Here is a 56,556-nt window from a genome sequence, read left to right as displayed (position 1 = left end):
CCGGTATTGATGGCCTTGACGTAGAGCGGCCCCTCGACCCGTCCGTCGGTCGTAGTGATCGTGGTCTGCGCAAGGCCGGGTGTCGTCAGGAGGCCGGCGGCCAGCAGTAAGAGACACACCCCCAGGCCACGCAGCCGTTCGTGGCGATGACGCGGCCGGGGCGGCCGAACGTGGAGAGGCGGACAGTCCGATTGCATCATGAGGATCTCGAATCGCGAGAGTTCGATGGCCTATACGCACTACGGCACGACAACCCTTCGTTCGGCGATCGTCAGTAGCGCCCTGCGCCCGGCAGCGACCCGTCCCCGGCGAGCGATCGACCGCTACGTCCGCCGCAGCAGTCCCGGGACCAGCAGCGCTCCGAACAGCACGGTGCCGGCCGACACGACGACCATGGCGGCGAACGCACGCTCGTCGACGCCGACCTGCAGGCCGCGCTGCATGACGACCATCGCGATCTCCGAGCGCGGCACCATGCTCGCGGCCAGCAGCAGCGCGCCGGCCCCGCCCAGGCGCCGCCGGGCCGGAAGACCGACGCCGAGCAGCTTGCCGCCGATGGCCGCGACCAGCAGAAGCGCCGCCGGCAGCAGGACGCCGGCGAACGCGTCGAGTTCGACCATCAGGCCCAAGCCGACGAAGAAGAACGGGCTGAAGAAGTCGTACAGCCCACGGATGACCGGTCGCTCGCGCGCGACCCGGTTGTCGCGCGAAAAGGCCAGCCCGGCCAGGAACGCGCCGATGGCCAGCGACAACCCGGCCAGCTCGGCCAGGGCCGCGATCAGGAAACCGACCGCGACGACCAGGATCACCGGCTCGTGATCGGTTTCGTGGCGCTCGAAGAAGGCGGTCAGGCGCGGCTCCAGCCAGACCGAGAACACCCCGGCCAGGACCAGGAAGCCGACCAGCGTGCCGACGACCTGCAGCAGCACGACCCCGGCTTCGGGCTGGATCAGCGACTCGCCCGCGGCCAGCAGCGGGGCCATGCCGACCAGAACCGCCATCAGCACGATCGTACTGAGGTCGTCCAGCTCGGCCAGGTCGAGCAGCAGGCTTCCCTCGTGGCTGTCCAGCCGGCCGGCGTCCTGCCACAAGCCGACGCTGACGCCGACACTGGTCGCGGTCATCGCCACACCGACGAACAGCGACGAGAAGGCATCCAGGTCCAGCCACCAGCGCGCCGCGGCATAGCCGGCCAGGCCGCTGATCACGACGTTCCAGAACCAGATGCCCAGCGCATTGGGCAGCTGTGCGCGCAGGTCCTTCAGATCGGCTTCCAGGCCGGCCTTGAACAGCAGCATCACCAGGCCGGCCTCGGCCAGCAGCCGCAGTCCCGGCAACACCGTGCGGACCTCCTCGCCGGCAGCCCGGTCGAGCACGAACCCGAGCAGCAGGCCGAGGCCGATGTAGGCCACCATCGGCGGCAGCCAGCGTCCGCGCAGCCCGACCCGCACCAGCAGGATGGCGATCAGCAGCACGCCGACGGCCAGCAGCGCCAGCGTCGATGCGTGATGCTCGATGAATCCGTTCATCGGAGCGGGGTTGGGGTGCAGGCGAACACGGCGAACTCCGGCGCTCAGACGTCGGACGACGAGTCGTCGGGCGGCACCGGCCCGTGGCCGATCCACGGCTCGAACGGCCAGTCGGCACCGTCGCGGATGGCCTCCAGCGCCCGGCGTTCACGCTCGACGATGGTCTCGACGAAGAACGTCCCGTCCTTGCCCATCACCGCGAACGCGTCCAGGCCCTCCATCAGGAACTCCTGCAGCCGGCCGAAACCGGCCGCGACCGCCGGGCGATGCATCCAGCGCACCAGCCGCCGGATCATCGGCTTGCGCACCGTCTCGACCAGCAGGTCACCCAGCTCGCCGATCAGGCGGATCTGTTCCTCGCGCTCGTCCCAGGCCTCCAGTCGGCGATAGGCCCGGGCGTACTCGGGCTGGTCCAGCGGCCCCTCGATGCGCGCGGCCAGCCGGGCGTCGAGGTCCAGGCTCATCCACTGCAGCCGCATCGCCTCGCCGACCGCGAACAGCAGGTGGTCGGGCAGGAAGCGCTTCATGACCGGCAGGGCGCGCTCCAGCTGCCGATCGCGCTCGGTGACGTTCTTGCCGCCGTAGAGCTCGTCGAGGAAGAACACGCAGGCATCGCGGTAGATGTCCTGCGCGGCCAGGTCGGCATAGGTCGCGTCCAGGCGGGCCCGCTGCCAGCGCTGCAGTGCGGCCAGCGCCGGGTCCGTCGACGGCAATCGCCCGACCAGCGCCAGGCTGGCCTCCACCTGCCGGGCGAGATGCTCGGTGCCGTTGCGGTCGGTGCTGCTCATGCCTCGAGTGCGCGGATTTCCTTGACCAGCTCGTCGCGGCCGCGGCGGAACACCGCCACCGCCTCGACGTGGGCGTAGCGGATCACCTGGGCTTCGTCGAGCAAAAACACGCCGCGCTTCATGCCCAGCAGGCCCTTGCAGCCGTACTGCGCGGCCACCGCCAGGTCGGCATCGGTCAGCAGCGGGAACGGCAGATCGTGCTTGTCACGGAACCGCCGGTGCGAGGCCGCGTCGTCGCCGCTGATGCCGACAAGCTCCACGCCCAGGCCCTGAAATTCCGACAGGCCATCGCGGTACTCGCACAGCTGCCGGGTGCAGACCGGCGTGTCGTCGCCCGGGTAGAACACCAGCAGCAGGCGCTGTCCGGCATGCTCGGCCAGCGACCAGGTCGCTCCGTCCTGGTCGGGCAACTCGAAAGCGGGGGCCGGTCGGCCCGGAGTCGCTGTCATTTCGATGGCACCTCCTCGAACGGTCAGGACGTCAGGATAGCAAGCCACACGGCCGAGACGCGTCCGGCGGCGTTACAATGATCAGGATGTTCATGAGCGATTCCTCATGCTGACTCTGAATCCCGCCGGAAAACGGCGCAGCGGACGCAAAGCGCCGCGAATCGGCCTGGCCCTGGCCGGCGGCGGTCCGCTGGGCGCCATCTACGAACTCGGCGCGCTGCAGGCCGTCAACGAGGGCATTTCAGGCCTCCGTCTGCATCAGCTGGACCACTACGTCGGGGTCAGCGCCGGCGCGTTCCTGGCCGCCAGCCTGGCCAACCAGGTCACGACCAGCCAGATGTGCCGGGTCTTTCTCGGCGCCAAGGGTGCGGAATTCACGTTCGAACCCGAGTCGTTCCTGCGCCCGGCGCTGGGCGAATTCACCGACCGCGTGCGCAACACGCCGGGCGCGTTCTGGGCACTGATCACCGAAGCGATCCGGCACCCGTCGCATCTCGGCCGACTGGAATCGATCGGCGGCCTCAGCCGGGTGCTGCCGACCGGCGTGTTCGACAACGAGACCATCCACAACTTCGTCGCCCGGGTCCTCGACAGGCCCGGCCGGACCAACGATTTCCGCGAGCTCGACACCACGCTGCGAGTCGTCGCGATGGACCTGAACACCGGCGGCGCGGTGCGCTTCGGCGAACCGGGTCTCGACGATGTACCGATCTCGCGCGCCGTCCAGGCCTCGGCCGCCCTGCCCGGCCTGTATCCGCCGGTCCGGATCAAGGACCGCTACTACGTCGACGGCGCCCTGCGCCGCACCCTGCACGCCTCGGTCGCGCTCAACGACGGCGTCGACCTGCTGATCGGCGTCAACCCGCTGGTGCCGTTCGATGCCGCGCAGGACCCCGAGCGGATGCAGATCGACCAGGAACGCATGATCGACGGCGGCCTGCCGCTGGTGCTGGCCCAGACCTTCCGCGCGCTGATCCAGTCGCGGATGCAGATCGGCATCTCCAAGTACGCCAGCCAGTTCCCGGAATCCTCGATCCTGCTGGTCGAGCCCGATCGACACGACGAGCGATTGTTCTTCACCAACATGTTCAGCTACTCCAGCCGCAGCGACCTGGCCGAACACGCCTACCAGCACACCCGCCGCGAGCTGCTGACCCGCGCCGACGATCTGGAGAAGTTCCTCGCCCCCTACGACCTGGCCCCGGACCGCGCGGCACTGGAAGAACACCGCACGCTCAAGACCAGCCTGGCCCAGGAACCGCCCTACCTCGCCCCGCTGGGCAACAGCCTGGCGCGCAACCTCGACCGGCTGGATCGGCTGCTCGAAGATCTCTGAGGCCGAGGCCCACAGGCGCTGAAGAAAAGAAAAGGCCCGGGACGTCCCGGGCCTTTGTCTTGTTGCAGGGGCCTGCCGGCTACGGGCTCTCGAACCCGTCCTCGAACACCGTCTCGGTCTGGACCGTCGCGCAGCTCTGGACGCGGATGTCGTCGATCCACCAGCCCGGCTTGCCGACCGACGAGTCGGTGGCCAGGCGGAAGCGCAGCTGGACGGTCTCGCCGGCATAGGCGCCGAGATCGACAATCGAGTTCATCCATTCCTGGGGATCGCCGCACCAGGCATCCAGGCCGGCGGCCGGGTTGCTGAAGCCATCGTCCATGGGGCCGTCGTACGGGTCGGTCAGCATCACGGCATTCGGCAGCTGCGACCAGCTCGCACCGGCGTCGGTGCTGATCTCCAGCAATCCGCCATCGAAGCAGCCCGAGCCGCCGTCTTCCATCTCCTGGCGATTCCAGAACTGGAAGCTGTGTGCGCTGGTGTCGGCCGGCAGTGCGATCGGCGGCGTGGTCAGCAGCTGATCGCTGACCGACGGCACATCCTCGCCGTGCCAGGCCTGGGTGCCGCTGTTGACCTGCGCGCTCTGCAGCACCCAGGTGCTGCCCGTTCCTCCAGTGGTCCAGCCCGGGGCGCCGGACTCGAAGTCCTCGATCAGGTGCACCTCGGGCGTGCTGCCGATCGAGCAATCCCCGGGCAGCGCCACGGTGATGAACGAGCGGGTCGACGACACCTCGCTACCGCACTGGTTGGCGACCGACACCCGCCAGTACAGCTCGGTGTTGCTCGGCAGCGGCGAAGTGACCGCCGATGTCGCGTCGGTGGTCGTGGAGAACAGGATGTTGGAGAACGCCGGATCGTCGGCCACTTCGACCGTGTATTCCGACGCCTGCGCGACCGCGCCCCATTCCAGGGTCGCCTGCTGGGGAACGTTGGTGGCGCCGTCGACCGGTGCACTCGGAGACGGTGCCGCGGGCGCCGCGGTGAAGACGCTGAGAGCCAGCTCCACGGATCGACTCGTTCCGCCGCTGACGCCATCGACGGTCACGGTGTACTCGCCGGCCACAGCCGCGCCCGTGTTGGCGATGGTCAGCGAGGTGGTGTTCGGCGGCGTGACGTTGCTCGATCCGAACGTGGCCGTGGTTCCGGCCGGGTTGCCCACGGCGGAAAGCGAGACCGGATCGGAGAAGCCGAGCACGGCGCCGACATCGATGGAATACGCCGCATCGTCCGGTGTGCAGATGGCTGCCTCGGCCGGCGAGCCGGACAGGGTGAAGGTCGGCTCCTGGACGCAGTTGTAGCAGACCAGGGCGAAATCCTGATCGGTGGAGTCACCGACGTTCGGCACGCCGTCGCCGGCGATGTTGAAGGCCGACACGGTCACGGTCAACGCGCTGACGGTGCCGGCGTCGAAGAACACGGCCTCGTAGTTGTTGGCGCTGTCGGCGCTGCCGCCGGTCGTGCTCCACGGGCCGCTGAACACGTTGCCGAGGTAGGTCTGTCCGGCGGCCTCGACCGAGAGGTTCAAGTCGTTGACCTGCGGGCTGGTGCCGATCGCGCCGGCCTGGTCGGTGTAGACCATCATCACCCGCACCGGGCGGGTCGGATCGGCCGCCGAGACGCTCATGCTCCAGTCCTCGCCGCTGTTGTCGAACAGCACGTCCTGGTTGACGGTCACCTTCAGGGCGTCGTCGAACATCAGGTTCATGTTCGGCATGCCGTAGCCCTGCACGTTGCTCGGCAGGTCGTCGCCCCCCGACACACCGGTCAGGTAGGTGGGATGGGCCAGCACGTAGGCCTTGAGCAGCGCCGGGCTCGGCGTGACCGGGGCGCCGGGGTTGGCCGGCTGGATGCCGGTGGCGTTTTCCAGCCACCACCAGGCCAGCGACGTCACCCCGGCCACCGCCGGCGTGGAGTGGCTGGTGCCGCTGGAGGCGGCGAACACCGACTGGCCGCTCGGGCGGAAGGCGTCACACACGACGCTGCCGTCGTAGTTGCCGCTGGTGCTGGCGGTCCCCTGGATGTGCGTTCCCGGCGCGATCGTCTCGGGCTTGACGCGTCCGCCCGGCGACGGACCGCGGCTGGAAAACCCGATCACGTCCATGGCGTTGTCGGCGCCGCTCGGCCCGGTCCCGCAACCGTCGGTCCAGTTGCCGTCCTCGTCGGAAGGTCGCTGGTTCTCCGACGCACCGACGGTCAGCATGTTCTTGCCGTTGCCCGGGGTGCCGACCGTGCCGGTCGACGGACCGGAATTGCCGGCCGCGAACAGCACCATCAGTTCCTGGTTCATGGCCGCAGCCGGATCGGCATCGCGAACCCCGACATCGTAGGCCTGGGAGCCGTCGTCGTAGCTTCCGGCGCAGCCCGAACAGCCCCAGGAGTTGGTGCTGATCCGCCCGCCCTGCTGCCAGGTGTGCTGGATGGTGCCGGTGTCGGTGCCGCCGCAGCCCGTCAGGTCGAAGCCCGGGGCGAAGATCCGGGTGCTGGCCAGCGACGCGAACGGGTTGACCCCCTGGCCGCGCTGATAGCCGTTCGGGTCCTCGAACGGAAAACCGGTCCGCTCGTCGTAACCACCGACGATGCTGGTGTTGATGTGACCATGACCGCCGATGCTCTCGGCGCTGCTGACGCTGTGGCAGCTGGTCACGAACTGCAGTCGCGACGGGTTGGCGATGTCGCCGTCGACGTGCAGCGTCGGGTCACCGGAATTGACGGCACCGTTGCCGGTCCCGTCGTCCACCACGACCACGGTCGGATAATCGGCGTGGTCGGTCGAAAACCCGAGCCCGGTCAGCCAGCCCAGGTAGCCGGTGCCCGACGGACCGCTCTGGTCGCCGTTGAAGTTGCCGGCCACGATCTGGTTCTGCACCTCGTCGAACAGCTCGCGCGGAAGGTATTCCTCGACCCAGTAGACATCGGGACGCTCGGCGATGGTCCGCAGATCGTCGATGCGCACCTCGTAGCGCGCGTTCTGGAAGCCCAGGACCGGCGACCAGTCGGCCAGCTTGCGCTCGGCCAGGCCGTCGAGGAACTGCTGGGTATCGGCCGCCGCCGGGTGGCGGATCATCTGGATCGTGACCGGAACCACGCGATCGGGCGACTGCGCCTTGTCGATCCGGCGGCCGATCGCCGGCCCCAGCTTGAAGAATGCCGGCAGCGGCTGGCTGAACTGCAGCACCGAGCGCTGGGCCGCCATGGCATCGAGCTGCTCTCGTGCCGCGTCATCGGCCCAGACCAGGTAGCCGTAGTTGGCAACGTAGTGCACCGGCGTGGCGCCGGCGGCCTTGACCTGGTCGAGCCATTGGCTGCGGACCGGCCCGACGAACTGGATGATCTGCAGGGTCTCGCCCCGCGGCGCGACTCGGCTCCATCCCTCGGGCACCTCGATCGCCCCGGTCAGAGTGTCGAAGGGCTGGGCGTCGAACAGCAGGCGGTTGGCTTCGGGCAGCGGCTGGACGCCGTCGGGAAGCCCGCTGCGCTGCCAGGCCCGGAACGCGTCTTCCGGCAGCGCATGCAGCCGGTAGTTGCCGTAGTCGGCCATGGTGCGCAGCTCGGCGTTGGCCGGCAGGCGCGCCGATTCCGGGGCGGTGAACTTGATTTCGCCGGCGATCAGCGCCGAGCTGGACATCAGAAGAACGAGCAGTGCAGCCGGAACGGGGCTGCGAAACGAGAAACGCGTCATGAAAACTCCCTTGGAATTCGAACCGGGCACCGCCGCGACGTCGGCGAAGCCGGCGGCCAGTATAGGCAGCCGGTCCGACCGCCGCAATGGAGCGGGTGTCTGCCGGCACGCGATTCATCGACCGACCTTGCACGACACCGTCCAGACCGTGCAGGCACCCGATCCGGCGACCTCGGTTCGGCGACCGAACGAACCGCGGCCTTCAGGCTCGTCAATGCCGCCGGCCGGGCAACCCGAGTGCGATCAGCCGGCCTACCGGGCCGCTCGACGCAGCCGCCGGGCCTGTCGCCAGAGACCGAATGCCGCACGCGGTCCCGACGCCGACAGGCGCTGCTCGAGTGCCCGTGACGGTTTGCGCACCAGCAACAGCCCGAGCCGGCGGTCGAGCTCGGCGGTGAGCACGGCGTGGCGATGGCGCCAGGCGGCCGCGGTCGGCAGCGCCTGGCGCCCGGCCTCGATCGCCTGCACGCCCTGACCGGCCAGGTGGGCCAGCAGCGCGCGGACGCGGTGCGGCGCGTCACCCTCGGCGACCTGGGCCCGGGTGAGCTGGAACTCCGCCCGCAGCTCCAGCGGCACCGACCAGCGACCGTGGCGCGCGTCCAGCACCAGGTCGCGGGCCAGCCGGATCCGGTAGGCCGCTGCGGCCATCCGCTCCAGTTCTTCGACCACCGTGGTGTCGACACCGTCGGGCGCGACCAGCGCTGCCTCGGCCTGCGCGGCGGGCGCGGCCAGTGCGCGGGCATGTCGGTCGAGCTCGGCTTCGGTATCGAAGCGCGGCGCATCGATGGTGGCGCGGACCGCCGCGACCAGTCCGCCGAGCATTCGGGTCGGCGCGCGCTCGGCCGCGCCGCTTTCGAGATAGGCCTGGATCACCGGGTGCGGCAAGTGGTCGTCGAGCGCGTCCATCCACCAGCCCAGCTTGCGCCGCGCGACGTCGGGCTCGGAGACATCGCCCGGCACCGCGGCGATCTCGCCGATCAGCGCGCGCAGCGCAAGCAGCGCGTCGCGATCGGCCGGATCGGCGTACGGCAGGGTCAGGGTGAGCGGGTGCCCGGGCACCAGGTAGCGCGCCCGACACCAGTCCAGCGACGACTCAGTGGATGCTTCCGCCATCGGGCACCTCGGGGGCGTCGTTGCGGATCAGCTGTTCCAGGTCCAGCCGGTCGAAGGCGTAGTTCTCGTTGCAGAACTGGCAGTCGACGTCGACCTCGCCCCGGCTCTCGAGGATATCGGTGAGCTCGGCCTCGCCGAGGCTGCGCAGCACCGCCATCACGCGCTCGCGCGAGCACGGGCAGTGGAAGGCCAGCGGCCGGGCCGGGAACAGCCGGCGCGGCTCTTCGTGGAACAGGCGGTGCAGCAGGGTCGCCGAGTCGGTGGCCTGCAACTCGTCGACCGACACGGTGTCGAGCAGCCGGCCCAGCCGGTTCCAGCCGTCCGGGTCCGGCGCCTCGCCGGGCAGCTTCTGCAGCAGGATTCCGGCCGCTGCGCCGTCGCGGACGATCACCCGGATGCGGGTCTCGAGCTGCTCGGACTGGCGGAAGTAGGCTTCCATCGCTTCGGCCATGCCGCTACCGAGCAGCGGCACGATGCCCTGGTAGGTCTGGCCGCGATCGGACGGCTCCAGCGTCATCGTCAGCGTGCCGCCGGCGGCCAGCCTGCGAAGATCCACCGACCCGGCCGACCCGGCCGCAAGGGCCTTGGCATCGAAGCGCGCCAGCCCGCGCAGGCCGCCGTCGTCGGTGCAATCGGCCATCAGCAGCGAAAGCGCCGAGCCGCTGCGCAGCTGCAGGCTGATCCGTCCTTCGAACTTCAGCCCGCTGGAGCACAGCGCGGTGACGACCAGCGCTTCGCCGAGCAGACCGGCCACCGCCGGCGGATACGGCCCGCGGGCCAGCACCTCGGCGAGTACGCGATCGAGGTGGACGACCACGCAACGCGCGTTGGCCGCTTCGAGCAGCACGCGCTGGAGATGATCGCCGGTCGGCGGCTCGCGCGGATCGTCGCTCATCGCAGCGTTCCGGTCTGGATCTCGGCCAGCGCGGCGAGCAGGTCGATCGGGCGCCGGATCAGGGCATCCGCGCCCCATCCGGCCGGATCCTCGCTGGCTGCCAGGTAGCCCCAGGCCGCAGCGACGGTCCGGCTTCCGGCGGCGCGGCCGGCCTGGATGTCGCGCCGATCGTCGCCGACCATCACCGCCTCGCCGGGCGCGACACCGAGCAGGCGGCAGGCCTGTTCGACCGGGTCCGGAGCCGGCTTCGGACGATCCGTGTCGTCGCCGCCGACCAGCGCAGCGACCCGGTCGGCCCAACCGGCCCGGCGGATCAGCGGCTCGGCCAGCGCGCGCAGCTTGTTGGTGACCACGCCGATCTTCAGGCCCATCGCGTCGAGTCGCTCGAGCAGGTCGGGCACGCCGTCGAAGGGCCGACTGTCGTCCCAGCAGTGGGCGCGGTAGTCCTCGAGGTAGGCCGATCGCCAGACCTCGCGCTGCGCCTCGTCGAGTTCGGGCACGCCGGCAGCCATCAGCGCCAGCGCACCCTGCCCCGCCAGCGGCGGCAGGTGGCCGAGATCGATCTCGGCCAGGCCCAGCCGCGCGCGCAGCCGGGCGACCGCGCCGACCAGGTCGGGCGCGGTATCGGCCAGCGTGCCGTCCAGGTCGAACAGCACGGCGCGCAGGGCGGAGCCGGTCATGCCTCGGGCTTGCGGGCGTGCAGCAGGTAGTTGACGCGCGGCCGTCCGTCGATGCGCACGCTGCGCGAGAACGGGTTGTAGTGCATGCCGGCGATCTCGACCACGTCACCGCCGGCAGCGCGCACGAAGCCGGCCAGTTCGGACGGCCGGATCAGCCGATCGTAGCGGTGGGTGCCGCGCGGCAGCAGTTGCAGCAGGTACTCGGCACCGACGATGGCCGTGGCCCAGGCCAGCGGCGAGCGGTTGATGGTACTGAAGAACAGCTGGCCGCCGGGCCGGGCCAGCGCGAAGCAGGCGCGGACCACGCTGGCCGGCTCGGGCACGTGCTCGAGCATTTCCAGGCAGGTGACCACATCGTAGGCGCCCGGCGACTCCGCGGCCAGCGCCTCGGCGGTGACCTCGCGGTAGTCGACCTCCAGACCCGACTCGATCCGGTGCAGCTGGGCCACCTTCAGTGCCTTGCCGGCCCGGTCGATGCCGGTGACGCGCGCACCGCGTTCGGCCATCGCTTCGGTCAACAGGCCGCCGCCGCAGCCGACGTCGAGCAGCGCGGCGCCGTCGAGCGCCGCGCGCTGTTCGATCCAGTCGGCGCGCGGACCGTTGATGTCGTGCAGCGGGCGGAACTCGCCCTCGGGATCCCACCAGCGCGACGCCAGCCGGTCGAAGGCCCGGGTCTCGCGCGGGTCGAGGTTTTCCCGGTCGGTCACGAGGTCGCCGGCGGGACGGGCTTCGGATTCGGATTCGGGGGCAGAAGAGCTGTTCATGCGTCGGCCTCGGTCGGGAGGGTCGCGATCCGCTGGCGCCAATTCCGGGTCTGGGTCAGCAGCGCGGCCTCGTCCAGCGTGGTCAGCGACCGGTCGTTCAGCAGCCGCCGTCCGGCCACCCAGACATCGGTGAACTGGCACCGCGGCGCGGCATAGACCAGCTGGGAGATGACGTGGTGAACCGGTTCGGTCTCGATGCAGTCGAGCCGGATCGCGGCCAGGTCGGCCTGCTTGCCGGCTTCGATGCTGCCGATCCGATCTTCCATGCCCAGCGCCCGCGCGCCGTGAAGAGTGGCCATCGACAGCGCGCGCGCGGCGGGCACGGCCTCGGGATTGCCCGAGCGGCCCTTGGCCAGCAGCGCGGCCAGCCGGGTCTCGGCCAGCAGGTCCAGGTCGTTGTTGCTGGCCGCGCCGTCGGTGCCGATGCAGACGTTGACGCCGGCGGCGTCCAGTTCGGCGACCGGGCAGATGCCGCTGGCCAGCTTCAGGTTCGAATCCGGGCAGTGCACCACGTGGACACCGGCCCGGGCCAGCCGCAGAATATCGGCGGCGCTCAGCTGGGTCATGTGCACCGCCAGCAGGCGCGGCCCCAGCAGGCCGAGCTTCTCGAGCCGGTCCAGCGGATGCATGCCGTGCTCGCGCCGGCTGGACTCGATCTCGCCGGCGGCTTCCAGCAGGTGCAGGTGCACCACCAGGTCGAGCTCCTCGGCCAGCGTCCGGATGCGCTCGAAGGCCGAGTCGTCGACCGAATAGGGCGCGTGCGGGACGAAGGTGACGCCGACCAGCGGCTCGCCCTGGAAGCGCTCGTGGACCTCCAGCCCGCGGCGGAAGTACTCGTCCTCGGTCTGCGCCCAGGCGGTCGGAAACCGGATCACCGGCATTCCGACCACGGCCCGCATGCCGACCCGGACCGCGACCTCGGCGGTGACGTCGGGGAAGAAGTAGTTGTCGTTGAAGGTCGTGGTACCGCCCCGAAGCATCTCGGCAATCGCCAGCTCGGTGCCGGCACGCACGTAGTCCGGCCCCATCAGTCGACCTTCGGCCGGCCAGATGTGGTCTTCGAGCCAGCGCATCAGCGGCAGGTCGTCGGCCAGCCCGCGCAGCAGCGCCATCGCGCTGTGGGTGTGCATGTTGACCAGCCCCGGCATCAGCGCGCGGCCGGGCAGATCGATGCGCTCGGCGTCCGGACAGGCCGCGTCGAGCTCGGCGATCGGCACCAGCGCTTCGATGCGCTCGCCGTCCAGGACCACCGCGGTCCCGGTCAGCACCCGACCTTCGGGAACGACCGGGACCACCCATTCGGGCAGCAGCGCCTGACGACCCATCGGGCGATCAGTCCTTGACGCGCGAGACGTACTCGCCGGAACGGGTGTCGATGCGCAGCACTTCGCCTTCGTTGATGAACAGCGGTACTCGGACCACCGCGCCGGTCTCCAGCTCGGCCGGCTTGCCGCCGCCCCCGGAGGTATCGCCGCGCTCGCCGGGGTCGGTCTGGACCACCTTCAGCTCGACGAAGTTCGGCGGCATGACGGTGATCGGCTCGCCGTTGAACAGCGTGATCTGGCAGCGGTCCTCTTCCTTCAGCCACTTGGCGTTGTCGCCGATGGCCGACGCGTCGGCGGCCAGCTGCTCGAAGCTGTCCGGGTCCATGAAGTGCCAGAACTCGCCGTCGGAGTAGAGGTACTGGACCTCCTTTTCGAACACGTCGGCGCCCTCGAGCGTTTCGTTGGCCTTGATCGTCTTCTCGACCACCCGGCCGGTCTTCAGGTTGCGGACCTTGAAGCGGGTGAAGGCCTGACCCTTGCCCGGCTTGACGAATTCGGTGTCGGTGATGGTGTGGGGATCGCCGTTGATCAGCACCTTCAGGCCGTTCTTGACGTCGTTCAATCCGTAACTTGCCATGTTGTCTCCACTGGTTTGCTTGCCGGTCTTCTACAATGGGGCTCGCTGCGGGACCGGCCCGCGCCCGTTGCCTGCGACCGACCCGTCGCGTTTCGAATCAAGCCCGCTATGATACCTGTCCCGGAGCCATCCTCGTCGACCCTGAACTGGCAGCAGCAGCTGCGCGACGGGTGGCGCGACGGCCATGCACTGCTGGCCCATCTCGGTCTCGATGCCGGTGCCGTCGGACTGGACCCGGACAGCCCGTTTCCGCTGCGCGTGCCGCGCGCGTTCAGCGACCGGATGCGGCCCGGCGACCCGGACGACCCGCTGCTGCGACAGGTCCTGCCGCTGACCCGGGAGCGGATCGATGTGGCAGGCTTCAGCGCCGACCCGGTCGGCGATACGGCCAGCCGCGCCGGGCACGGCCTGCTGCACAAGTACACCGGTCGGGTCCTGGTGATCACCACCGGCGCCTGCGCCATCCACTGCCGCTACTGCTTCCGGCGCGAGTTTCCCTATTCCGAAGCCCAGGCCGTGCCGTCGGAGTGGGACGCGCTGGCCGACTACCTGCGCGCGCACCGCGAAGTCAGCGAGCTCATCCTGTCCGGCGGCGATCCGCTGATGCTGACCACCGATCGCCTGCGGCGCCTGACCGACCGGCTGCTCGATCTCGGTCACATCCGCCGCCTGCGCATCCACAGCCGGATGCCGGTGACCCTGCCCGCCCGGGTCGACGCCGGCCTGACCGACTGGCTGGCCGGGCTGCCCTGGGACTGCGTGGTGGTCGTCCACGCCAACCATGCACAGGAGTTCGACGGCGCGGCCGCGGCCGCGCTCGGCCGGCTGCGCGATGCCGGCGCCTGGGTGCTGAACCAGGCCGTGCTGCTGGCCGGCGTCAACGACGACGCCGAGCGCTTGCAGGCGCTGATGGAGACCGGCTTCGAGGCCGGCGCCCTGCCCTACTATCTGCACCTGCTCGACCGGGTCGCGGGCAGCGCGCACTTCGACGTCGACGAGCCGCGCGCGCGCGGCCTGGTGGACGCCCTGCGCGTCGTGCTGCCCGGCTACCTGGTTCCCCGGCTGGTCCGCGAACGGGCCGGCGCGCCGTACAAGCTGCCGGTGCTGTAGCCGGGCGCGCCGCGGACGTCGCGCCGGCGGCGCGGTCGGCGTAGAATGCGGCGGCAACGGGGGAAGGACGAGAACAGAACCATTCGAACGGGAATCCGAACGAGGCTGGATCGGACCGGATCGCGGCGCCGTCCACGGAACGGAATCTCGCCGACAACGCGGCGGAGGAGCAGGCATGGCGGAACGCCAGGATCGACTCAATCTACTGATCGTCGACGACGACCCCGGCATCGTCAGTGAACTGGAGACTGCGGTCGGCGATGCGACGCTGATCTTCCAGTTCGCCGATACGCCCAACGCGATCAGCCGGACGCTGGACGAAGGCCGGATCGACCTCGCGGTCATCCACGTTCATGCCGGCAGCCACGCGCTGCTCGATCCGCTGGTCCGCGCGCTGCGCAACCAGTCCGCGGCGCCGCCGATCCTGGCGCTGGCCGACCCCGAGCCCGAGTCCGCCGCGGCCGCCGCCCAGGTCTCGATGGAGGGCATCGCGCGCGTCGACGATCCGCGCAACGCGGCGCGGCTGATCCGCGAACGCGCCCGGCTGATCGCGACCGGCCGCGAGCAGACCGAGGCGCTGCGCCAGGTCAGCGACATCCAGGAACGCTACAACCTGCTGCTGGAATCCTCGCGCGAGGCCATCGCCTATCTGCACGAAGGCCTGCACATCTACGCCAACCCGAGCTACCTCGAACAGTTCGGCTACGCCGGATTCGACGAGCTCGAAGGGTTTTCCATCCTCGACCTGCTGCCGGCCGCCAACGACGGCACCGACCTGAAGACCCTGCTGCGCGCCCTGTCGAAAGGCGAGATTCCCGACGCGCCGATCGACGTCCAGGCCCAGCGCGCCGACGGCAGCGAATTCCGCGCCCGGGCCGACTTCTCGCCGGCCCGCTACGACGGCGAGGCCTGCACCCAGATCATGATTCGCGAACAGGTCGCCCTCGGCGACTCCGAGGAACTGCAGCAGGAGCTCGAAAAGCTGCGCTCGCGCGACCTGGTCACCGGCCTGATGAATCGCCAGGCGTTCATCGCCACGCTCAGCGAGGTCACCGCCTCGATCGACGACGACACCCATGTCGCCGTTCTTCTGGTCGCCATCGACGACTACGCCAGCCTGCAGAAGAAGGTCGGCGCCGCGGCCTCGGACCAGATCATCAAGCAGATGGCCGAACTGTTCGGCGAAGTGGTCGACGAAGGCCTGTATCCGGCCCGGCTGTCCGATCACGTGCTCGCGCTGTGCCAGTGCACCGCCGATCGCGGCGACACCGTTGCGCTGGCGACCCGGCTGGTCGAACACTTCTCCGGCAAGATCCTCGAGATCGGCGGCAAGTCGCCGACGATCACCGTCAGCGTCGGCCTGTCACTGGGCACCGGCCAGATGTTCAGCGGCGATGAGCTGCTGGCCCAGGCCCAGGGCGCACTGCACGAGGCCGAGCGCACCGGCGGCAACTGCTACGTCCGCTACCGGCCCAGCGCCGAAGCGGCCGACGGCGATGACCTGGCGCAGTGGTCGGAGCGCCTGCGCCACGCGCTGAACAACCGCGAATTCCGGCTGATCCACCTTCCGATCACCAGTATGGAAGACGACGAGTTCCGGATCATCGAGACCGAAGCGCGCCTGCGCGTCGAAGGCAGCGACGAGGTCATCCTGCCGTCCGCGTTCCGCGCCGCGGCGGTGAAGACCGGCCTGGCCACCGACCTGGACCGGGACCTGCTCGAACGGGTGATCGGCGGCGAAGGCATGGACGATGACGATGCCGACGTGCTGGTCGGTCTGTCGCTGCCCAGCATCACCGAGGAGACCTTCTGCGACTGGCTGCAGGAACGCATCGAAAGCGGGCAGATGCCCGGCCAGCGCCTGATCGTCGGCGTCCGCGAACCCGAGATCCGCGAAAGCCTGCGCGAGGTGCAGCGCTTCGCCAATCGCTTCGTCGCTCGCGGTGTCCGGCTGGCCCTGCTCGGCGTGGAGCTCGAGACCCGCATCGACATGCTGTTGAAGAACCTGAGCTTCGACTTCATCAAGCTCGAAGGAAACCTCGCCGGCGCGCTCGGCAAGGGAGACGCCGCCCGGGCCGCGCTCGAGGCGCTGACCCGAGACGCCAAGAGCCATGCCGTGGAGGTGATCGCACCGCCGGTGGAGAACACCGCCGACCTGGCCGCACTGTGGCAGTTCGGCATCACCCTGGTCCAGGACGACTTCCTCCGCGACGAGTGATCCGCCGCGATGCGCGCCGAACCGGCCCGGCGAGGTGCCGGGCCTGCGGCTCAGACCGCGCCGTCGTGCAGCGCGCGGATCCGTTCGTCCAGCGGCGGATGGCTCATGAACAGGCGCTTGAAGCCCATGCCGGTCCGGCCGCGCACTCCGAAGGCCTCGACCGCCTCGGGCAATTGACCCGGCTGCTGGCTCTGGCGCAAGCGTTCCAGCGCCGCGATCATGTTCTGCCGACCCGAAAGCCGGGCCCCGCCGGCATCGGCCCGGAACTCGCGCCAGCGCGAGAAGGCCATCACGATGATGCTGGCCAGGATGCCGAGCACGATCTGCAGCACGAACACCACCAGGAAATAACCCGGTCCGTAGCCTCGTTCGTTGCGGAACACGGCGCGATCGATGATCTGGCCGAGGACCCGTGACAGCAGCAGCACGAAGGTGTTGAGCACGCCCTGCAGCAGCGTCATGGTGATCATGTCGCCGTTGGCCACGTGCGACACCTCGTGGGCCAGCACGGCTTCGACCTCGTTCCTGCGCATCGCCCGCAGCAGCCCGGTGGAGACCGCGACCAGCGCCTTGTTGCGCGAGGCGCCGGTGGCGAAGGCGTTCGGCTCGGCCGCCTCGTAGATCGCCACGTCGGGCATGCCGATGCCGGCCTCGCGCGCCTGGCGCTCGACCGTGCTCACCAGCCAGCGCTCGACCTCGCCGGACGGCTGCTGGATGATCTTCGCGCCGGTCGACATCAGCGCGATCTTCTTGCTCATCAACAGCGAGATGAAGGCGCCGCCCATCCCGAACAGGAAGGCGAAGATCAGCGTATAGGCGAAGTTGTAGTCGATGCCCTGGGCACGCAGCCAGGGCTCGATCAGGTTCATCACGAACCCGAGAACGACCAGGATGGCCAGGTTGGTGGCCAGGAACAGTCCGATTCGTCGCATCATGTCGGCAGACCCGAGTCTCGAAGGAAATCAGCCCGAATATGGACGCTTCCGTCCCGGAAGACAAGAGACCGCCGACCGGTTACCGCGGCCGCTTCGCGCCGTCGCCGACCGGCCCGCTGCATTTCGGTTCGCTGGTCGCGGCGGTCGGCAGCTACCTGCAGGCGCGCAGCCACGGCGGCCTCTGGCAGGTCCGGATCGAAGACATCGATCCGCCGCGGGTCGTGCCGGGGGCAGCCGAGGACCAGCTGGCCACGCTGGCCCGCTTCGGCATGGCGCCCGACGGGCCGGTCCGCTACCAGCGCCGGTCCACGCCGCGCCACGCGGCCGCCGTCGAGCGCCTGCTCGCCGACGGCCTGGCCTTTGCCTGCGGCTGCAGCCGGGCCGACCTGCCGTCGTCGGGCGTCTATCCGGGTACCTGCCGCAGTGGACTGCCGCCGGGCCGGACGGCGCGCAGCGTGCGGTTCCGGGTGCCGGCCGAGCCTGTCCGGGTCCAGGACCCGCTGCGCGGCGCCTGGGAGGAGCGCCTCGAGCAAACCTGTGGCGACGTGGTGATCCGGCGCGCCGACGGCTTTCATGCCTACCAGCTGGCGGCAGTGGTCGACGACCTGCACGAGGGCATCACCGAAGTCGTCCGCGGCGCCGACCTGATCGACTCGGCCGGTCGCCAGCAGGCGCTGCACCGGGCGCTGGGCGGAACGCCGCCGCGCTGGCTGCACCTGCCGCTGGTGGTCGATTCCAGCGGCCGCAAACTGTCGAAGTCCAGCGGCGCCGATCCGGTGACTGCGCGCCCGGCCGCCGAAGCGCTGGCCCTGGCGCTGCGCGTGCTCGGTCACCCGCCGCCGGCCGGACGGCGAACGCTGGACGCACTGTGGGCCTGGGCGCGGGCCAGCTGGGCCACCGGACGTATTCCGACCGAACCGTTCGAGCTGTAGCCAGGGCGGTCGAGCGACCGGACCGGGTTCCGGTCGTCCGGCGCGGTCGCTATACTCCGTCGTCTTCCCTTCGTCTCTTGCAGGCCTCATGACCTCCAACCACCTCGATTTCGAGCAGCCGATCGTCGAGCTGGAAGCCAAGCTGGCCGAGTTGCGCAACGTCGGTACCAGCCAGGAACTCAACCTCGACGAGGAAATCCAGCGGCTCGAAGCCAAGTGCGCCGAACGGATCGAGTCGGTGTTCTCCGGCCTGACCGACTGGCAGGTCTCGCAGATGGCCCGCCATCCCGAGCGGCCCTATACGCTGGACTACATTCCCCGGGTCTTCGACCGCTTCCAGGAACTGCACGGCGACCGGATGTTCGCCGACGATCACGCGATCGTCGGCGGCCTGGCCGCGATCGACGGCCGCGCCTGCATGGTGATCGGGCACCAGAAGGGCCGCGACACCAAGGAGAAGATCCACCGCAATTTCGGCATGCCGCGCCCGGAGGGCTATCGCAAGGCCAAGCGCCTGATGGAGATGGCCAACCGCTTCGGCCTGCCGATCTTCACCTTCATCGACACCCCGGGCGCCTACCCGGGCGTCGGCGCCGAAGAGCGCGGCCAGTCCGAGGCGATCGCGCGCAACCTGCTGGTCATGGCCAGGCTCCGGGTTCCGATCATCTGCACGGTGATCGGCGAAGGCGGCTCGGGCGGCGCGCTGGCGATCGGTGTCGGCGACCGGACCAACATGCTGCAGTACTCGATCTATTCGGTGATCTCGCCGGAGGGCTGCGCATCGATCCTCTACAAGAGCGCCGACAAGGCCGAGATCGCGGCCGGCGCGCTGGGCCTGACCGCGGAAAAACTGAAGGCCCAGGGCCTGATCGACAGCGTGATCCGCGAACCACTGGGCGGCGCTCACCGCAACCCCGACGAAATGGCCCAGCGGCTGAAGGAACTGCTGGTCAGCCAGCTCGAGACGCTGGATCGCATGACCGACAGCGAGCGGCTCGAAGCGCGCTACGATCGCTTGATGCAGCTGGGCGCGCTGGAACGCGAGTGAACGACCGGCCGCGGCTCGATGCGGCCGCCTGGACCGACGCAGGTCGGCTGATCGTCGCGTTCAGCGGCGGCGCCGACTCGGTCTGCCTGCTGAAACGCTTGATCGAGGCCGGCCTGGCGGCGCGCCTGTCGGCGATTCACGTCGACCACCGACTCGATCCGGACAGCCCGGCTCGGGCCGCCCGCGCCGGGCGCATCGCGGCCCGCTTCGGTGTGTCGTTCGAAACCCTGGTGCTGGATCCGGCGGCCTTCGACCTGGCCTCGGGCCCCGAGGCGGCCGCTCGCCATGCGCGCTACGCCGCGCTGGCCGGCCGGCTCGGCGACGACGACACCGTGCTGACGGCCCATCACCTCGACGATCAGGTCGAAACGCTGCTGCTCAAGCTGCTGCGCGGTGCCGGCCCGGCCGGACTGGCCGGGATGCCGGTGCGTCGGCCGCTTGGCCGGGGCTGGCTCGGCCGCCCCCTGCTGGCCTGGCCGCGCGAGGCGCTCCAGCAGGAACTGCACGACGCCGGCCAGGACTGGATCGAGGACCCGACCAACGCATCGACCGATCCGGATCGCAATTACCTGCGGCACGAGGTGCTGCCGCGGCTGGAACAGCGCTGGGGTCGGGGCTACCGCGGCGCGATCGAGCGCGCCCGCGTGGCGCAAGGCAACGCGGCCGACGCCGTCGAGGTCCGGGCCAGGGCCGACCTGGTGTCGCTGCGCTGCGATTCGCCGTGCGGCCGCGAGTCGACGCTGGATCTGGCGGCCTGGTTGCGGCTCGAGTCGGCCCGCGCCTTCGAAGCCCTGCGCCGCTGGCTGGCGCCGGACGCGCCGCCACCACCGGACCGGTTCGACGAGTTTCGCCGCCAGTGCAGGGACGCTGCTGCCGACCGCTGCCCCGCCGTGACCGTCGATGCCGTGCAGCTGCGCGCCTGGCGCGACCGGTTGTGGCGGGATCGCTGTCCGGACCCGGTCCCGGCGAACTGGTCGATCGAGCTGGTGCCGGGCACGACCGAACTGGCTCTGCCGCACGGCCTGGGCCGACTCTCGGGCCTGCCCGTCGGCGGGCAGGGGAACGAAGCGGTCACGGCCGGCGCGTTCCGGGCCGGCGATCGAATGCGCCTTCGTCCCGACGGCCCGACCCAGCGCGTCGCGGAATTGCTGCGGATGGCCGGCGTTCCGCCGTGGCGCCGGCATCGACTGCCGGTGCTGCGGGTGGCCGGTCGCGTGGCGGCCGTCGGCGGGCGCTGGCACGATCCATCCCGGCTGGCCGCGGCGCCGGACTGGCATGCCGCCCCGGCCGGCTTGGTACCCTATGCCTCGCCCGCGCAATGAGCCGGGTCGGACCCTCTGCGGAGCAGCACCCATGAGCGAAGCCCCCGAATCCTCGTCGACCACCGCCGAGCCGTCGTTCGAAGCGAAGCTGGCGGAACTGGAATCGCTGGTCGAGGCGCTGGAGACCGGCGACCTCGAGCTGGCCGAGTCGCTGGAGCGGTTCAAGCGCGGCGTGGCGCTGAGCCAGGACTGCCGGACGATGCTCGACGCAGCACAGCAGCAGGTCGAAACGCTGCTCGACGACGACAGCCTCAGCGCGCCGGAGGCTGGACCCGACGAAACGTCAGATTGATCCGGGGCCCGACCGGACGGGCGGTCTTCGGCACCTGGTGCTGCCAGGTCCGCTGAAGGTCGCCGGACATCACCAGCAGACTGCCCGGCGCAAGTTCGAGTTCGATCTTCCGCGCCGGCTCGGCGCGCGAGCGCAGCACGAACCGCCGCATGGCACCGAGGCTGACCGAAGCGATCACCGGCCGATCGCCCAGCTCCGGCTCGTCGTCGGCGTGCCATCCCATCGAATCGCTGCCGTGGCGGTACAGGTTCAGCAACGCGCTGTTGAACGACACACCCAGAAGCTGCGAAAGCCGGTCGCGCAGCGCAGCGACCTCGGGATGCCAGGCTTCGGCATGGTAATCGTCGTTGGAATAGCGATAGACCACCCCGGGGTCGCCCTGGAACGCGATCCGCCGGGGCTGCTCGAGCCTGCGCCCGAACATCCGGATCGTCCTGGCCTGCCAGTCGACCCCGGCGTGCAGCCGTTCGAACAGCACGGCGGCCCGTGCGGCCGCGATCCAGTCGGGCCGATAGGCCAGTCCCGCCGCGTCCCGCTGGTGTTCGGGCAGCAGCGTCTTGACGCTTCCCTCACTGTTTCTTGATCGCACCTTCATCAAAACTCGACAGGAAAACGATGTCGTACCCCGAGACTTGCGCAGTCCGAACCACGGACCGACTATAAATCCCACTCAAGGAGTGCACCATGAACGCTGCTACTCGCATCGCCTTTGCCTCGCTGCTGGCCCTTGCCCTGGCCGCACCGGTCCTGGCCGATCATCACGGCAACAAGAAGGACATCGTCGACACCGCCGTCGAAGCCGGTTCCTTCACCACCCTGGCCACCGCGCTCGAAGCCGCCGGCCTGATCGAAACCCTGAAGGGCGAAGGCCCGTTCACGGTCTTCGCCCCGACCGACGAGGCCTTCGCCAAGATCCCGGCCGATCAGCTCAACGCGCTGCTGGCCGACACCGAACAGCTGACCGCGGTCCTGACCTACCACGTGGTTGCCGGCAAGGTCACGGCGGCCGATGTCGTGGAACTCGACTCGGCAACCACCGTCCAGGGGTCGGACATCGACATCACCGTGTCGGATGCCGGCGTCAAGGTCGACGACGCCAATGTCATCACCACCGACATCATGGCCAGCAACGGCGTGATCCACGTCATCGATTCGGTCATTCTTCCGTAAGGTGTCCACCGCCGGCACGCCGGCGACGATCGATTCGAGCGGGCGGCCTTCCGCCCGCTTTTTTCGTGTCCGACGCAAGCGCTCGAACGGCCTGCGGCGAGCCCGGCGCGGACCCAGGAGCAAACGCGAATTATTCAATAATGAGAATGACTTACGAATGCGAATGATCATCGCGGCGTGACGATCGAATCGCGGTTCAGCGTCCGTACATACAGTAAACTGCACACTGCATCGACGCTCAAAACCCACAACGGCATCACGCCCAAGGAGATCCCATGTCGAAGTGTTCCCGGAGAAATCTGTTCAAGCTGGCCGGCGCCGGTTCGCTGGCCCTGATCCTGCCGACGATGACGCGCTTCGGCGACGCCTTCGCCCAGGAACAGCTCGACCCGTCCGATCCGCAGGCTTCGGCGCTGGGCTATGTGCACAACACAGAAGACGTCGACAACGGCAAGTTCGCCTCGCACGACGTTTCGCAGAATTGCGCCAACTGCCAGCTCGCCCAGGGCGGCGACGGCGAATGGATCGGCTGCGCGATCTTCCCGGGCAAGCTGGTCAACAAGGACGGCTGGTGCAGCGCCTGGGTCAAGGCCGCCGGCTGACCGACCCGGCATCGCGTTCCATCGATCGGCCCGGCCCCTGCCGGGTCGATTTCGTTTCGGGCCAGGCGACCGCGGGCGTCAGCGGGACCGGACCAGCAACACCGAGGCGCCGACCACCAGCAGCAGCGGCGGCACCAGCACCACCGGCGCAGGCGGCAGATCGGTGACCAGCGCGAAGAACCCCGCCATGCCGGCCAGCAGGTGATAGCCCAGGCCGACGCCGACCGACGCGACCAGCTTCAGACTGAAGCCCCGCCCCTTGCCGGGTGAGGCGGCCAGCGCGGCCGCGATCAGCACCATTCCGAGCCCGGCCAGCGGCAGGGTGATCCGCCGCCACAGCACCAGCTCGAATTCCGAGGCATCCTGGGCCCGTTCCTCCAGGCTGGCCACGTAGGTCCACAGGTCGGTCAACGGCAGGCTGGCCGGCGGCTGGCGGAACAGCTCCAGCTGCCGGGCGGTCAGGAAGGAGTCCCAGCGATACTGCTCATGACGCACGATTCGCGGCCCCTCCGAGCCATCCAGGGTCTTGATCTGCACCTCTTCCAGCGTCCAGCGCTCGGGCGCCGGTACCGCCCGTTCGGCCCGGATCTGGCGTTCCAGCCGGCCCTGGTCGTCGAATTCGTAGATCGCGATGTCGCCGGGCAACTGACCGGGATCGAACCGGCGCACGTTCATGAAGTCGGCGTTCGAGCGCACCCACAGGCCGTGCCAGGGGTGCCACAGGCTGGTGTCCCCGGGCGCGCCGGCTTCGACCCGGTCGCCCGTCGCCGGGCTCAGCGTCGGTGCCAGGAACTGCAGTGCCGCCAGCGCCAGCAGCGCCGCGCCCAGCGCCGGGACCAGCGCAAGCCGGGTCACGTGCAGCAGCGACATGCCCGCGGCGCGGACCACGACCAGTTCTCGCTGGGCCTGCAGCGCGGCCAGCACGCTGGCGGTGGCCAGCACGGTGACCACCGGCAGCAGGTCGATCAGGCGGATCGGCACCGCCGCACTCGCCTGCCACAGCGTCGCCAGTGCACCGCCGCCGTTGTCGGCACCGAGCGCTTCGAGCAGCGCGATGAGCCAGACCAGCGCGCCCACCGCCAGACCCATGCCGAGGTAGCCGCGCAGCAGGCGACCGAGCAGATAGCGGTCGAGCACGCTCATATCGGCGCCCCGGGGCCGCGCCAGGACCGCCAGAGCCGGCCCAGCACCAGCGGCAGCACGACCAGCGGCGCCCAGAACAGGCCCGGCCAGATCGACATGGTGCCGGCATCCACGCGATTGGCCAGGGTGCCGATCGCGGCGAAATACAGCGTCACCAGCAGCGTGGCCAGCAGTACCCGCGAGGTCTGGCCGTGACGCGGTTCGATCCGCGCGATCGCCAGCGCCAGCAGCGCCAGCACCGGTACCGACAGCGGCATCAGCGTGCGCCACTGCAATTCACCCCACTCCAGCGGACCGGCGGCATCCAGCAGCTGTTCGAACGACAGCGCACGACGCTTGCGCGACGGCTCGACCGATGCCGGCGGATCGAACTGCACGCGCAGCCGTTCGCTGGAGCCGACCAGGTCGGTCGCGCCGTCCTGCTGCAAGCGCCAGGACCGCACGTTGCCGCTGAATTCCAGCGCGATCGAGCCGTCCACGGCGGTCTGCTGCTCCAGCCGCTCCGCGCGCAGCAGGTTGCGATAGGTCGGGGTCTGCTGATGAACCATCACATCGACCAGCGCATCACCGTCGCGCGCCTCGGCAAAGATCACCCAGGCCGCGTCGCCGATCTCGAAGCGCCCCGGCTCGACCCGGCCGAGATCGACCCGCGCGACCAGCTCGCCTTCCATCGAATACAGCGTCTCGTAGGCCCACGGTCGGAACAGGTGGGTCAGCGCGGCCACCAGCAGCAGGCCGATCAGCGCGATCGCCAGCACGGCCCGCACCACCGGCGTCCGGCCGACGCCGGCGGCGGCCATTGCGGTCATCTCGTAGCCGCTCTGCAGCCGGCCGAGACCGGTGATCGCGCCGAGAAAGATCGCGCCGGGGATCAGCACGTCGAAGAACAGGCCGAGCTTGAGCGTGGCCAGCTTGGCCACCGCGTCGATGGTCAGGCGCTCGATCACCGCATCGGCGAGGTAGCTCGAGAAGTAATAGGCCAGCATCACCAGCAGCGCGACGAAGAACACGCCGAAGATCGGTCGCAGCAGCTGCAGGGCGACGTAGCGCTCGAGCCGGTTCACGACGCGCGTTGCCGGAAGACCGATTCGACCAGCACCTTGTCGGCCGGCGTATCGACATCCACCGCCGCTTCCGGCCACGGCACGATGACCGGTGCGGCGCGCGCATCGAGACGCCGCGACAGCGCCTCGAACGCGCCGGCCAGGCTCAGTCGCCGCAGCAGGTAGCGCAGCAGGTCGACCGGGCCGAGTCGGCCGACGATCCGCCACGGCTTCTTGCGATCGCGCTCGAACGCCTGCCAGGTCTCGACCACCCGGCGGCCCTGCGCGGTCCGGAACAGGAACAGGTTGGTGCCGCAGACCGAGCGGTCGGCGAAGCGGTAGCGGGTCCGCCGGCCTTCCGGAAAGCGGGCCCGAACGGCATCGGCATCGGCCAGTCCGACCACCGCGTCGGCGCCGGTGGCTTCGGCCGCGGCGAGGAAGCCGCGCAGCCACTCCCGAGTCAGCAGCGGGTGGTCGCCGGTCAGCAGCAGTACCGGTCCGTCGGCCGGCAGGGTCGCCAGCGCCGCAGCCACGCTGGCCGCCGGACCCGATGCGGGTTCGACCGTCTGCAGACTGCCGGCGCAGCCGCCGAACGGCTCGGCGACGGCCGTGTATTCGGGCCGCGCCGGGCAGACCAGCCGGATTGCGACATCGTCCCCCAGCCCGCGGGCCGCATCGAGCACGTGGGCCAGCATCGGCCGCCCGGCGACCGGGACCAGCACCTTTCCGGCCACGCCGGCGGACGCAGCCAGCGGGTCCCCGGGACCGCGATCGCCGGCCAGCACGATGATCGCCGGCCTCGACGCCGCCGCCGGAGCCGTGGCCTTCGAGACCGGGGCAGTCATTCCGACGACCCGATCGAGCGTTCGAAGACGCGATAGCGCTTGGCCACATGCATGTCGATCGATTCGATCAGCGAGCGCATCCCGCGATTCTGCTCCAGGATCCACGACTGCTCGGTCCATTCAACGCCGTCGGCCTTCAGGTGATCCCGGGTGTCGGCGACCATCGCGTAACTCAGCGCCGCGCCGGTGATCGAGCGCTGGTACTTCGGCGCCACCCCCATCAGCGGCACCCGGGCGCGGGTGCTCCGGCGGCGCCAGATGCGCCACAGCAGGCGGGCCGCACCGAACGGGAACAGCCGGCCGCCGAGATCGCGCACCAGCTCGTTGAGATCGGGCAGGGTCACCATGAAGGCGGCCGGCTCGTCGTCGAGCCAGGCGATCTGGACATAGCCCGGCCGGATCAGCAATTTCATGTCCTGCACGGTGTGATCGAACTCGGCCTCGGTCATCGGCACGAAGCCCCAGTTGTCGGCCCAGGCCGCGTTGAACAGTTCGCGCATCAACCCGGCCCGCTCCATCAAGCGTCCGCGCTCGACCCGCTCCAGCCTCAGCCGGTCGCCGAGCCGGCCCAGCACGCGCCGCATCCCGCGCGGATCGCGGAACTCCAGGTCGCCCTGGTAGGCCAGCAGTTCGGCGACCGACTCGAAGCCGAGTTCGACCAGCCGGTCGGCGTAGTAGGGCCGTGCGTGCCCCATCATCATCATCGGCGGTGAGTCGAAGCCGTCGACCAGCAGCCCGCTCTGCTGGTTGATCGACAGGTCGAACGGACCCTGCATGCGGGTCCGGCCACGCTCGGCCAGCCAGCCGCCGGCCGCGCGCTCCAGGGCCCGGAACACCTCGATGTCGTCCTCGGCTTCGAGCTGGCCGAACCAGCCGAGGTCCGGACGACCCCGGTCGTCGTTGAGGCGATCGATCTGGGCACTGATCCGGCCGACGGCCCGGTCGCCGCGCAGTGCGATGAAGGCCTGTGCCTCGGCGTGGGCGAAGAACGGATTCCGCGGCGCCCACTGCTGGCGAAGCTGCAGGTCGAGCGGACGCACCCAGTTCGGATCGCCGGCGTACAGACGCACCGGCAGGGCGTGGAATCGCCGCCAGTCGGCCGGCAGGCGGACCGGACGCACCTCGATCGTCGACTCCGGCGTCGTCATGGGCGTGGACGCACGGGTGGCAATTTCGGGGTCGAATGTTGCAGAATTGCGGGCATTAACACGATTTGAAGTGCACTTCGCCTAACGTGTCGCGGCAAGGGACGGTCACGAACGTGTTTCCATTGACACGTCAGCGTCTTATAATGGTCGATTAGATTTGCCAATAAACTCTCGCTGGCGATTCTACGCGAGAACGCAGAACAACAAGGGAACATCGGTTTGAGCCTGAAGCCAACCCCCACGCAGAATTCGCTGCCGCTGAAGACCTCCGGCTACCGAAGCCTCGCCGAAGCGCTGGACTATGCCGCCCAGGGAACCACGGGCTGCAACTTCCACAATGGACGAGGCCAGCTGACGTCCGTGCTGACCTACGGCGAGCTCCGGGAGCGGGCGCGCGAAACCGCGCTGCGCCTGACCGCGCTCGGCCTGCCGCGCGGCAGCCGGATCGCGCTGGTCGCCGACACCCAGCCCGAGTTCCATGTCATGTTCTTCGCCTGCCAGTACGCCGGGCTGGTCCCGGTGCCACTGCCGGCGGCGGTGCACCTGGGCGGCAAGGAAGCGTTCGTCAAGCACCTGCGCGCGCTGCTGATCGACTGCCGGGCCCGGGCGGCCTATGCCTCGCGTGACTTCCAGGCCTTCCTCGCCGAAGCGGTCGAGGGCCTGGACCTGGCGGTCAGCGGCACGCTCGAGGCCTTCGAAGCGCTCGAGCCGGCCGATGCCCTGCCCGATCCGCCGGCCCCGGACGACCTGGCCTACCTGCAGTACACCTCGGGCAGCACCCGCTTTCCGCGCGGGACGATGATCACCCAGCGCGCCGTGCTGACCAACCTCGCCGGCATCCTGCAGTACGGCGTCCAGATCCGCCGCGGCGACCGCTACATGTCGTGGCTGCCCTTCTATCACGACATGGGCCTGGTCGGCCTGATTCTCGGCCCGGTCGTCTCGCAGCTTTCGGTCGACTACCTCGGCACGCGTGATTTCGCGATGCGTCCGCGGCTTTGGCTGGAGCTGATTTCACGCAACGGCGCGACCATTTCGTACTCGCCGCCGTTCGGCTTCGCGCTGGTCGCTCGCCGGCTGCGCGAGGGCGACCTCGACCGCTTCGACCTGTCGGCCTGGCGGGTGGCCGGCGTCGGCGCCGAGATGATCCGCTCGAGCTGGCTGGATCGCTTCGCCGAAGCGCTGGAGCCTTCGAAGTTCTCGCCGTCGGCCTTCCTGCCCTGCTACGGCATGGCCGAGTGTTCGCTGGCGGTCAGCTTCGCGCCGCTGGCCCAGGGCCTGGAAGTCGATCGGCTCGACGCCGACCTGCTCGCGCGCGAGCGCCGCGCCGCGCCGATCGACGCCGACGCCGATGCCGACACCCGCGTCACCGAGTTCGTCAACTGCGGCCGACCGCTGCCCGACTACGAAGTCGAGATCCGCGACACGTCCGGGCGCATCCTGCCGGAGCGTCACTGCGGCACGATCTACCTGCGCGGCCCGAGCGTGATGTCGGGCTACGCCAACAACGAAGACGCCACCCGCGAAGCGCTGACCGACGACGGCTGGCTGAACACCGGCGACGTCGGCTACCGGGCCGGTGACTCGCTGTTCATCACCGGGCGGGCCAAGGACCTGCTGATCATCAACGGCCGCAACATCTGGCCCCAGGACCTCGAGTACCTGGCCGAGCAGCAGCCCGAAGTTCGCCCCGAAGACGCCTCGGCGTTCGCGATCCCGGCCGAGGACGGCAGCGAGGTCGCGGTGCTGGTCGTGCAGTGCCGCGAGCAGGATCCGTTCCGCCAGGCCCGGCTGGTCGAGCGACTGAGGCAGCAGATCCAGTCGGAGTTCGGCATCGCCTGCCTGATCGAACTGGTTCCGCTGCACACCCTGCCGCGGACCTCCTCGGGCAAGCTGTCGCGCAGCGGTACGCGGCTCGACTTCCTGAAGCGCAACGGGCTGGAAAACACCGAGGTGCTGCCGCGCGAGCTGGTCGATCGCACGCCCCACACCCAGGCGTTGAACACGGCCGACTGAACCATGCCGGTCATCGCACTGACCGGCGCCACCGGCTTCATCGGGCGCGCCACGCTGGCGCGCCTGCTGGCCTCCTCGAACCCCGCCCGAATCCGCGCCCTGGTGCGCGATCCCGACCGACTGACGGTCGACCATCCGAAGCTCGAACACGTAGTCGGCGACCTGGCCGATCGCGCCGCGCTGCAACGCCTGGTCGACGGCGCCGACGCCGTGGTCCACCTGGCCGGCGCGATCGCCGGCAGCCGGCAGCGGGACTTCGAGCGGGCCAACCTCGACGGTACCGCCCTGCTGGCCGACGCGATCGCCGACCGCGCCCCGGGCGCCCACGCCCTGCTGGTCTCCTCGCTGGCCGCGACCCGGCCCGAGCTGTCCTGGTACACGGCCTCGAAAGCCGGTGCCGAGCGGGCATGGCGCGAGCGACTGCCGGGGTCGTCGACCGTGCTTCGACCGCCGGCGGTCTACGGTCCCGACGACCCGGCGCTGGCCGATTTCTGGCGAATGCTGGCGCGCGGCTGGTTGATCCGGCTCGGCCCGGCGACCGCGCGCTTTTCGCTGGTCCATGTCGACGACGTCGGTGCCGCGATCGAGCGCCTGCTCTACCGAGGCCCTTCGACCGCGCCGTTCGCGCTGGCCGGTCCGCAGCCCGACGGCGGCTGGACCTGGTCCGAGGTCGCCCGGCTTGCCGCAACGGTTCGCGGCGGTCGGATCCGTACCCTGGCCATCCCCGGTCCGGCGCTGCGCACCGCCGGCCGGCTGGCGCTGGCCGCGAACCGGCTGCGCGGCCGCGCCGCGCTGCTCTCGCCCGGCAAAGTGCGTGAATTGCGGCACGTTGACTGGGTCTGCGATAATCTCGCGCTTTCCGCGCACCTGGACTGGCGGCCGCACCGGCGCCTGGACGAAGCGCTTGAATCCCTACCCGGATGGACCCGCGCATGACCGACGCCCGAACCGACATTCACCAAGCGATCCAGGACGCGGTCGCCGTGTCCCTGCCGCAGCTCGGCACTGTGGATTTCGACGCCGTGCTGACCAGCGAAATCGGCCTGGATTCGGTCCAGATCATGGACCTGGTCATGGAAATCGAGGACCGGCTCGATGTCTCGATCCCGGTGGAGGTACTGGCCGAGGCGCGTACCCTGAACGAACTTGCCGGCCGGATCGAACCGCTGTGCAAGGACGGTGAAGCATGAGCCTGTTCGACAAGTTCGCCGACGTGGCGAAGGCTCGCGCGGACCTGGATCGCGCCGAGATTCCGCCGGTGGCCACACCGATCGACGCCGTGCACTCGGCCACCGAAGGTACGATCGGCGGCCGACGGGTCATCCTGGCCGGAACCAACAACTACCTGGGCCTGACCATGGACCCCGACGTCGTCGAGTCGGCCCGTCGAGCGCTCAGCGAGCAGGGCACCGGGACCACCGGGTCACGCATGGCCAACGGCAGCTACGCCAGTCACGCCGCGCTGGAGCGCGACCTGGCCCGGGCCTGGGGCTGGCCGTCGGCCATGGTCTTCTCGACCGGCTACCAGGCCAACCTCGGGGCGATCTCGGCGCTGGCCGGCAAGGACGATTACCTGCTGCTCGACAGCGATTCGCACGCCAGCATCTACGACGGCGCGCGGCTGGGTCACGCCCGGACCGTGGTCTTTCGCCACAATGATCCGGCCAACCTCGACCGCCGCCTCGCCCGCCTGGGCGACGACGCCCGGCACGCGCTGATCGTGGTCGAAGGGCTGTATTCGATGATGGGCGACCAGCCGCCGCTGGACGCATTCATCGAAGTCAAGAAGCGCCACGGCGCCTGGCTGCTGCTCGACGAGGCGCACTCGTTCGGCGTGTTCGGCGAACGCGGCCTGGGCGTGGCCGAGGACCGCGGCGTGCTCGACGACATCGACTTCGTCGTCGGCACCTTCTCCAAGAGCCTGGCCGGCATCGGCGGGTTCTGCGTCAGCCGCCACGCCGAGCTGGAATACGTCCGGCTGGCCGCCCGGCCATATATCTTCACCGCTTCGCCGTCGCCGGCCGTGATCGCGGCCACCCGCACGGCGCTGGACAAGGTCGTTCACGGCCAGGCCCTGCGCAAGCAGCTGTGGCGCAACATCCACCAGCTCTACGGCGCGCTGAACGAGCTCGGCTACACCCTGGGCAGCGCCGACCCCGGGCCGGTCGCAGCGATCGTGATGCCCGACCGCGAGTCGGCGCTGGCCCACTGGTACGGCCTGCTCGACGCCGGAGTCTACGCCAACCTGATGATCCCCCCCGCCACGCCGAAGGGCCTGAACCTGCTCCGGATCAGCCTGAGCGCGGCGCACAGCCCGGACCAGATCGACCGCATCATCGACGCCTTCGGCCGGCTGCAGAAGGCGGCCTGATCGACCGGCACCGGCGGCCCGGCCGCTGCCGGTATCCTTGGGGACTTTCGACCCCGAGGAATTCCCGTGGCCCCATCGTTCCCTCGCCGCCCCGCGCCGACCCGCTGGCGTCGCCTGCTGGCTTCGGCACTGGCCCTGGCGGCCGCTGCCACGGCCGCCGCGCAGACCCCCGACCTGAAGCAGATCATGGCCGATCCGGACTGGATCGGACCGCCGGTGGAAGCGGCCTGGTGGCAGCTCGACGGACGCCACTACACCGCCAGGATCAAGCGTGCGGATTCCGACATCCGCGACCTGCTGCAGGTCGACAGCCGGACCGGCGCTCACCGGGTGCTCATGCCCGATGAACGGGCCGGCCTCGACGGACCCGACCCGGTCTACGACGACGCCCGTCGGCGTGCACTGACGATCCGCGACGGCAACCTGTACCTGCGCGAGCTCGACACCGCGGCGCTGGTCCAGCTGACCGCCAGCGGCGATGCCGGCGCGGCCCGCTTCGGCAGCGCATCGAACCGCGTGCTGGTCCGTCTCGGCCGCGACTGGTGGCGGATCGACCTCGATACGCGGGTCATCCAGCCCCTGGCCGACCTGCGCTTCGAAGATCCACCGGATGCCGAGCCGGACGATGCCCTCGAGCAGCACCAGCTGGAACTGTTCGAGACGCTGGCCCGCGAGCGCGAACGCCGGATCGATCAGCGCGAGCACGAGCTGGGCCTGGTTGCGGCCGATCCGAGCCGGGCGCCGGCGCCCTGGTACCTCGGCCAGGGCATGGAACCGGTCGTCTCCGCACCTTCGTCCGACGGTCGCTGGTTGCTGGTCGCGGTCCGCAAGGCCGGCAGCGCGGAGGGCCGCAACGACGCGATGCCGCGCTTCGTCACCGAGTCGGGCTACGTCGAGATCGAGGACGTACGCACGCTCGTGGGGCGCGAACCACCGACCCCGCAGCAGCTCTGGCTGCTCGACCTGGCCACCCGGACCCGGCACGAGCTCGACCTGGGCAGCCTGTCCGGCATCGACGAGGATCCGCTCGCCGAACTGAAGGCCGAGCAGGACATCGAAGCGCACGACGCGGACAATCCCCGCCCCGTTTCGGTGGCCGGCGTCGAGTGGCACCCGGACCGTTCGATCGTTGCGGTCCAGTTGCGCGCGATCGACAACAAGGATCGCTGGACGGTGACGATCGATGCCGGCGGCGACGCCGACCAGGGCCCGACGCTGACCGAACGGCACCGCCTCACCGACCCGGCCTGGATCAATTGGTCGTTCAACGAGTTCGGCTGGATTCCGGGCAGCCGGACGCTGTGGCTGCTGTCCGAGCAGTCCGGCTACAGCCACCTCTACACCGCAGGCCCGGGCGGCCCGGCCCGGGCCGTGACCGGCGGCGAGTTCGAAGTGTTCGACATCGCCTTCGGCCTGGACCCCGATATCGCCTGGGCATTGACCAACCGTGCCCACCCGACCGAGTACGATCTCTACCGTATCGACCTTCGCCGCGGCGAGCTGACCCGCCTGTCCGAACTCAAGGGCGTGGAGAGCTTCACGCTCGGCCCGGAACTGAAGCGGATCCTGCTTCGCCACTCCGGGCCGTACCTCCCGGCCCAGGCGGCGGTGATCGACATCGACGGCGGAGAACCGACTGCCGGCACCGACACCCGCAGCGAGCGCTACAGGACCATCGACTGGCAGCCGGTGGAGTTCGTGGGCATTCCGTCCCGTCACGTGGATGCGCCGATCTGGACGAAGTTCTACCCGGCCCGCGGCGACTTCGAAGGACCGCGCCCGGTGGTGCTGTTCGTACACGGCGCCGGTTACACCCAGAACACCCACCACCGGTTTCCCTACTACTTCCGCGAGCAGATGTTCCACAATCTGCTGACCGAGCGGGGCTACCACGTGCTGGACATGGACTACCGGGCCAGCCGCGGCTACGGGCGTGACTGGCGAACCGCCATCTATCGCCAGATGGGCACGCCCGAGCTCGAGGACCTGATCGACGGTGTGGACTGGGTGGTCGAGAACCACGACGGCGATCCGGCCCGGGTCGGCGTCTACGGCGGATCCTACGGCGGCTTCATGACCTTCATGGCCATGTTCAAAGCGCCGGAGACCTTCGCCGCCGGCGCCTCGCTGCGGCCGGTCACCGACTGGGCGCACTACAACCATTTCTACACCTCGAACATCCTGAACACGCCCGAGGTCGATCCCGAGGCCTACCGGCGCTCCTCGCCGATCGAGTTCGTCGACGGCCTGGCCGGCGACCTGCTGATCAGCCACGGCATGCTCGACGACAACGTGTTCTGGAAGGATTCGATCCGGCTGGTCCAGCGCCTGATCGAGCTCGAGAAGCAGGACTGGGAGCTGGCCTCCTACCCGCTCGAACCGCACGGCTACGTGCACCCGGAAAGCTGGCTGGACCAGTACCGCCGGATTCTGAAGCTGTTCGAACAGTCCATCGGCGACAACGCCGCACGAGGAGACGATCGATGACCCCGACCCGACCCTGCTCGGCCCGACTGCGCGCGGTGCTGACCGCCCTGCTGCTGGCCGCCGCCGGCGGCCTGGCCGCGAACCCGCCGCTGACCGCCCACGACATCTTCGGGCTGGAATACGCCGACGCCCCGGCGCTGTCGCCCGACGGCGAGCGCGTGGTCTACGTGCGGCGCACCCTGGACGCGATGCGGGACCGCAACCGGGGCCAGCTGTGGCTGATCGACGCCGACGGCGTGCAGCAAGCACTGACCCCGGCCGAAGGCCACGCCGGCTCGCCGGCCTGGTCGCCCGATGGAACGCGCGTTGCCTGGATCGGCCACGGCGGCGACGGCGACGTCCAGCTCCGGGTGCTCTGGCTGGACTCCGGCCGGACCACCGCGCTGACCGCGGGCTCGCACGCCCCGTCGGACCCGAGCTGGTCGCCGGACGGCGAGCGAATCGCGTTCCGGCGCTTCGTGGCGACCGAAGCGCCACGCATCGTCGAGCCGCTGAAGCCGCCGGAAGGCGCGGACTGGGCGCCGCCGGCACGGGTCGTCGAGCAGCCGGTGTTCCGGGTCGACGGCCAGGGCTTCCTGCCGCACGGCCAGACCCAGCGCTTCGTCGTACCGGCCGACGGCGGCCCGGCCCGTCAATTGACCGAAGGTCCCTATCCGCAACCGGGCGCCGCGGCCTGGTCGACCGACGGGCAATCGCTGGTGTTCGCGACCAACCGGCGCGAGGACTTCGCGCTGGAGCGCAACGACACCGACCTGGTCCGACTCGACCTGGCCACGCTGGAGATCACGCCGCTGACCGACCGCTTCGGCCCCGACAATGCCCCGGCGGTTCAACCGGGCGGCGACCGCCTGGCCTGGCTGGGCTTCGACGATGAACGGCTCGGTTACCACAACACCGAGCTGTACCTGATCGACGACGGCGAACCCCGATCGCTGACCGCCGACCTCGACCGCTCGATCGACGACTTCGCCTGGGACGCCGAGGGCAAGGCGCTGTACGTTCATTACAGCGACCGCGGCACCGGGGTGATCGACCGCATCGACCTCGACGGAACGCGGACCCGGCTGGTCTCCGGCGTCGGCGGCACCACGCTGGGTCGGCCCTACGCCAGCGGCGCCTTCGACGCCGGCAGCGACCGCCTGGTGTTCACCGCCACCACACCGGCCCACCCGGCCGACCTGGTCCGGGCCGACGTCGGCCGCCGCGGCGTCGAAACGACCCGGCTGACCCGGCTCAACGCGGAACTGCTCGACCACCGCGAGCTGGCGCCGGTCGAGGAATTCCGCTACCGCTCCTCGCTCGACGGTCTGGAGATCCAGGGCTGGGTCGCCCTGCCGCCCGGCCACGACGGTGAGACCGCGCTGCCGCTGATCCTGGAAATCCACGGCGGCCCGTTCGCCGACTACGGCGACCGGTTCTCGATGGAAGTCCAATTGATGGCCGCGGCCGGCTATGCCGTGGCCTACCTCAACCCGCGCGGCTCGACCAGCTACGGCGCCGACTTCGCCAACGAAATCCACCATGCCTACCCCGGCGACGACTACCAGGACCTGATCGACGGTGTCGACGTGCTGATCGAGCGCGGCATCGCCGATCCCGACCGCCTGTTCGTGACCGGCGGCTCCGGCGGCGGCGTGCTGACCGCCTGGATCATCGGCACCACCGATCGCTTCCGGGCCGCGGTGGTCGCCAAGCCGGTGATCAACTGGACCAGCTTCGTGCTGACCGCCGATTTCACCCCGTTCTTCCACAAGTACTGGTTCCCGGCTCCGCCGTGGGAGGCCCAGGACGAGTACTGGAGGCGATCGCCGCTGTCGCGCGTCGGCAACGTATCGACCCCCACCATGGTGTTGACCGGGGAGGCCGACTGGCGCACCCCGATGTGGGAATCGGAACAGTACTACCAGGCGCTGAAGCTGCGCGGCATCGACTCGGTGCTGGTCCGGATTCCCGAAGCCCCGCACGGCATCGCCGGCCGGCCCAGCCAGCTGGCGTCCAAGATCCGCCACATCCTGGCCTGGTTCGGGCGCTACGATGAGAAGGTGCCGGATCCGTCCAGCGAGGATTGACGCCGGCGTGCATTCACTCACACGGAGACTTCGACCCTCGCCATGAACGTACTGATCACCGGCAACTCCAGCGGCCTCGGCCTCGGACTCACGCGTGAACTGCTCGACCAGGGCGCCATCGTCTGGGGCATGAGCCGATCGGGCTGCCCGATCCACGACGACGACGGCCTGCGCGATCGCAAGGTCGACCTGGGCAACCTCAACGCCATCCCCGAGGCCATGGACCGACTGCTGTCGGACTGCCTGCGGCTGGACCTGCTGGTCCTCAACGCCGGCATCCTCGGCCGGATCCAGGACTTCCACACCACCGACGTGCACGACGTCGAGCACCTGTTCCGGATCAACGTCTGGGCCAACAAACTGATTCTCGACTGGTTCATCGAGCGCCGGATCCCGGTCGAACAGGTCATCGCCATCTCCTCCGGTGCCGGTCACAATCTCAGCCGCGGCTGGGGCGCCTACGCGATGAGCAAGTCCAGCCTCGACGACCTGATCGCCCTCTACGCCCACGAGATGCCCGACACCCACCTGACCTCGCTGGCACCCGGCCTGGTCGACACCGGCATGCAGGACTACCTGTGCGGCGAGGTCGACAGCGAGGAATTCCCGTCGGTGCAGAAGCTCAAGAACGCCCGCGGCACCGAGGCGATGCCGTCGCCTGCGGAGTCGGCCGCGCAGATCCTGGGCCTGCTGGAGAAGCTCAAGACGGGTGAAAGCGGCCAGTTCGTCGACGTGCGCACGCTCGACGACTGACCGGCCGGGCAAGGCTCCTGCGGCCGGTCGGCCGACCGCAGGACCATTCGGTCAGAAGCTCAGGCGCAGGTTCGCCCGATAGATCGTGGCATCGAACTCGAAGGTCTCGGCACCGACCGAAATTCCGAACAGGTCGCCGATGCGGAACAGCAGGTCGGCGCCGCCGATGAATTCCGGGTCCTCGAAACCGTCGGCCTGGGCGCCGACGTAGCCGCGAAATTCGATCGGTCCGTTGCCGGGCGCGGCGCGCACGCCGAAGTCCAGGCGACCCCCGTCCTGGTCGGTGCCGGCCAGTTCGATGCCGGCATACGAGAGCTCGACGAAGGTCGAGACCGACTCGGACAGCGCACTGTGGAAGCCGATGCCGGCCTTGTAGTAGTGCAGTTCGTCGGAGCCGAAGTCCCAGCGGTCCAGTCCACCCTGCAGATAGAAGCGATCGCCGAGCGCCGCCGAGCCGCGCAGATTGAACCCGTCCTGCGAATCCAGGTCATCCGGATCGAACCAGGAAACGCCGCCTTCGATCCAGGACCAGCTCATGCCGTCCCGGGCATGGGCAGTCGAGAGGGGTGCGGTCATCACGGCTGCGACCAGTGCAGCGGCGGGGATCCAACGATAGTCCATGAGATGTGTCCTCTACTGAATGGAAAGTATGCGGACGCAGCCGACGCACGGCGACGGGGACCACCGGCGTCGATGCCGGATGCTCGATTTCGATCACGATGGACTGCCACGCCCGAGACGATATTCGCATGCGTTTCCGGGACCGTCAAGCCCGGCCGGCGCCTGTCGTATTTCGCAGCCGGTTCTCGTACTCTAGTGCACCCCGCAACTAGATCCATGAACATTCAACCCGAGGGACTCCGACCATGATGGACTTCAAGCTCGGCGAGATCATCTCGCTGCTGCTCAAGACGATGCCGTTCCTGATCTTCCGCTTCCTGATCTACTTCGGCATCACGCTGGCCTACGTACTGATCACCGGTGTCGGCGCCGGGATCGGCTATGGCGTCGGCACGATCGGCGGCGAGCCGGAGGCCGGCGGGCTGTACGGCGGCCTGATCGGCTTCGGCGTGGCCGGCGCGATCATGTACTTCATCCGCGAATACCTGCTCTACCTGGTCAAGGCCGGTCACATCGCGGTGCTGGTCGAGCTCATGGAAGGCCGATCGCTGCCGGGCGGCAAGGGTCAGATCGACTACGCCCAGGGCATCGTGCGCGAGCGCTTTGCCGAGTCGTCCATCCTGTTCGGCGTCGACCAGCTGATCAAGGGCGTACTGAAGGCCTTCAACCGGGTGTTCTTCACGATCACCAACTTCCTGCCGATCCCGGGCATCCAGGGCATCGCCAAGTTCATCAACACCATCGTGAACCTGTCGCTGACCTACCTCGACGAGGTGATCCTGGCCTACAACATGAAGGTCCGCTCGGACAATCCCTGGGCGACCTCGCGCACCGCCCTGGTGCTGTACGCGCAGAACTACAAGGCCTTCCTGAAGAATGCCTTCTGGCTGGCCTTCGTGATCTGGGGCCTGACCTTCCTGGTCTTCCTCCTGATCCTGGCGCCGGTCGCCGGGCTGGTTTCGCTGTTCCCGGGGGCCGCCGGTCCGCTGGCGCTGATCATCGCGGTGGTGTTCGCCTGGGGCATCAAGCAGGCGGTCATCGAGCCGGTCGGCATGACCGCGCTGATGCAGGTCTTCTTCAAGGTCACCGAGGGCCAGCAGCCGAACCCGGAATGGGAGGGCAAGCTCGACGGCGCGTCGAAGAAGTTCTCGAAGCTCAAGGACAAGGCATCGGACTGGGAGCGCGAGCACGGTGCCTCCGGCTCCGGCGAACCCCCGGCGCCGACTCGACCGGCCGCCTGACCCGACGCTGCGAACCGGGCGCCCGGCGCCCGGTTCGGGCTCACGACCCGTCCTTGCCCAGTTCCTGCTGACGTTGGTCGGCGGGAGTCCGTGGGCCACCCTCCAGCAGCTCCAGCCGTTCGCGGATCCGGCGCAGTTCATCGAGCAGTTCGCGGCGCGCCTGCGCTTCCTCGTCGTCGTGGATCGAGTTGGTTGCCGTGACGATGATCGCGATGAACAGGTTCAACACCATGAAGCTCGAAATCAGGATGAACGGCACGAAGTACAGCCAGACCAGCGGAATCTCCTCGAGCATCGGCCGGGCGATGCCCGACGACCAGGATTCCAGCGTCATGATCTGGAACAGCGCGAAGAAGCTGCGGCCCAGGGTGCCCCAGTACTCCGGGAACCGCTCGCCGAACAGCATCGTGCCCATCACCGCGAAGATGTAGAACACCAGCAGCAGCAGCGCCGCCGTCCAGCCCATGCCGGGCAGCGCGCGCATCAGCGACTCGATGATCATCTTCAGTCGCGGCACCTGGCTGAGCAGGCGCAGCACCCGCAGAATCCGCAGTGCGCGCAGGATGTCCAGCGGGCCGGTGGCCGGCACCAGCGAGATGCCGACGACCAGGAAATCGAACACGTTCCAGCCCGAACGGAAGAAGCGCGGACCGAACGCGACCAGCTTGATCGCGATCTCGACGACGAAGATCGCGAGGATGCCGCTGTTGAGCGCAAGCAGCAGCGTCCCGAAACGGGCCATGACCGCGTCGCTGGTCTCCAGGCCGAGGATCACCGCGTTGAAGATGATCAGGCCGATGATGACGTTGCGCGGCCCGCGCGATTCGATCCAGCGGCCGAGGCGAGCCCGCCAGCGCAGGCGCGCGAAGGGGGACGGTCCAGGGGCTTCGCTGTCGGCGTTCACGATTGCATGTCCTCGGGATGGGTGCGGCGACGACGCGCTCGTCGGTGGCCTTCGACCCAGTCGCCGGCCGCGATCATACGCTCGGCGAAGGCCTCGGCATCGCCCCGGTCGACGGCCGCGATCAACTGCTCGACGGCAGCGCGCAGCGCCTCGAGCACGTCGGCCTGGGCCGGGTTCAGGCGCTGGATCTCGAAGTACAGCGCCGGGTTCTCGCGGGTCACGTCACGGGCGATCGCCAGCTGCCGACCGAAGGTGGTCGAAGCGACCTCGGCCAGTTCGTCCGGCGACCGCCCGGAGCCGGCCACGGCATCGGCAAACACCAGGTTGATGGCGTGCGAGAGGCCGAGCACCCAGGCCATCAGGCCGTCGTGGGCGTCCAGCGGCACGTCGACGCATTCGGCCATGGTGTCGGCGAACAGCGCCCTGGCCGCGTCGACGGCATCGCGGCGGCCGCAGTCCATGAACAGCACGTGGCGTCCGGCCAGCAGGCGGGTGTCCGGACCGAACATCGGGTGGATCGATGCCACCTGCAGACCGGCGCCGGCGGCGCGCTTCAGCGGCTCGATCAGCGGCCCCTTGACCGAGGCCAGGTCGAGGACCAGCGCATCGCTGCCGCGCTCGATCAGCTCGTCCAGTCGATCGGCCGAGGCCTGGATCGGCGCGGCCAGCACGATCAACTCGGCCGACGCCGGCGCGTCCTCGAGAACGCGCACGGCATCGTCGCCCGGCGTTTCGACGGCCGGGTCGGCCACGATCACGCGCCAGCCCTGCTCGGCCAGGAACCGGGTCATCCAGTCGCCCATCCGGCCCAGGCCGCCGACCACCACCGCGGATCGCCCGCTGCCCCGTCCCGAACCGGCCACCCGTTCGGCCTCCTGGCGGGTCAACGAGGCCTCGATCAGCGCCGTCAGCAGCGTCTCGGCAAGGTCGGGGTCCAGCCCGACCTCGACGGCGCGTGCGCGCACGCCGTCGAGCACCTGCCGCTCGCGCCGGAAATCGCGCAGCGCCCGACCGGCGGACTTCTTGATCCGCCCGATCTCCGAGACCACCCGCTGCCGCTCGGCCGCCCGCTCGATCAAGGCCCGATCGATCCGATCCAGCTCGGCGCGCAGCCTGTCGAGTTCCGGTTCCTTCGCGTCAGTCATCGCAGCTCAATGGGAACGATCCCGGAGAAAACCAATGTCGAATCGTCCGCCCGGGCAAGCACCGGATGATCGAAGAGCATCGACCCGGCGCGCTGCGGATGGCCGCGCCCGGATCGAAGTCCGGGACAGGCTCCGCGCAGGAACCGCAGCGTACACCGCAGGGACGTGAAGATTCCGAGCACGGCGTCTCCAGCGCAAGATCGAACGGTGATGATCGGTGGAGAGCGTCGCGGGCCGCGCGCCGCGGGTGGCCACCGGAGCGGAGGGACCGCAGTGCACGTGCAGCTGCATGAGGATCGCGAGCACTCCCGGGCGTTCGCATCGAATCCGATCGAAGGCAATTTTCGGGGAGCGCCGTCGCGAGCGCTCGATGGACGGTGGCCGCCGGAGCGCAGGAACCGCAGCGTACGTTCCAGGTACGTGAGGATCCCGAACACCGCCTCTCCGGCGCCAGATCGACGGATGATGATCGGCGGAGAGCGTAGCGAGCAGCGCGACGCGAGTGGCCGCCGGAGCGGAGCGACCGCAGTGCACGTTCGGGTGCATGAGGATCGCGAGCACCGCCGGACGCCCGCGGCGCGTTGCGCAGTAGCTCTCCGCCGATCATCACGCGCGGCCCATGAACTCGCCGGTCTCCGTATTCACCTTGATGCTCTCCCCCGGCGTGATGTAGTCCGGCACCATCACTTCCAGCCCGGTCTCGGTGGTCGCCGGCTTGGCCGAGCGGGTCGCCGTCGCGCCCTTCATGACCGGCGCGGTGTCGGCCACGGTCAGTTCCACCGATTGCGGCAGCTGAAGCGCGGCCGGCTGGCCGTCGATCAGCATCACGTAGATGCCGCCGAGGCCGTCGCGGATGTAGCCGGCCGCGTCACCGACGGCCTCGGCATCGAGCAGGTACTGGGTGAAATCCTCGTCGTCCATGAACACGAACTCCTCGCCGTCGCGGTAGGAGAAGCTCGACTGGCGGCGGACCAGGTCGGCCTCCTTCGCCACGTCGTCGCCCTTGAGCGTCAGTTCCTGGCGATCGCCGCCGGGGATGGACTCGAGCTTGAAGCGGTACAGCGTGCCGCCGCCGCGCGCGGTCGGCGCCGAACGCGAGACATCGCGAACGGCCCAGACGCGACCGTCGTGCTCGATGACGTTGCCGCGCTTGATCTCGTTGGCCTTGGGCATGGGTGCATCTCCTGCAGGATCGGCAAAGGCCGCGATTATCGTTCATTTCCGGACGCCGAATCCTGCATGTGCGATGTGCATAATCGAGCGCAATCCTCGATCCGAACGGCCGACCGATGCGACGATTTCCACTCAAGCGGCTGCTGATCACCAGCAGCCTGACCCTGGTCCTGATGATCGTCGCCGCGTGGTTCGGCGGCCGTTGGTACTTCGCCGGCACGGTGCTGGACACCGACGGGCGGGCCACGCTGACCGGGCTGGACGCGCCGGTCGAGATCGAGTTCGACGCGCGCGGCATTCCGCGCATCCGCGCCCGGACCGACGCCGATGCGCTGCGCGCGCTGGGCTGGCTGCATGCGGCCGAACGCGGCTTCCAGATGGAACTGATGCGCGCGGTGGCGCGCGGCGAACTGGCCGAAAAGGTCGGCGCCGGGGCGCTGGACAGCGACCGGCTGCACCACCGCTTCGGCTTCGCCCGGCGGGTGGAGCTGGAGCCGCCCGAGCTTTCGCCCGGGACCGGGCGGCTGCTGCAGGCCTACGTCGACGGCATCAACCGCCGTCTCGAGCGCGGCGACCTGCCGCCGGGGCTGGTCCTGCTCGGCGGTACGCCACGGCCGTGGACGGTCGCCGACGTGCTGACGCTGGCCTACTACCAGACCTGGTATCCGACCACGCTGGTCCAGCGACTGGCCGAGGCCTGGCGGGCGGCCGGCCGGACCGGCGCGCCCGACATGGCCGAGTGGCTCGAAACGCTGCCGGACTGGGGCGTGCCGAGCGTGCCCGGCCAGCGCATGACCGAGGCCTCGAACACCTGGGTCGTGGCGCCCGAGCGCTCGGCCAGCGGCCGGGCGCTGCACGCCTCCGACCCTCACCTGGACACCACCATGGCCCCCGGGCTCTGGTACGCCGCCGGCCTGCACAGCCAGGAAACGCTGGACGTCGTCGGCGTCACCGTCCCGGGCCTGCCGTTCGTCGCGATGGGCCACAACGGCGAGGTCGCGTTCGCGTTCACCGTCGCACCGGTCGACCTGTTCGAGTTCTACAGGTTCGAGCGGCTCGACGGCGGCAAGACGCTGCTGCGCGGCCCCGACGGCCCGGTCACGATCCAGGAGCACAGCGTCGACATCGTCATCGGCAACGCCGAGGCCACGGTGCGCGAAACCATTCGGACCACCGAGCACGGCGTGATCGTCGACGAGAACGACGAGACGGTGACGGTGATGCGCTGGGCAGGCTTCGAACTGCCGATCGGCGACCTGGTCGAGAACGGGCTGGCGCTGAACCGGGCGCGGACCTTCGCCGACTTCCGCGCCGCGGCCAGCAACATGGGGGCGTTGTCGGTCAACTGGAGCTATTCCGATCGCGCCGGCAACATCGGCTACGTGCAGTCCACGCCGGTGCCGATGCGCACCCACGATCGGTTCTACGTCACTCTGGACGGCGCCGATCCGCGGAACCACTGGGCCGGTTTCCTGCCACCGGACGCGCGTCCCTACGCGCTCAACCCGCCGCAGGGCTGGCTGGCCAACGCCAACAACCACGCCGCGGTCGACGTCGCCTGGCCGATGCCGGGCTTCTACAAGCACCTGCGCATGCGCCGCGCGGCCGACTGGCTGAGCGGCAACCAGATCCTCGACCGCGCGACGATGCATGCGATGCAGCTCGACATCGTGTCCGAGCGAGCCTTGCTGTGGAAGGACTGGCTGGCCGGGGTCGCCGAGCGCACCGGCCGCACGCCGCTGGCCGCCGAACTGCACGGCTGGGACGGCACGATGGCGGCCGACTCGATGACCGCCGGGCTGTTCGCGCTGTGGTGGCAATACCTGCCCGACCGACTGTTCGCCGAAGGCCCGGTCGATCCGCACCACGGCCGGACCCTGCTGGACGACTGGCTGGCCGCGCCGGACGCGGCGCCGGTGAGCGTCGTCGAGCGCGACGTTGCGGCCGCACGGGCCCTGGACGACGCGCTGCGCGGCCCGCGCCGGCCGCTGGGCGCGATCCAGACCCTGACCATCGCCCATCCGCTGGCCCGGGCCGGGCTGCTCGACCGCTGGCTGGACCTGGCGCGCGGCCCGCTGCCGATCGGCGGCGGGCCCGGCGCGCTGAACGTGACCTACCACCGCTGGGACCCGCACACCGAACAACTGCGCGCCGCGGCCGGGGCGTCGATGCGTTTCGTCATGGACTGGGCCGACGTCGACGGCTTCACGCTGAATCTGGCGCTGGGCCAGTCCGGCCACCCGCTGTCACCGCATTTCGACGACTTCCTGGCCGACTGGCAGTCCGGCACGCCGTGGACCGTACCGTGGTCGAGCGCGGCGGTCGATGCGGCCACCGCGTCCACCCTCCGGCTGCTGCCCGATTGATCGGTCGGCCCGATCGTTCCGTCGATCGGGCCCGACTGAATCCGGCGCGCCGGGCGTGGTCCAATGGTGCGAGTCGGCAGTCACCGCACCGTCGCGTCGCGGTGGTAGCCTGCCCCGACGTATCCGCAACCGAATCGAACCTCGAGGAGTGTTTCGACCATGAACGACCCAAGGCATCAAGCGCGCGTCCATGCCGCGACCTACACCGGCACCGCTTCGTCCACCGACATCGATGACGACGCGCGTCGCGTGCTGCGCAATACCTGGAACCTGCTGGCCATGACCCTGCTGTTCTCGGCCGGCACCGCGGCGCTGTCGATGAGCCAGGGCTGGAGCCATCCGGGCATCCTGATCACGCTGGTCGGCTACTTCGGCCTGCTGTTCCTGACCATGGCGCTGCGCAACTCCGCGTGGGGCCTGGTCTCGGTGTTCGCCCTGACCGGCTTCATGGGCCTGACCCTCGGCCCGATCATCAGCAGCTACATCTCGGTCTTCAGCAACGGCAGCGAACTGGTGATCTCGGCCTTCACCGCCACCGCGGTCGCCTTCGTCGCGCTGTCGGCGTTCGCCGTGACCACGAAAAAGGACTTCAGCTTCATGGGCTCGTTCCTGTTCGCCGGCATCCTGGTGGCGTTCCTGGCCGGCCTGGGCGCGTACTTCTTCCAGCTGCCGGCACTGTCCCTGGCCGTCTCGGCGATCTTCGCCGTGCTGATGTGCGGCCTGATCCTGTTCCAGACCCAGCAGATCGTGCGCGGCGGCGAGCGCAACTACATCATGGCCACGGTGACGCTGTTCGTGTCGATCTACAACCTGTTCACCAGCCTGCTCCACCTGTTCGGCTTCGCCTTCGGCGAGGACTGACCGGACGCGGGCCGGGCGCATCGCTGCCCGGTCCGGCATTTGGCCCCCGCCCCGGGGGCTGGTAAAATGCCGGATTGATCAACGAATCGACGGCTCCGCCGGTGCCCTGCGCCGGCGGCTTGCTTTTCCGGAGGTAGACATGTCGACCATTCTCGAGAAACTGGGCGAACTGCGCGCCAGCGGCGGCGAGGTCCGCACCCACGGGCTCAGCGACCCGATCATCGAACGCTTCGCGGCCCGCGATTCCCGCCTGCACCAGGCCGTCGACCAGGCGCTGAGCGTTGCTGAGTGCTGGAAATCCGCCTACCCCGAACTGTGGGCTGCCGACGACGTCGAGCAGCAGCGGCAGCTGCAGTCCGGCTACGTCAACTTCTACGCCGACGACGCCGTGAACCCCTACGTCGCCCTGGCCGCCAAGGGGCCGTGGATCGTGACCACCAAGGGCGCGGTGCTGCACGACTCCGGTGGCTACGGCATGCTCGGCTTCGGTCACGCGCCGGAACAGGTGCTGGCGGCCATGAACCAGCCGCACGTCATGGCCAACGTCATGACCCCCAGTTTCAGCCACCTGAAGTTCGTCGAAGTGCTGCGCGCCGAGCTCGGCCACAGCCGCGACGACGGCTGCCCGTTCGAGCGCTTCCTGTGCATGAACTCCGGCTCCGAGTCGGTGACCGTGGCCGGCCGAATCGCCGATATCAACGCCAAGGCGATGACCGACCCGGGCGGCGCGCGCGAGGGCGCGACCATCAAGCGCCTGTCGCTGACCGGCGGTTTCCACGGCCGCACCGACAAACCGGCGCGCTATTCCGATTCGACCCGCAAGACCTACCAGGCCCACCTGGCCTCGTTCCGAGGCGACGAGGGCCTGGTCACCGTGCGGCCGAACGATTGCGAGGACCTGCGCCGGATCTTCGCCCAGGCCGAGCGCGACAACGTGTTCTTCGAGGCCGCCTTCATGGAGCCGGTGATGGGCGAAGGCAACCCGGGCGCGGCGCTCGATCCCGAGTTCTACGCGCTGGCCCGCGAGCTGACCGAGCAGCACGGCACGCTGCTGCTGGTCGACTCGATCCAGGCCGGCCTGCGCGCCCAGGGTGTGCTGTCGATCGTCGACTACCCCGGTTTCCAGGATCTGGCTGCACCGGACCTGGAGACCTGGTCGAAGGCGCTCAACGCCGGCCAGTACCCGATGTCGGTGCTGGGCATGACGCCCAGGGCGGCGGCCATCTACCGGAAAGGGGTCTACGGCAACACCATGACCGCGAACCCGCGCGCGCTGGACGTCGGCACCACGGTGCTGTCGATGATCACGCCCGAGCTTCGCCGCAACATCGTCGAGCGGGGACGCGAGTTCGTCGAGAAGTTCGAGCGGCTGAAGACCGAACTCGACGGCCGGATCACCCGGGTCCAGGGCACCGGCCTGCTGTTTTCCGTCGAGCTGGACGGCAGTCGATACAAGGCCTACGGCAGCAATTCGACCGAGGAATACCTGCGGATGCACGGCATCAACGTGATCCACGGCGGAGAGAACTCGCTGCGCTTCACGCCGACCTTCGGCATCACTTCCGAAGAAGTCGACCTGATCGTGGAGGCCACGCGCGACGCACTGCTGAAGGGGCCGGTCAAACAGGTCGACCAGGCAGCCTGACCGGGCGTGCGGCCACGCCACCGAACACGAAAAACGCCCCGGCCGGAACCGGGGCGTTCTTCGTTCCGCGGTCCTCGCCGGCGAACCGCGTCGGAAGCCGGCGGTTCAGAACCTGAAGTGCAACGACACGCCGCCGTTCCAGTACGGGATGTACGGGACATGAGGGACCGGTGGCCGGATCACCACCACCGGACCATGGCCCGAATGGCCGTAGTGACCGCGATACCGCGGTGGCGGCCCGTGTCGGTAGCGCGGCGGATGACCGTACCGAGCACCGTGGCGATACCCATGTCGGTAGCCGTGTCGGTAGCCGGTGCCGTGCGCAGGCCGGTGGCCAGGGTACGACCCGTGACGACGTTCGTAACGATATCCGTGGTGTGGGCCATGACCGCGGTGGCCGTAGCCCGGACCATACCCGTAGCGATCGCCGTAGTGGCCCGAAGGGCCGTAGCCGGGACCACCCGCCGAGGCCAGCGCCGAGACCCCGAGCAGGGCCGCGGCCGTCAAGGAAAGAACCCGATGCATGCGTTTCATGTCGGCCTCCGGGCCTTTGGGGACGGGTACACTCTAGGCCGCTCCCGCTGAATCAGGACTGAACCGATGCTCGAACTCCACGCGCACGACGGCGGCATTCGCGAACTCCGCCTGGCCCGCCCGCCGGTCAACGCGTTGAACCCGGAGCTGGTCGAGACCCTGCTCGAGGCCGTGCGCTCGGCCCAGGACGACGGCACCGAAGCGCTGGTGCTGTCGGGCCGCGAGGGCCTGTTTTCGGCCGGCCTGGACCTGCCCGAACTGCTCACCCTCGACGCCGACGGCATGCGCGCGTTCTGGGGCGACCTGTTCGGCCTGCTCGAGGCGCTGGCGCGCTCGTCGATTCCGGTCGTCTCGGCCATCACCGGCCACAGCCCGGCCGGCGGCACCGTGCTGGCCCTGTTCACCGACTACCGGGTCCAGGCCGAGGGCGCCTACAAGCTGGGCCTCAACGAAGTCGAGGTCGGACTGGTGGTGCCGCCGGTGATCCAGCGCGCGCTGGCCCGACTGATCGGGCCCTATCCGGCCGAACGGCACCTGGTGGCCGGACAGATGATTTCCGCCGCCGAGGCCGATGCGATCGGCCTGGTCGACGAGCGCGTGCCGACCGACAAGGTCGTCGAGCGGGCCCTGGCCTGGTGCCGCTTCCACCTCGCCCTGCCGCGTCACTCGATGCAGGCCACACGCGCGCTGTGCCGGACCGACCTGTGCGCCTTGTTCGACGACCCGATGGCGCTGGACATCGAGGGCTTCGTCGAAGGCTGGTTCAGCGAGGCCACGCAGGCCACGCTGAACAAGGTCGTCGAACAGCTGAAGGCCCGCCGCTGATCGTCGATTGCGCGATCCGGCCGGGGCTGGCTACACTCGAGCCATGAGCGACAGCCTGCCTGCCGACCAACGTCCGTTCGCTGCTCCGTGCCGAGCGCTCGAGCTCACCGCCGCGTTCGAGTGGGTCCGGGCCGGCTGGCGCGACTACCGCGCGAGCCTTCGGGTCAGCCTGGTCTACGGCCTGCTGGTGTTCACCCTGAGCCTGGTCGTCACCGTCCTGTCGTGGAAGGCCGGTCGCTACGGCCTGGTCATGGCGATGCTGTCGGGCTTCGTCTTCATCGCACCGCTGATGGCCACCGGCATGTATTCGGTCAGCCGCCAGCTCGAGCGCGGCGAGCGGCCGTCGTTCTCTCGCTCCGCCCGGCGGATGAAGATCGTGGTCCGCGATGCGCTGATCTTCGCGCTGGCGCTGACCGTGATCTTCCTGGTCTGGGTCCGCGCGGCCTTCATGCTGCACGTATTCTTCCCGGTCGGTGTCGAGGAAAGCCTGGAGGGCCTGCTGACCTTCCTGGCGATCGGCTCGGCGGTCGGCTCGATCTTCGCCGCCGTGGTGTTCGCGATCTCGGCCTTCTCGCTGCCGATGATCGTCGACCGCGACGCCGACATGGTCACCGCCAGCGTGACCAGCATGAATGCGGTGCTGCGCAACAAGCCGGCCATGGCGGTCTGGGTGGCCTGCATCGTCGGCCTGACCGGTCTCGGCTTCGCCACCGCCGGCCTCGGCCTGATCGTCACCATCCCGCTGCTGGGCTACGCCACCCACCACGCGTACCGCAGCACGATCGACGCCTCGGCCTGGCCGCCGTCGCCCTGAGCCGGAAACTCGACCCCGGCATTCGCCGACTCGCCCACCGACGCTGGACAGAAGCACCAACATCCCGGGGCCGGCGAAGCAGGAACCCGGGACCTCGTGACGAATCGTCTCGCCCGGCAATCCGAGCGTTCGTCGTCCCACGGAGCGGCGCGCTGTTCGACGACAGCACCTTCTCGGGGGAGTCCCGGGTTCGCCTGCGGCGCCCCGGGACGAGCCTGAAAGGAAGAACACTGCGGGATGACCCGAAGCCGCGAGCGGATTCAGGTCACTTCCACTTCAACTCGTAGAGATCCAGCCTTCGATCCCGCAGGTTGCGCACCGAACCCTGCGAGCGGATCTCGCGCAGGTTGTCGAGGTCGAGGTCGGCAATCAGCATGGTCTCGGTGTTGGCGGTGGCCTCGGCGGCGATCGCGTCGTGCGGAAACGCGAAGTCCGAGGGCGTGAACACTGCCGCCTGGGAGTACTGCATGTCCATGTTCTCGACCTTCGGCAGGTTGCCGACCGAACCGGAGATCACCACGTAGCACTCGTTTTCGATCGCGCGGGCCTGGGCGCAGCGGCGCACCCGCAGGTAGGCGTTCTTGGTGTCGGTCCAGTACGGCACGAACAGGATGTGCAGGCCCTGCTCGGCCAGCAGCCGCGGCAGCTCGGGGAACTCCACGTCATAGCAGACCAGGATGCCGATCTTGCCGAAGTCGGTGTCGAACACCTTGACCTTGTCGCCGCCTTTCAACCCCCAGTAGCTGACCTCGTCGGGCGTGACGTGGATCTTGTACTGGCGGTCCCAGGTGCCGTCACGGCGGAGCAGGTAGCAGACGTTGCGCAGCTGCTCGCCGTCGTACTCGGGCATCGAACCGGCCACGATGTTGATGTTGTAGGAGACCGCGAACTTCAGCATCTGCTCGCGGATGGCGTCGGTGTAGCCGGCCAGCTGACGCACCGCCTCGGCCGGTCCCTGGTCGTTCCAGGGCGCCATCATCGGCCCGTTGAAGAACTCCGGGAACAGCACGACATCGGCCTGGTAGCCGGACACGGCGTCGACGAAGTACTCGATCTGCCCGTAGAGATCCTCCAGCGACCGGGTCGGTCGCATCTGCCACTGGACCGCGCCGACCCGCACGTCGGACGGACGGCCGCCGATGATGTCGCTGTCTTCGGTGTGATAGATGTTGACCCACTCCAGCAGCACGGCGTAGCCGTCGGACTCCTGGTCGTCGGGCAGGTAGCCCCGGATGATCTTGCGCACCTGGAAGTCGTTGGCCAGCTGGAAGGTCAGGATCGGATCGACCAGCTCGCGCGCCCGCACCCGGGCCACGTATTGCTGCGGCGTCATCTCCTCGCGGTGCGCCCGATAACCGGGAATCCGTCCGCCGACCACGATGCCGCGCAGGTTCAGCTGCTCGCACAGCGCCTTGCGCGCGTCGTACAGTCGCCGGCCGAGCCGGAGCGCCCGGTAGTGCGGGTGAACGAACACGTCGACGCCGTACAGCACGTCGCCCTTCGGATCATGGGTGGTCAGATAGCCGTTGCCGGTGATGTCCCAGTACTTGTGGTTGTGACCCCAGCGGCTGTACTTGACCCTAAGCGAAATCGCCGCAGCCACCACCTTGCCGTTGTCCTCGATGCACAGCTGCCCTTCCGGAAAGCGGTGCATCTGCGAGTCGAACTGCTCGCGCGTCCAGGCCCCGTCGAGCTTGCCGGGATAGACCCGGTCCATGATCTCGGCGATGTCGGCGTAGTCGTCGGGCCGGGTCTGGCGAAGCTTCAGTCGGTGCTGATCGGATTCCGTGCTCATGCGAGAGAGGGCGGCGATACGCCGCGGGTCGGGACTGCCGTGCAGGGTACACCCGGCACGCCTCGCGTGCGTCCTGACCCGGCCCACGAACGGTCGGCGACCCGGCCAGCGCCAGCGCCGGAACCAGAGCGGATACCCGCAGCACCGGCAGCCCGATCGACCACCCGGATTCGCCGTGCCCGAACGGCTCGGAGGAGGATGGTGGCTGACCATGGATTGTCACCCGATCGTCAACCGCGCGTCATCGGACTGCAAGCGTGCGTCATCACGATGACGAACACCGACCGGAGAACCTCGATGCTTCCGTCCGACCGACTCCGCATTCCGACCCACGTCCGCACGCTGTGGCTGTCCGATGTCCACCTGGGTTACCCGGGGGCACGCGCCGAGGCCCTGCTCGAGTTCATCCGCGTGATGCGCTGCGACACCCTGTACCTGGTCGGCGACATCATCGATTTCTGGTCGCTGAAGAAGCGCCGCCACTGGCCACAGGCCCACAACGACGTGGTCCGTTCGATTCTGGGCAAGGCCAAGCACGACACCCGGGTGGTCTACGTACCGGGCAACCACGACGACGTCGTACGGGACTACGTCGAGCTCAAGCTCGGCAACGTCGAGATCCACGAGCGGATCATCCACGAGACCGTCGACGGCAGGACGCTGCTGGTCATGCACGGCGACCAGTTCGATGCCGCCGTGCTGCACTCGAGGCTGGCCGCGGCGTTCGGCGCAGCCGCCTACGACGGGCTGATGGGGTTCAGCCGTCTGCTGGACCGGGTCCGCGATGCGATGGGACGCGAGCACTGGTCGCTGGCCGGCGCGATCAAGTCGCGGATCGGTCGGGCCCAGGCCTACATCGAGCGCTTCGAGAACGCCGCGGTCCGCGAGGCCCGTCGGCACGGGGTCGATGGCCTGGTCTGCGGCCATATCCACCGCCCGGCCCTGCGCGCCGAGGGAGAGACCATCTACATGAACTGCGGCGATTGGGTCGAGAACTGCACCGCGCTGGTCGAGCACCGCGACGGCCGCCTGCAGCTGCTGCGGCCCGGCGCGGCCGAAGCGCCGGTGGAGCACGAACTGGCCCGGAGCGAAGCGGCATGAAGCTGCTGCTGGTCTCCGATGCCTGGGCGCCCCAGGTCAACGGCGTGGCGCGGACGCTGAGCCAGACCCGCGAGACGCTGATCGAGCTCGGTCACGACGTCGTGGTCCTGTCGCCGGAAGGCCAGCGCACGCTGCCCTGTCCCGGTTATCCCGAGATCCGGCTGACGATCGGCGCCCGCCGCGCCGCCCGCCGCTGCCTCGACCGGGACGGCCCGTTCGACGCCATCCACATCGCCACCGAAGGCCCGCTGGGCTGGGCCGCGCGGCGCGAGTGCCTGAAGCGCGGGCTGGAATTCACGACCTCCTGCCACACCCGGTTCCCCGAGTACCTGCGGATGCGCGCACCGGTTCCGCTGGCCTGGAGCTACGCCCTGCTCCGCCGCTTCCACGGGGCGGCGCGCCGCACCCTGGTTCGCTCCGAAAGCCACGCCCGGGTGCTGCGCGAACGCGGCTTCGAGCACCTCGCGGTCTGGCCCGGCGCGGTCGACACCGCGCTGTTCCGGCCGCGAGGCAAGGACGCGCTGGACCTGCCGCGACCGATCGCGATGTACATGGGCCGGGTCGCGCCGGAAAAGAACATCGAGGCCTTCCTCGAACTCGACCTGCCGGGCTCGCGGGTCGTGGTCGGCGGCGGTCCGGCGCTGGATACGCTGCAGCGACGCTTTCCCGACGTCCACTTCCTCGGCTACCGCCACGGCGAAGCGCTGGCCGAGACGCTGTCGGCGGCCGACGTGTTCGTGTTCCCGAGCCGCACCGACACCTTCGGACTGGTCATCCTCGAAGCCCAGGCCTGCGGGGTGCCGGTCGCGGCCTACCCGGTGCCCGGACCACTGGACCTGGTCACCGACGGCGCCAACGGCGCGCTGGACGACGACCTGGCCGAGGCGGTGTTCCGGGCCCTGGCCGTGGCGCCGGAGGACTGCATCGAGAACGCGGCGGGCTACTCGTGGCGGCAGGGCACGCTGTGCTTCGTCGAATTGCTGGCCGCGGCCTGTCCGCCGCGCGCCGAGCGCGTCGACCCGGCGCGCGATGCCACCGCGCTGGCCGATCCCGCGCAGTGAGGACTCAACGAGTCGCGCGCTCGGCGCGGCGGAGCCAGCGCAGGGAATGCACCGCGATCGCCAGTCCGGCCAGCGCGTTGGCGATCGCCACGGCCAGGTAGACCGTACCCGAGCCGTCGATCCGCGAGGCGATCCAGACCAGCGGCACGTAGAAGACCAGGATGCGGGTCAGCGAATACCCCAGCGCGGTCAGCGGCCGACCAAGACCGTTGAAGCCACCGGCCGCGACGATCGCCACGCCGTACCCCCACAGGCTGATCGGAACGATGTGCAGGTAGCGGGCCGCCTCCTCGGCCACCGCGGGCTCGGAGGCAAAGATCCCGGCCAGGGCCTTTCCGAACACCGCGAACACGCCGGCCAGCAGGACCGACCAGCCGGCACACAGCAGGAACGCAACGACCAGCGCACGCCGGGCGCGGTCGATCCGATTGGCGCCGAGGTTCTGGCCGGTCATCGGGCCGATCGCCGAGGACAGCGCCAGCATCGGCAGAATGGCGAAGGCCTCGAGCCGGGTCGCCACGCCGAAGCCGGCCACGGTCTGCGACCCCAGCACCGCGATCAGGGCCGTGGCAACCGCCATGCCGGCCGGGTTCGATGCATTGCCGAGCGCGGCCGGAACGCCGATGGCGAGAATCCGCCTGGCCGAACCGACGAACGCCCGCCGGTCGGGCAGACGCAGCCGGACCAGGCCCTCGCCGCGGACGACCAGCCAGAGCGCGAAGCCCGAGGCGCCGAAGCGCGCAAGCAACGTACCCAGCGCCGCGCCCTCGATGCCCAGCGCCGGTAGCGGGCCGGCGCCGAACACCAGCAGCGGGGTCAGCGCGACGTTCGCCGCGGCATCGCCGACCATGATCGCGCTGGGCCGGACGGAATCGCCGCTGGCCCGGACCATCGCGTTGCTCAGCATGGTCACGACCACGAACGGAAGCGATACGAACCAGATCCGCATGTAGGCCACGGCCAGGCCCAGCACGGGTTCACGCGCGCCGAGCAGCATCAGCAGCGGCTCGGCAGCCAGCAGCCCGATCGCGGCCAGCACCGTGGCCAGACCGGCCCCGAGCATCAGTGCGTCGGTGGACCGGCGGCGCACCGAGTTCCAGCGGCGACGACCGATTCCCCGCGCGACCACCGACGCGGTCCCGGCCGAAAGCCCGATCGCCAGGCTGGTCAGGGTCAACGCGATCGGAAACGCGAACGACAGCGCAGCCAGCGGATCGGTCCCGAGCCGACCGACGAAGTAGGTATCGACCAGCTGCACCGACAGGACCGCCGCGATGCCGAACATCATCGGCCCGGCCAGGCCGAGCAGCTTGCCGCCGACCGCGCCTTCGGTCAGATCGCGATCGGATCGGCGCCGACCGTCGCTCCGGTCGGCGTCGTCGTCGCCCTGGGCCGGATTGTTCATGCGAACACGCCTCTGCCGAGCCGGGCTTCGGCCCGGTCGACCTGCGAGAAGGCCTCCAGTGTCCACGCAGTCCGTGCAGACCGCGCGAGCGGGGTCGTCCGTATAATCGATGCATGGCCATCGCCCCGCCCGGCCCGGACACCCCGGTCTACTCGCCGATCGAACTCGCCCGCGAGGTACGCACCCACCTCGAGGCCGGCTTTCCGCGCGTCTGGCTGTCGGGCGAGATTTCCAACCTGTCCCAACCGGCCTCGGGTCACCTCTACTTCACCCTCAAGGACGCCCGCGCCCAGGTGCGTTGCGCACTGTTCCGCGGCAGCCGCGGCAACGTCGCGACCCGGCCGGCCAACGGCGACCAGGTCCTGGTGCGCGGTCGGATCAGCCTGTACGAGGCCCGCGGCGACTGCCAGCTGATCGCCGATGCGATGCTGCCGGCCGGCGCCGGCGAACTGCAGCAGGCCTTCGAAGCGCTGAAGAAGAAGCTCGAAGCCCAAGGGCTGTTCGACCCCGCGCGCAAGCGCCCGCTGCCGGAGTATCCGGACCGCATCGCGGTGGTCACCTCGCCGACCGGCGCGGCCCTGCGCGACATCCTGACCACGCTGCAGCGGCGCTGGCCGGCCGCGGCGGTTCGCGTCCATGCCAGCCCGGTCCAGGGCGAAGCCGCGCCGGCCCGGTTGATCCGCGCGCTGCAAGCAGCCGATCGCGGCGGCCACGATGTCATCCTGCTGGCCCGTGGCGGCGGTTCGCTGGAGGACCTGTGGGCGTTCAACGACGAGGGACTGGCGCGGGCGATCGCCGGGGCCTCGACGCCGATCGTCTCCGGCGTCGGCCACGAGACCGATTTCACCATCGCCGATTTCGTTGCCGACCAGCGGGCCGCCACGCCGACCGCAGCGGCCGAAGCGGTCACGCCCGACGGCCCGGCCCTGGTGCGCCGGATCGCCGGGCTGTCCGAGCGGCTTCGGCGCGCCGCCCAGCGCTGTCTGCAGCAGGACTGGCAACGCCTGGACGCACTCGACCGGCGGCTCGGTCGGCGCCACCCTCGGCGCGCGCTCGAGGGTCACGGCGAGCAGCTGGCCGCGCTGCAGCGCCGTCTGCGGCGCGCCGCCGCGCGCGGCCCGGAGCGCGCCCAGCGCCGACTCGAAGGGCTCGAGCTTCGCCTCCAGGCCCGCCATCCGGCACCGAGACTGCGCGAGCAGCAGCGTCGCGTCGCCGAACTGCGACGCCGCCTGGTCGAGGCGGTCGGGCGCCGCCTCGAACGCGCCGAAGCCCGGCTGGGCGCCGATGCACGCGCGCTCAACGCGGTCAGCCCGCTGGCCGTGCTCGACCGCGGCTACGCGGTGCTGCTCGACGAGCACGATCACGTCCTGTCGCAGCGCGACGACTTCGCTCCCGGGACCCGATTCCGGGCCCGCATCCGCGACTTCGCCGTCGACGCTGAAGTGCGCGAAGTGAGCGACGCCGAATGACCGGCGGCAGAAAGCGTCTGGCCGGCATCGCGACCACCGAGCAACTGATCCGCAAGAGCCGCTTCATCGGCGTCTGCGGCCCGATCGAATCGGCCGAGGACGCGGCCCGCTTCGTCGAGGACCACGGGGCCGAAGGCTGCCGGCACGTCGCATTCGCGTGGAAGCTGGACGACCGGGTCCGCTTCGACGACGCCGGCGAGCCCGGCGGCACCGCCGGCCGGCCGATCCTGGCCGCACTGGAGCACTTCGAACTGGACCGCTCGATCGTCGTCGTCAGCCGCTTCTTCGGCGGCACCAAACTCGGCACCGGCGGCCTGGCGCGCGCCTACGGGGGCACCGCAATGACCGTCCTGCAGGACGCTCCGACCGCGGCCATCGTCACGATGGTCGAGCGCATCATCGAGGGCGGCTTCGAAGCCGCCGACGCCCTGCACCGCCAGGTCGACGAACTGGACGGCGAAAAACTCGACGAACGCTGGACACCGAACGGCGTCCGCCTCCACGTCCGCCTGCCGGCCGAAAACGCCTCGGCGCTGCTGCGCGGGGTGCGGGAAATCACTCGGGGACAGGGGCTGTGCCGGGAAGCGTCCGTGTAGCTCGTTCGAACGGACGCCAACGGTGGATGGGGTGGTGGCTTCCCTGGGCCACACGCGGTCGGCCACGAGGGCTTCGCCCTCGGGTGAGGGTCGTGGCGCGAAAAATCGCTTCGTGCCGTGGAGTGGGAAGCGCTTGCCGGGTACAGGGCTTTCTGAACGCTTGGCGAAGCCGGATGGTCGGTTCCGGCTCGGTTCGGTGAACGGCCCTTCGGTGGGCGGGTGTTCTGCTTCTGGTGTTCTGCTCGTCCTGGGGTGATTGCTTCCCGGGGCTACAAGCGTTTCGCCACGCGGACTTCGTCCGCTTTCTGGCGAGGTACTTTTGTCAAACGCCACAAAAGTACCCAAAAGGGCTTTTTAAAAG

At 69.5% G+C, this 56,556-nt stretch carries 50 protein-coding genes (1 of these 50 only partly in view); 26 read left to right on the top strand and 24 right to left on the bottom strand.

Going from position 1 to position 56,556, the window contains the following annotated elements; genetic code table 11:
• The 4 genes from HFP89_RS12730 to HFP89_RS12715 all read right to left on the bottom strand — a co-directional run.
• Positions 1-119 carry the start of a Calx-beta domain-containing protein gene (locus HFP89_RS12730; RefSeq protein ID WP_168718040.1) on the bottom strand. Its footprint begins 4,912 nt before the window's first position, so only the first 119 of its 5,031 coding nucleotides appear in the window; its start codon is at positions 117-119; its stop codon lies off the left edge, out of view.
• Positions 120-323: 204 nt separating this feature from the next.
• Positions 324-1,529, bottom strand: coding sequence for a cation:proton antiporter (locus tag HFP89_RS12725; protein ID WP_168718039.1), 1,206 nt, complete (start codon positions 1,527-1,529; stop codon positions 324-326).
• Between the two features lie 44 nt (positions 1,530-1,573).
• A complete protein-coding gene (locus HFP89_RS12720) occupies positions 1,574-2,317 on the bottom strand; it encodes a hypothetical protein (RefSeq protein ID WP_168718038.1) in 744 nt (247 codons plus the stop codon).
• Positions 2,314-2,766, bottom strand: coding sequence for a peroxiredoxin (locus tag HFP89_RS12715; protein ID WP_168718037.1), 453 nt, complete (start codon positions 2,764-2,766; stop codon positions 2,314-2,316). The genes HFP89_RS12720 and HFP89_RS12715 overlap by 4 nt, the downstream gene beginning before the upstream one ends.
• Positions 2,767-2,872: 106 nt before the next feature.
• On the opposite strand from HFP89_RS12715, the gene HFP89_RS12710 reads away from it, so the two are divergent.
• Positions 2,873-4,102 carry a patatin-like phospholipase family protein gene (locus HFP89_RS12710; protein WP_168718036.1) on the top strand — a complete coding sequence of 410 codons (1,230 nt, stop codon included), beginning with the start codon at positions 2,873-2,875 and terminating at the stop codon, positions 4,100-4,102.
• A 79-nt stretch (positions 4,103-4,181) separates the two neighbouring features.
• On the opposite strand, the gene HFP89_RS12705 is transcribed toward HFP89_RS12710, so the two are convergent.
• The 7 genes from HFP89_RS12705 to efp form a co-directional block, all read right to left on the bottom strand.
• Positions 4,182-7,781, bottom strand: coding sequence for a S8 family serine peptidase (locus HFP89_RS12705; protein WP_168718035.1), 3,600 nt, complete (start codon positions 7,779-7,781; stop codon positions 4,182-4,184).
• A 252-nt stretch (positions 7,782-8,033) separates the two neighbouring features.
• A complete protein-coding gene (locus HFP89_RS12700) occupies positions 8,034-8,894 on the bottom strand; it encodes a squalene/phytoene synthase family protein (protein WP_168718034.1) in 861 nt (286 codons plus the stop codon).
• Positions 8,875-9,789, bottom strand: a complete 915-nt coding sequence (locus tag HFP89_RS12695; protein WP_168718033.1) for an Hsp33 family molecular chaperone HslO — start codon at positions 9,787-9,789, stop codon at positions 8,875-8,877. The genes HFP89_RS12700 and HFP89_RS12695 overlap by 20 nt, the downstream gene beginning before the upstream one ends.
• Positions 9,786-10,469 (bottom strand): HAD-IA family hydrolase, encoded by a 684-nt coding sequence (locus HFP89_RS12690; protein ID WP_168718032.1) that lies wholly within the window; start codon positions 10,467-10,469, stop codon positions 9,786-9,788. The genes HFP89_RS12695 and HFP89_RS12690 overlap by 4 nt, the downstream gene beginning before the upstream one ends.
• Complete coding sequence (gene ubiG / locus HFP89_RS12685) at positions 10,466-11,233, bottom strand: bifunctional 2-polyprenyl-6-hydroxyphenol methylase/3-demethylubiquinol 3-O-methyltransferase UbiG (protein WP_168718031.1); 768 nt, start codon at positions 11,231-11,233, stop codon at positions 10,466-10,468. The genes HFP89_RS12690 and ubiG overlap by 4 nt, the downstream gene beginning before the upstream one ends.
• Positions 11,230-12,558, bottom strand: a complete 1,329-nt coding sequence (locus HFP89_RS12680; RefSeq protein WP_168718030.1) for a TRZ/ATZ family hydrolase — start codon at positions 12,556-12,558, stop codon at positions 11,230-11,232. The genes ubiG and HFP89_RS12680 overlap by 4 nt, the downstream gene beginning before the upstream one ends.
• A gap of 7 nt (positions 12,559-12,565) precedes the next feature.
• Positions 12,566-13,135, bottom strand: a complete 570-nt coding sequence (efp, locus tag HFP89_RS12675) for an elongation factor P (RefSeq protein ID WP_168718029.1) — start codon at positions 13,133-13,135, stop codon at positions 12,566-12,568.
• 108 nt (positions 13,136-13,243) lie between these two features.
• Between efp and epmB the strand changes: the two genes are divergently transcribed.
• Positions 13,244-14,245, top strand: coding sequence for an EF-P beta-lysylation protein EpmB (gene epmB / locus HFP89_RS12670; RefSeq protein ID WP_168718028.1), 1,002 nt, complete (start codon positions 13,244-13,246; stop codon positions 14,243-14,245).
• Positions 14,246-14,420: 175 nt separating this feature from the next.
• Positions 14,421-16,463 (top strand): EAL domain-containing protein, encoded by a 2,043-nt coding sequence (locus HFP89_RS12665; RefSeq protein ID WP_168718027.1) that lies wholly within the window; start codon positions 14,421-14,423, stop codon positions 16,461-16,463.
• A 50-nt stretch (positions 16,464-16,513) separates the two neighbouring features.
• Here HFP89_RS12665 and htpX read toward each other — a convergent pair whose 3' ends face one another.
• A complete protein-coding gene (gene htpX / locus HFP89_RS12660) occupies positions 16,514-17,395 on the bottom strand; it encodes a protease HtpX (protein WP_168718070.1) in 882 nt (293 codons plus the stop codon).
• Between the two features lie 41 nt (positions 17,396-17,436).
• Between htpX and gluQRS the strand changes: the two genes are divergently transcribed.
• The 4 genes from gluQRS (at position 17,437) to xseB (ending at position 20,992) form a co-directional block, all read left to right on the top strand.
• Entirely contained in the window at positions 17,437-18,330 is an 894-nt protein-coding gene (gene gluQRS / locus HFP89_RS12655) for a tRNA glutamyl-Q(34) synthetase GluQRS (RefSeq protein WP_168718026.1), read from the top strand.
• Between the two features lie 88 nt (positions 18,331-18,418).
• Positions 18,419-19,378 (top strand): acetyl-CoA carboxylase carboxyltransferase subunit alpha, encoded by a 960-nt coding sequence (locus HFP89_RS12650; protein ID WP_168718025.1) that lies wholly within the window; start codon positions 18,419-18,421, stop codon positions 19,376-19,378.
• On the top strand, positions 19,375-20,700 hold the full coding sequence (tilS, locus tag HFP89_RS12645; RefSeq protein WP_168718024.1) for a tRNA lysidine(34) synthetase TilS: 1,326 nt from the start codon (positions 19,375-19,377) through the stop codon (positions 20,698-20,700). The genes HFP89_RS12650 and tilS overlap by 4 nt, the downstream gene beginning before the upstream one ends.
• A 31-nt stretch (positions 20,701-20,731) precedes the next feature.
• The gene (gene xseB, locus HFP89_RS12640) at positions 20,732-20,992 is read left to right on the top strand and encodes an exodeoxyribonuclease VII small subunit (protein WP_168718023.1); all 261 of its coding nucleotides are present in this window, start codon (positions 20,732-20,734) and stop codon (positions 20,990-20,992) included.
• Here the strand turns inward: xseB and HFP89_RS12635 are convergent.
• Positions 20,952-21,587 carry an alpha-ketoglutarate-dependent dioxygenase AlkB gene (locus HFP89_RS12635; RefSeq protein WP_168718022.1) on the bottom strand — a complete coding sequence of 212 codons (636 nt, stop codon included), beginning with the start codon at positions 21,585-21,587 and terminating at the stop codon, positions 20,952-20,954. The genes xseB and HFP89_RS12635 overlap by 41 nt on opposite strands.
• A gap of 89 nt (positions 21,588-21,676) precedes the next feature.
• Here HFP89_RS12635 and HFP89_RS12630 point away from each other — a divergent pair, with 89 nt between their 5' ends.
• Positions 21,677-22,162 carry a fasciclin domain-containing protein gene (locus HFP89_RS12630; RefSeq protein ID WP_168718021.1) on the top strand — a complete coding sequence of 162 codons (486 nt, stop codon included), beginning with the start codon at positions 21,677-21,679 and terminating at the stop codon, positions 22,160-22,162.
• Between the two features lie 275 nt (positions 22,163-22,437).
• Positions 22,438-22,764: a high-potential iron-sulfur protein gene (locus HFP89_RS12625; protein WP_168718020.1), complete on the top strand. Its 327-nt coding sequence runs from the start codon at positions 22,438-22,440 to the stop codon at positions 22,762-22,764.
• A 78-nt stretch (positions 22,765-22,842) separates the two neighbouring features.
• Here the strand turns inward: HFP89_RS12625 and HFP89_RS12620 are convergent, their stop codons facing one another.
• Genes HFP89_RS12620 through HFP89_RS12605 form a run of 4 tightly spaced genes read right to left on the bottom strand, consistent with a single transcriptional unit; the run spans position 22,843 to position 26,943 of the window.
• The gene (locus HFP89_RS12620; RefSeq protein WP_168718019.1) at positions 22,843-23,907 is read right to left on the bottom strand and encodes an LptF/LptG family permease; all 1,065 of its coding nucleotides are present in this window, start codon (positions 23,905-23,907) and stop codon (positions 22,843-22,845) included.
• Positions 23,904-24,971 carry an LptF/LptG family permease gene (locus tag HFP89_RS12615; RefSeq protein WP_168718018.1) on the bottom strand — a complete coding sequence of 356 codons (1,068 nt, stop codon included), beginning with the start codon at positions 24,969-24,971 and terminating at the stop codon, positions 23,904-23,906. The genes HFP89_RS12620 and HFP89_RS12615 overlap by 4 nt, the downstream gene beginning before the upstream one ends.
• Positions 24,968-25,795: an NTP transferase domain-containing protein gene (locus HFP89_RS12610; RefSeq protein WP_168718017.1), complete on the bottom strand. Its 828-nt coding sequence runs from the start codon at positions 25,793-25,795 to the stop codon at positions 24,968-24,970. Before HFP89_RS12610 ends, HFP89_RS12615 begins: the two co-directional genes overlap by 4 nt.
• Positions 25,792-26,943 carry an N-acetyltransferase gene (locus HFP89_RS12605; RefSeq protein ID WP_168718016.1) on the bottom strand — a complete coding sequence of 384 codons (1,152 nt, stop codon included), beginning with the start codon at positions 26,941-26,943 and terminating at the stop codon, positions 25,792-25,794. Before HFP89_RS12605 ends, HFP89_RS12610 begins: the two co-directional genes overlap by 4 nt.
• Positions 26,944-27,162: 219 nt before the next feature.
• Here HFP89_RS12605 and HFP89_RS12600 point away from each other — a divergent pair, with 219 nt between their 5' ends.
• The 7 genes from HFP89_RS12600 (at position 27,163) to HFP89_RS12570 (ending at position 36,639) form a co-directional block, all read left to right on the top strand.
• A complete protein-coding gene (locus HFP89_RS12600; RefSeq protein WP_206212361.1) occupies positions 27,163-28,959 on the top strand; it encodes a fatty acyl-AMP ligase in 1,797 nt (598 codons plus the stop codon).
• 3 nt (positions 28,960-28,962) lie between these two features.
• Positions 28,963-29,895: an NAD-dependent epimerase/dehydratase family protein gene (locus tag HFP89_RS12595; protein WP_168718015.1), complete on the top strand. Its 933-nt coding sequence runs from the start codon at positions 28,963-28,965 to the stop codon at positions 29,893-29,895.
• Complete coding sequence (locus tag HFP89_RS12590; RefSeq protein WP_168718014.1) at positions 29,892-30,149, top strand: acyl carrier protein; 258 nt, start codon at positions 29,892-29,894, stop codon at positions 30,147-30,149. The genes HFP89_RS12595 and HFP89_RS12590 overlap by 4 nt, the downstream gene beginning before the upstream one ends.
• Positions 30,146-31,330, top strand: coding sequence for an aminotransferase class I/II-fold pyridoxal phosphate-dependent enzyme (locus HFP89_RS12585; protein WP_168718013.1), 1,185 nt, complete (start codon positions 30,146-30,148; stop codon positions 31,328-31,330). Before HFP89_RS12590 ends, HFP89_RS12585 begins: the two co-directional genes overlap by 4 nt.
• A gap of 66 nt (positions 31,331-31,396) precedes the next feature.
• Positions 31,397-33,817: a prolyl oligopeptidase family serine peptidase gene (locus tag HFP89_RS12580; protein WP_206212360.1), complete on the top strand. Its 2,421-nt coding sequence runs from the start codon at positions 31,397-31,399 to the stop codon at positions 33,815-33,817.
• Complete coding sequence (locus HFP89_RS12575; RefSeq protein ID WP_168718012.1) at positions 33,814-35,886, top strand: S9 family peptidase; 2,073 nt, start codon at positions 33,814-33,816, stop codon at positions 35,884-35,886. Before HFP89_RS12580 ends, HFP89_RS12575 begins: the two co-directional genes overlap by 4 nt.
• Before the next feature lie 42 nt (positions 35,887-35,928).
• Complete coding sequence (locus HFP89_RS12570; RefSeq protein ID WP_168718011.1) at positions 35,929-36,639, top strand: SDR family NAD(P)-dependent oxidoreductase; 711 nt, start codon at positions 35,929-35,931, stop codon at positions 36,637-36,639.
• 51 nt (positions 36,640-36,690) lie between these two features.
• Here HFP89_RS12570 and HFP89_RS12565 read toward each other — a convergent pair whose 3' ends face one another.
• Entirely contained in the window at positions 36,691-37,260 is a 570-nt protein-coding gene (locus HFP89_RS12565; RefSeq protein ID WP_168718010.1) for a hypothetical protein, read from the bottom strand.
• Positions 37,261-37,505: 245 nt separating this feature from the next.
• Between HFP89_RS12565 and HFP89_RS12560 the strand changes: the two genes are divergently transcribed.
• Complete coding sequence (locus HFP89_RS12560; RefSeq protein ID WP_206212359.1) at positions 37,506-38,501, top strand: hypothetical protein; 996 nt, start codon at positions 37,506-37,508, stop codon at positions 38,499-38,501.
• A gap of 40 nt (positions 38,502-38,541) precedes the next feature.
• Here HFP89_RS12560 and HFP89_RS12555 read toward each other — a convergent pair whose 3' ends face one another.
• The 3 genes from HFP89_RS12555 to yeiP form a co-directional block, all read right to left on the bottom strand.
• Entirely contained in the window at positions 38,542-39,405 is an 864-nt protein-coding gene (locus HFP89_RS12555; RefSeq protein ID WP_346775246.1) for an ion transporter, read from the bottom strand.
• Positions 39,402-40,550 (bottom strand): bifunctional chorismate mutase/prephenate dehydrogenase, encoded by a 1,149-nt coding sequence (locus tag HFP89_RS12550; RefSeq protein ID WP_168718009.1) that lies wholly within the window; start codon positions 40,548-40,550, stop codon positions 39,402-39,404. Before HFP89_RS12550 ends, HFP89_RS12555 begins: the two co-directional genes overlap by 4 nt.
• Before the next feature lie 606 nt (positions 40,551-41,156).
• Positions 41,157-41,723, bottom strand: coding sequence for an elongation factor P-like protein YeiP (gene yeiP / locus HFP89_RS12545; protein WP_168718008.1), 567 nt, complete (start codon positions 41,721-41,723; stop codon positions 41,157-41,159).
• Positions 41,724-41,839: 116 nt separating this feature from the next.
• Between yeiP and HFP89_RS12540 the strand changes: the two genes are divergently transcribed.
• From HFP89_RS12540 to HFP89_RS12530, 3 genes are all read left to right on the top strand, one after another.
• The gene (locus tag HFP89_RS12540; RefSeq protein WP_168718007.1) at positions 41,840-44,089 is read left to right on the top strand and encodes a penicillin acylase family protein; all 2,250 of its coding nucleotides are present in this window, start codon (positions 41,840-41,842) and stop codon (positions 44,087-44,089) included.
• A gap of 159 nt (positions 44,090-44,248) precedes the next feature.
• Positions 44,249-44,950: a Bax inhibitor-1/YccA family protein gene (locus tag HFP89_RS12535; RefSeq protein ID WP_168718006.1), complete on the top strand. Its 702-nt coding sequence runs from the start codon at positions 44,249-44,251 to the stop codon at positions 44,948-44,950.
• A 139-nt stretch (positions 44,951-45,089) separates the two neighbouring features.
• Complete coding sequence (locus HFP89_RS12530) at positions 45,090-46,595, top strand: aminotransferase class III-fold pyridoxal phosphate-dependent enzyme (protein WP_168718005.1); 1,506 nt, start codon at positions 45,090-45,092, stop codon at positions 46,593-46,595.
• A 105-nt stretch (positions 46,596-46,700) separates the two neighbouring features.
• Here HFP89_RS12530 and HFP89_RS12525 read toward each other — a convergent pair whose 3' ends face one another.
• Positions 46,701-47,129, bottom strand: a complete 429-nt coding sequence (locus HFP89_RS12525) for a hypothetical protein (RefSeq protein ID WP_168717893.1) — start codon at positions 47,127-47,129, stop codon at positions 46,701-46,703.
• Between the two features lie 66 nt (positions 47,130-47,195).
• On the opposite strand from HFP89_RS12525, the gene HFP89_RS12520 reads away from it, so the two are divergent.
• Positions 47,196-47,954, top strand: coding sequence for an enoyl-CoA hydratase/isomerase family protein (locus tag HFP89_RS12520; RefSeq protein WP_168718004.1), 759 nt, complete (start codon positions 47,196-47,198; stop codon positions 47,952-47,954).
• 43 nt (positions 47,955-47,997) lie between these two features.
• Positions 47,998-48,768: a DUF2189 domain-containing protein gene (locus HFP89_RS12515; RefSeq protein WP_168718003.1), complete on the top strand. Its 771-nt coding sequence runs from the start codon at positions 47,998-48,000 to the stop codon at positions 48,766-48,768.
• A 265-nt stretch (positions 48,769-49,033) separates the two neighbouring features.
• Here HFP89_RS12515 and HFP89_RS12510 read toward each other — a convergent pair whose 3' ends face one another.
• Positions 49,034-50,563, bottom strand: coding sequence for a bifunctional GNAT family N-acetyltransferase/carbon-nitrogen hydrolase family protein (locus HFP89_RS12510; RefSeq protein ID WP_168718002.1), 1,530 nt, complete (start codon positions 50,561-50,563; stop codon positions 49,034-49,036).
• A 297-nt stretch (positions 50,564-50,860) separates the two neighbouring features.
• On the opposite strand from HFP89_RS12510, the gene HFP89_RS12505 reads away from it, so the two are divergent.
• Both HFP89_RS12505 and HFP89_RS12500 read left to right on the top strand, forming a co-directional pair.
• A complete protein-coding gene (locus HFP89_RS12505) occupies positions 50,861-51,664 on the top strand; it encodes a UDP-2,3-diacylglucosamine diphosphatase (RefSeq protein ID WP_168718001.1) in 804 nt (267 codons plus the stop codon).
• The gene (locus tag HFP89_RS12500; protein ID WP_168718000.1) at positions 51,661-52,725 is read left to right on the top strand and encodes a glycosyltransferase family 1 protein; all 1,065 of its coding nucleotides are present in this window, start codon (positions 51,661-51,663) and stop codon (positions 52,723-52,725) included. The genes HFP89_RS12505 and HFP89_RS12500 overlap by 4 nt, the downstream gene beginning before the upstream one ends.
• A gap of 4 nt (positions 52,726-52,729) precedes the next feature.
• Here the strand turns inward: HFP89_RS12500 and HFP89_RS12495 are convergent, their stop codons facing one another.
• On the bottom strand, positions 52,730-54,130 hold the full coding sequence (locus tag HFP89_RS12495; RefSeq protein WP_168717999.1) for an MATE family efflux transporter: 1,401 nt from the start codon (positions 54,128-54,130) through the stop codon (positions 52,730-52,732).
• A 113-nt stretch (positions 54,131-54,243) separates the two neighbouring features.
• Between HFP89_RS12495 and xseA the strand changes: the two genes are divergently transcribed.
• Together xseA and HFP89_RS12485 are read left to right on the top strand one after the other, a co-directional pair.
• On the top strand, positions 54,244-55,599 hold the full coding sequence (gene xseA / locus HFP89_RS12490; RefSeq protein ID WP_168717998.1) for an exodeoxyribonuclease VII large subunit: 1,356 nt from the start codon (positions 54,244-54,246) through the stop codon (positions 55,597-55,599).
• Positions 55,596-56,195 carry a YigZ family protein gene (locus tag HFP89_RS12485; RefSeq protein WP_168717997.1) on the top strand — a complete coding sequence of 200 codons (600 nt, stop codon included), beginning with the start codon at positions 55,596-55,598 and terminating at the stop codon, positions 56,193-56,195. Before xseA ends, HFP89_RS12485 begins: the two co-directional genes overlap by 4 nt.
• The last annotated feature ends 361 nt before the right edge of the window (positions 56,196-56,556 follow it).

The sequence above is a fragment of the Wenzhouxiangella sp. XN79A genome, from assembly GCF_012272825.1.
Lineage (GTDB): Bacteria > Pseudomonadota > Gammaproteobacteria > Xanthomonadales > Wenzhouxiangellaceae.
This window is presented reverse-complemented; position numbering and strand designations above follow the sequence as displayed.

Bases quoted from the DNA above. Each gene is read 5' to 3' on its own strand.
- HFP89_RS12560 (WP_206212359.1), top strand. From the start codon at position 37,506: ATGATGGACTTCAAGCTCGGCGAGATCATCTCGCTGCTGCTCAAGACG.
- HFP89_RS12525 (WP_168717893.1), bottom strand. From the start codon at position 47,129: ATGAAACGCATGCATCGGGTTCTTTCCTTGACGGCCGCGGCCCTGCTC.
- HFP89_RS12700 (WP_168718034.1), bottom strand. From the start codon at position 8,894: ATGGCGGAAGCATCCACTGAGTCGTCGCTGGACTGGTGTCGGGCGCGC.
- xseA (WP_168717998.1), top strand. From the start codon at position 54,244: ATGGCCATCGCCCCGCCCGGCCCGGACACCCCGGTCTACTCGCCGATC.
- htpX (WP_168718070.1), bottom strand. From the start codon at position 17,395: ATGCGACGAATCGGACTGTTCCTGGCCACCAACCTGGCCATCCTGGTC.
- HFP89_RS12650 (WP_168718025.1), top strand. From the start codon at position 18,419: ATGACCTCCAACCACCTCGATTTCGAGCAGCCGATCGTCGAGCTGGAA.
- HFP89_RS12725 (WP_168718039.1), bottom strand. From the start codon at position 1,529: ATGAACGGATTCATCGAGCATCACGCATCGACGCTGGCGCTGCTGGCC.
- HFP89_RS12500 (WP_168718000.1), top strand. From the start codon at position 51,661: ATGAAGCTGCTGCTGGTCTCCGATGCCTGGGCGCCCCAGGTCAACGGC.
- HFP89_RS12570 (WP_168718011.1), top strand. From the start codon at position 35,929: ATGAACGTACTGATCACCGGCAACTCCAGCGGCCTCGGCCTCGGACTC.
- HFP89_RS12620 (WP_168718019.1), bottom strand. From the start codon at position 23,907: ATGAGCGTGCTCGACCGCTATCTGCTCGGTCGCCTGCTGCGCGGCTAC.
- HFP89_RS12690 (WP_168718032.1), bottom strand. From the start codon at position 10,469: ATGACCGGCTCCGCCCTGCGCGCCGTGCTGTTCGACCTGGACGGCACG.
- gluQRS (WP_168718026.1), top strand. From the start codon at position 17,437: ATGGACGCTTCCGTCCCGGAAGACAAGAGACCGCCGACCGGTTACCGC.
- HFP89_RS12680 (WP_168718030.1), bottom strand. From the start codon at position 12,558: ATGGGTCGTCAGGCGCTGCTGCCCGAATGGGTGGTCCCGGTCGTTCCC.
- ubiG (WP_168718031.1), bottom strand. From the start codon at position 11,233: ATGAACAGCTCTTCTGCCCCCGAATCCGAATCCGAAGCCCGTCCCGCC.
- HFP89_RS12520 (WP_168718004.1), top strand. From the start codon at position 47,196: ATGCTCGAACTCCACGCGCACGACGGCGGCATTCGCGAACTCCGCCTG.
- HFP89_RS12610 (WP_168718017.1), bottom strand. From the start codon at position 25,795: ATGACTGCCCCGGTCTCGAAGGCCACGGCTCCGGCGGCGGCGTCGAGG.
- HFP89_RS12695 (WP_168718033.1), bottom strand. From the start codon at position 9,789: ATGAGCGACGATCCGCGCGAGCCGCCGACCGGCGATCATCTCCAGCGC.
- HFP89_RS12705 (WP_168718035.1), bottom strand. From the start codon at position 7,781: ATGACGCGTTTCTCGTTTCGCAGCCCCGTTCCGGCTGCACTGCTCGTT.
- HFP89_RS12595 (WP_168718015.1), top strand. From the start codon at position 28,963: ATGCCGGTCATCGCACTGACCGGCGCCACCGGCTTCATCGGGCGCGCC.
- efp (WP_168718029.1), bottom strand. From the start codon at position 13,135: ATGGCAAGTTACGGATTGAACGACGTCAAGAACGGCCTGAAGGTGCTG.
- HFP89_RS12665 (WP_168718027.1), top strand. From the start codon at position 14,421: ATGGCGGAACGCCAGGATCGACTCAATCTACTGATCGTCGACGACGAC.
- HFP89_RS12515 (WP_168718003.1), top strand. From the start codon at position 47,998: ATGAGCGACAGCCTGCCTGCCGACCAACGTCCGTTCGCTGCTCCGTGC.
- HFP89_RS12635 (WP_168718022.1), bottom strand. From the start codon at position 21,587: ATGAAGGTGCGATCAAGAAACAGTGAGGGAAGCGTCAAGACGCTGCTG.
- yeiP (WP_168718008.1), bottom strand. From the start codon at position 41,723: ATGCCCAAGGCCAACGAGATCAAGCGCGGCAACGTCATCGAGCACGAC.
- HFP89_RS12530 (WP_168718005.1), top strand. From the start codon at position 45,090: ATGTCGACCATTCTCGAGAAACTGGGCGAACTGCGCGCCAGCGGCGGC.
- xseB (WP_168718023.1), top strand. From the start codon at position 20,732: ATGAGCGAAGCCCCCGAATCCTCGTCGACCACCGCCGAGCCGTCGTTC.
- HFP89_RS12585 (WP_168718013.1), top strand. From the start codon at position 30,146: ATGAGCCTGTTCGACAAGTTCGCCGACGTGGCGAAGGCTCGCGCGGAC.
- HFP89_RS12565 (WP_168718010.1), bottom strand. From the start codon at position 37,260: ATGGACTATCGTTGGATCCCCGCCGCTGCACTGGTCGCAGCCGTGATG.
- HFP89_RS12630 (WP_168718021.1), top strand. From the start codon at position 21,677: ATGAACGCTGCTACTCGCATCGCCTTTGCCTCGCTGCTGGCCCTTGCC.
- epmB (WP_168718028.1), top strand. From the start codon at position 13,244: ATGATACCTGTCCCGGAGCCATCCTCGTCGACCCTGAACTGGCAGCAG.
- HFP89_RS12540 (WP_168718007.1), top strand. From the start codon at position 41,840: ATGCGACGATTTCCACTCAAGCGGCTGCTGATCACCAGCAGCCTGACC.
- HFP89_RS12550 (WP_168718009.1), bottom strand. From the start codon at position 40,550: ATGACTGACGCGAAGGAACCGGAACTCGACAGGCTGCGCGCCGAGCTG.
- HFP89_RS12575 (WP_168718012.1), top strand. From the start codon at position 33,814: ATGACCCCGACCCGACCCTGCTCGGCCCGACTGCGCGCGGTGCTGACC.
- HFP89_RS12625 (WP_168718020.1), top strand. From the start codon at position 22,438: ATGTCGAAGTGTTCCCGGAGAAATCTGTTCAAGCTGGCCGGCGCCGGT.
- HFP89_RS12495 (WP_168717999.1), bottom strand. From the start codon at position 54,130: ATGAACAATCCGGCCCAGGGCGACGACGACGCCGACCGGAGCGACGGT.
- HFP89_RS12485 (WP_168717997.1), top strand. From the start codon at position 55,596: ATGACCGGCGGCAGAAAGCGTCTGGCCGGCATCGCGACCACCGAGCAA.
- HFP89_RS12510 (WP_168718002.1), bottom strand. From the start codon at position 50,563: ATGAGCACGGAATCCGATCAGCACCGACTGAAGCTTCGCCAGACCCGG.
- HFP89_RS12605 (WP_168718016.1), bottom strand. From the start codon at position 26,943: ATGACGACGCCGGAGTCGACGATCGAGGTGCGTCCGGTCCGCCTGCCG.
- HFP89_RS12590 (WP_168718014.1), top strand. From the start codon at position 29,892: ATGACCGACGCCCGAACCGACATTCACCAAGCGATCCAGGACGCGGTC.
- HFP89_RS12710 (WP_168718036.1), top strand. From the start codon at position 2,873: ATGCTGACTCTGAATCCCGCCGGAAAACGGCGCAGCGGACGCAAAGCG.
- HFP89_RS12535 (WP_168718006.1), top strand. From the start codon at position 44,249: ATGAACGACCCAAGGCATCAAGCGCGCGTCCATGCCGCGACCTACACC.
- HFP89_RS12505 (WP_168718001.1), top strand. From the start codon at position 50,861: ATGCTTCCGTCCGACCGACTCCGCATTCCGACCCACGTCCGCACGCTG.
- HFP89_RS12715 (WP_168718037.1), bottom strand. From the start codon at position 2,766: ATGACAGCGACTCCGGGCCGACCGGCCCCCGCTTTCGAGTTGCCCGAC.
- HFP89_RS12720 (WP_168718038.1), bottom strand. From the start codon at position 2,317: ATGAGCAGCACCGACCGCAACGGCACCGAGCATCTCGCCCGGCAGGTG.